The 57,671-nt window shown below is 53.6% G+C and carries 49 protein-coding genes and 3 pseudogenes (2 of these 52 running past the window's edge); 16 read left to right on the top strand and 36 right to left on the bottom strand.

All coding sequences use genetic code 11. The features are described from left to right. Nucleotides 1-610, top strand: partial view of a peptidase T gene (pepT, locus tag ACI2I2_RS00785; RefSeq protein ID WP_404656141.1) — the 3' portion only. 623 nt of this gene lie to the left of the window's left edge; only the last 610 of its 1,233 coding nucleotides appear in the window; the start codon falls outside the window, past its left edge; the stop codon is at nucleotides 608-610. Here the strand turns inward: pepT and tehB are convergent. After that, on the bottom strand, nucleotides 607-1,203 hold the full coding sequence (gene tehB / locus ACI2I2_RS00780; protein WP_404656140.1) for a tellurite resistance methyltransferase TehB: 597 nt from the start codon (nucleotides 1,201-1,203) through the stop codon (nucleotides 607-609). The two genes, pepT and tehB, sit on opposite strands and share 4 nt — an antisense overlap. A 161-nt stretch (nucleotides 1,204-1,364) precedes the next feature. On the opposite strand from tehB, the gene ydcK reads away from it, so the two are divergent. Then, nucleotides 1,365-2,345: a YdcK family protein gene (ydcK, locus tag ACI2I2_RS00775; protein WP_404656139.1), complete on the top strand. Its 981-nt coding sequence runs from the start codon at nucleotides 1,365-1,367 to the stop codon at nucleotides 2,343-2,345. Here the strand turns inward: ydcK and rimL are convergent. After that, entirely contained in the window at nucleotides 2,337-2,903 is a 567-nt protein-coding gene (gene rimL / locus ACI2I2_RS00770) for a 50S ribosomal protein L7/L12-serine acetyltransferase (RefSeq protein WP_404656138.1), read from the bottom strand. The two genes, ydcK and rimL, sit on opposite strands and share 9 nt — an antisense overlap. A gap of 158 nt (nucleotides 2,904-3,061) precedes the next feature. Between rimL and hpxO the strand changes: the two genes are divergently transcribed. Further along, nucleotides 3,062-4,219 carry an FAD-dependent urate hydroxylase HpxO gene (gene hpxO / locus ACI2I2_RS00765; protein ID WP_404656472.1) on the top strand — a complete coding sequence of 386 codons (1,158 nt, stop codon included), beginning with the start codon at nucleotides 3,062-3,064 and terminating at the stop codon, nucleotides 4,217-4,219. A 169-nt stretch (nucleotides 4,220-4,388) separates the two neighbouring features. Here the strand turns inward: hpxO and ACI2I2_RS00760 are convergent, their stop codons facing one another. From ACI2I2_RS00760 to ACI2I2_RS00750, 3 genes are all read right to left on the bottom strand, one after another. Beyond that, the gene (locus ACI2I2_RS00760; RefSeq protein ID WP_404656137.1) at nucleotides 4,389-6,044 is read right to left on the bottom strand and encodes a glucan biosynthesis protein D; all 1,656 of its coding nucleotides are present in this window, start codon (nucleotides 6,042-6,044) and stop codon (nucleotides 4,389-4,391) included. Between the two features lie 236 nt (nucleotides 6,045-6,280). Continuing rightward, entirely contained in the window at nucleotides 6,281-7,054 is a 774-nt protein-coding gene (locus ACI2I2_RS00755) for an ABC transporter substrate-binding protein (RefSeq protein WP_404656136.1), read from the bottom strand. Between the two features lie 12 nt (nucleotides 7,055-7,066). After that, nucleotides 7,067-8,236, bottom strand: a complete 1,170-nt coding sequence (locus tag ACI2I2_RS00750) for a pyridoxal phosphate-dependent aminotransferase (protein WP_404656135.1) — start codon at nucleotides 8,234-8,236, stop codon at nucleotides 7,067-7,069. Between the two features lie 143 nt (nucleotides 8,237-8,379). On the opposite strand from ACI2I2_RS00750, the gene ACI2I2_RS00745 reads away from it, so the two are divergent. Next, a complete protein-coding gene (locus tag ACI2I2_RS00745) occupies nucleotides 8,380-9,987 on the top strand; it encodes an FAD-NAD(P)-binding protein (RefSeq protein WP_404656134.1) in 1,608 nt (535 codons plus the stop codon). Nucleotides 9,988-10,033: 46 nt separating this feature from the next. Continuing rightward, on the top strand, nucleotides 10,034-10,930 hold the full coding sequence (locus tag ACI2I2_RS00740; protein ID WP_404656133.1) for a LysR family transcriptional regulator: 897 nt from the start codon (nucleotides 10,034-10,036) through the stop codon (nucleotides 10,928-10,930). Here ACI2I2_RS00740 and ACI2I2_RS00735 read toward each other — a convergent pair. Both ACI2I2_RS00735 and ACI2I2_RS00730 read right to left on the bottom strand, forming a co-directional pair. Beyond that, a complete protein-coding gene (locus tag ACI2I2_RS00735) occupies nucleotides 10,869-12,377 on the bottom strand; it encodes a carboxylesterase/lipase family protein (RefSeq protein WP_404656132.1) in 1,509 nt (502 codons plus the stop codon). The two genes, ACI2I2_RS00740 and ACI2I2_RS00735, sit on opposite strands and share 62 nt — an antisense overlap. A gap of 43 nt (nucleotides 12,378-12,420) precedes the next feature. Continuing rightward, nucleotides 12,421-13,764: a VOC family protein gene (locus tag ACI2I2_RS00730; protein WP_404656131.1), complete on the bottom strand. Its 1,344-nt coding sequence runs from the start codon at nucleotides 13,762-13,764 to the stop codon at nucleotides 12,421-12,423. 252 nt (nucleotides 13,765-14,016) lie between these two features. On the opposite strand from ACI2I2_RS00730, the gene pcaH reads away from it, so the two are divergent. From pcaH to ACI2I2_RS00715, 3 genes are all read left to right on the top strand, one after another. After that, nucleotides 14,017-14,757, top strand: coding sequence for a protocatechuate 3,4-dioxygenase subunit beta (gene pcaH, locus ACI2I2_RS00725; protein ID WP_404656130.1), 741 nt, complete (start codon nucleotides 14,017-14,019; stop codon nucleotides 14,755-14,757). Beyond that, a complete protein-coding gene (pcaG, locus tag ACI2I2_RS00720) occupies nucleotides 14,754-15,374 on the top strand; it encodes a protocatechuate 3,4-dioxygenase subunit alpha (RefSeq protein WP_404656129.1) in 621 nt (206 codons plus the stop codon). The genes pcaH and pcaG overlap by 4 nt, the downstream gene beginning before the upstream one ends. A 159-nt stretch (nucleotides 15,375-15,533) precedes the next feature. Further along, a complete protein-coding gene (locus tag ACI2I2_RS00715; RefSeq protein ID WP_404656128.1) occupies nucleotides 15,534-16,460 on the top strand; it encodes a LysR substrate-binding domain-containing protein in 927 nt (308 codons plus the stop codon). Nucleotides 16,461-16,558: 98 nt separating this feature from the next. Here the strand turns inward: ACI2I2_RS00715 and cybB are convergent, their stop codons facing one another. From cybB to ACI2I2_RS00700, 3 genes are all read right to left on the bottom strand, one after another. Continuing rightward, nucleotides 16,559-17,089, bottom strand: a complete 531-nt coding sequence (gene cybB / locus ACI2I2_RS00710; RefSeq protein ID WP_404656471.1) for a cytochrome b561 — start codon at nucleotides 17,087-17,089, stop codon at nucleotides 16,559-16,561. An 89-nt stretch (nucleotides 17,090-17,178) separates the two neighbouring features. Then, complete coding sequence (locus ACI2I2_RS00705; protein WP_404656127.1) at nucleotides 17,179-19,308, bottom strand: fimbria/pilus outer membrane usher protein; 2,130 nt, start codon at nucleotides 19,306-19,308, stop codon at nucleotides 17,179-17,181. A 67-nt stretch (nucleotides 19,309-19,375) separates the two neighbouring features. Continuing rightward, nucleotides 19,376-19,813, bottom strand: a complete 438-nt coding sequence (locus ACI2I2_RS00700; protein ID WP_404656126.1) for a DUF1090 family protein — start codon at nucleotides 19,811-19,813, stop codon at nucleotides 19,376-19,378. Between the two features lie 519 nt (nucleotides 19,814-20,332). On the opposite strand from ACI2I2_RS00700, the gene ACI2I2_RS00695 reads away from it, so the two are divergent. Both ACI2I2_RS00695 and ACI2I2_RS00690 read left to right on the top strand, forming a co-directional pair. After that, nucleotides 20,333-23,533 carry an Ig-like domain-containing protein gene (locus ACI2I2_RS00695; protein ID WP_404656125.1) on the top strand — a complete coding sequence of 1,067 codons (3,201 nt, stop codon included), beginning with the start codon at nucleotides 20,333-20,335 and terminating at the stop codon, nucleotides 23,531-23,533. A gap of 179 nt (nucleotides 23,534-23,712) precedes the next feature. Beyond that, a complete protein-coding gene (locus ACI2I2_RS00690) occupies nucleotides 23,713-24,603 on the top strand; it encodes an alpha/beta hydrolase (protein ID WP_404656470.1) in 891 nt (296 codons plus the stop codon). A 37-nt stretch (nucleotides 24,604-24,640) separates the two neighbouring features. Here the strand turns inward: ACI2I2_RS00690 and ACI2I2_RS00685 are convergent, their stop codons facing one another. From ACI2I2_RS00685 to ACI2I2_RS00670, 4 genes are all read right to left on the bottom strand, one after another. Continuing rightward, the gene (locus tag ACI2I2_RS00685) at nucleotides 24,641-25,795 is read right to left on the bottom strand and encodes an acyltransferase family protein (RefSeq protein ID WP_404656124.1); all 1,155 of its coding nucleotides are present in this window, start codon (nucleotides 25,793-25,795) and stop codon (nucleotides 24,641-24,643) included. Between the two features lie 94 nt (nucleotides 25,796-25,889). Further along, entirely contained in the window at nucleotides 25,890-26,300 is a 411-nt protein-coding gene (locus ACI2I2_RS00680) for a GFA family protein (RefSeq protein ID WP_404656123.1), read from the bottom strand. A 135-nt stretch (nucleotides 26,301-26,435) separates the two neighbouring features. Beyond that, a complete protein-coding gene (aldA, locus tag ACI2I2_RS00675; RefSeq protein ID WP_404656122.1) occupies nucleotides 26,436-27,875 on the bottom strand; it encodes an aldehyde dehydrogenase in 1,440 nt (479 codons plus the stop codon). A gap of 210 nt (nucleotides 27,876-28,085) precedes the next feature. Continuing rightward, the gene (locus tag ACI2I2_RS00670; RefSeq protein WP_404656121.1) at nucleotides 28,086-28,883 is read right to left on the bottom strand and encodes a YdcF family protein; all 798 of its coding nucleotides are present in this window, start codon (nucleotides 28,881-28,883) and stop codon (nucleotides 28,086-28,088) included. Between the two features lie 243 nt (nucleotides 28,884-29,126). On the opposite strand from ACI2I2_RS00670, the gene ACI2I2_RS00665 reads away from it, so the two are divergent. Genes ACI2I2_RS00665 through ACI2I2_RS00655 form a run of 3 tightly spaced genes read left to right on the top strand, consistent with a single transcriptional unit; the run spans nucleotide 29,127 to nucleotide 33,251 of the window. After that, nucleotides 29,127-30,779, top strand: coding sequence for an MFS transporter (locus tag ACI2I2_RS00665; RefSeq protein ID WP_404656120.1), 1,653 nt, complete (start codon nucleotides 29,127-29,129; stop codon nucleotides 30,777-30,779). Between the two features lie 25 nt (nucleotides 30,780-30,804). Continuing rightward, nucleotides 30,805-31,887 carry an HlyD family secretion protein gene (locus ACI2I2_RS00660; protein WP_404656119.1) on the top strand — a complete coding sequence of 361 codons (1,083 nt, stop codon included), beginning with the start codon at nucleotides 30,805-30,807 and terminating at the stop codon, nucleotides 31,885-31,887. Next, complete coding sequence (locus ACI2I2_RS00655; RefSeq protein WP_404656118.1) at nucleotides 31,884-33,251, top strand: efflux transporter outer membrane subunit; 1,368 nt, start codon at nucleotides 31,884-31,886, stop codon at nucleotides 33,249-33,251. The genes ACI2I2_RS00660 and ACI2I2_RS00655 overlap by 4 nt, the downstream gene beginning before the upstream one ends. A 196-nt stretch (nucleotides 33,252-33,447) precedes the next feature. Here ACI2I2_RS00655 and hrpA read toward each other — a convergent pair whose 3' ends face one another. Then, entirely contained in the window at nucleotides 33,448-37,350 is a 3,903-nt protein-coding gene (hrpA, locus tag ACI2I2_RS00650) for an ATP-dependent RNA helicase HrpA (RefSeq protein WP_404656117.1), read from the bottom strand. A gap of 201 nt (nucleotides 37,351-37,551) precedes the next feature. Between hrpA and azoR the strand changes: the two genes are divergently transcribed. Together azoR and ACI2I2_RS00640 are read left to right on the top strand one after the other, a co-directional pair. Further along, a complete protein-coding gene (gene azoR / locus ACI2I2_RS00645) occupies nucleotides 37,552-38,157 on the top strand; it encodes an FMN-dependent NADH-azoreductase (RefSeq protein ID WP_404656116.1) in 606 nt (201 codons plus the stop codon). Between the two features lie 297 nt (nucleotides 38,158-38,454). Next, on the top strand, nucleotides 38,455-38,607 hold the full coding sequence (locus tag ACI2I2_RS00640) for a Hok/Gef family protein (protein ID WP_330981779.1): 153 nt from the start codon (nucleotides 38,455-38,457) through the stop codon (nucleotides 38,605-38,607). 102 nt (nucleotides 38,608-38,709) lie between these two features. Here ACI2I2_RS00640 and paaY read toward each other — a convergent pair whose 3' ends face one another. The 13 genes from paaY to paaA form a co-directional block, all read right to left on the bottom strand. After that, complete coding sequence (paaY, locus tag ACI2I2_RS00635; RefSeq protein WP_404656115.1) at nucleotides 38,710-39,306, bottom strand: phenylacetic acid degradation protein PaaY; 597 nt, start codon at nucleotides 39,304-39,306, stop codon at nucleotides 38,710-38,712. A 9-nt stretch (nucleotides 39,307-39,315) separates the two neighbouring features. Further along, nucleotides 39,316-40,251, bottom strand: coding sequence for a phenylacetic acid degradation operon negative regulatory protein PaaX (gene paaX / locus ACI2I2_RS00630; RefSeq protein ID WP_404656114.1), 936 nt, complete (start codon nucleotides 40,249-40,251; stop codon nucleotides 39,316-39,318). Between the two features lie 107 nt (nucleotides 40,252-40,358). Further along, nucleotides 40,359-41,672 (bottom strand): phenylacetate--CoA ligase PaaK, encoded by a 1,314-nt coding sequence (gene paaK / locus ACI2I2_RS00625; protein ID WP_404656113.1) that lies wholly within the window; start codon nucleotides 41,670-41,672, stop codon nucleotides 40,359-40,361. A 26-nt stretch (nucleotides 41,673-41,698) separates the two neighbouring features. Then, nucleotides 41,699-42,904 carry a 3-oxoadipyl-CoA thiolase gene (gene pcaF, locus ACI2I2_RS00620; protein WP_404656112.1) on the bottom strand — a complete coding sequence of 402 codons (1,206 nt, stop codon included), beginning with the start codon at nucleotides 42,902-42,904 and terminating at the stop codon, nucleotides 41,699-41,701. Further along, nucleotides 42,904-43,329, bottom strand: a complete 426-nt coding sequence (gene paaI, locus ACI2I2_RS00615) for a hydroxyphenylacetyl-CoA thioesterase PaaI (RefSeq protein WP_404656111.1) — start codon at nucleotides 43,327-43,329, stop codon at nucleotides 42,904-42,906. Before paaI ends, pcaF begins: the two co-directional genes overlap by 1 nt. Next, nucleotides 43,319-44,743, bottom strand: coding sequence for a 3-hydroxyacyl-CoA dehydrogenase PaaH (paaH, locus tag ACI2I2_RS00610; RefSeq protein WP_404656110.1), 1,425 nt, complete (start codon nucleotides 44,741-44,743; stop codon nucleotides 43,319-43,321). Before paaH ends, paaI begins: the two co-directional genes overlap by 11 nt. A gap of 2 nt (nucleotides 44,744-44,745) precedes the next feature. After that, entirely contained in the window at nucleotides 44,746-45,534 is a 789-nt protein-coding gene (gene paaG / locus ACI2I2_RS00605) for a 2-(1,2-epoxy-1,2-dihydrophenyl)acetyl-CoA isomerase PaaG (protein ID WP_404656109.1), read from the bottom strand. A 2-nt stretch (nucleotides 45,535-45,536) separates the two neighbouring features. Beyond that, nucleotides 45,537-46,304 (bottom strand): 2,3-dehydroadipyl-CoA hydratase PaaF, encoded by a 768-nt coding sequence (gene paaF / locus ACI2I2_RS00600; RefSeq protein ID WP_404656108.1) that lies wholly within the window; start codon nucleotides 46,302-46,304, stop codon nucleotides 45,537-45,539. Next, a complete protein-coding gene (paaE, locus tag ACI2I2_RS00595; protein WP_404656107.1) occupies nucleotides 46,301-47,371 on the bottom strand; it encodes a 1,2-phenylacetyl-CoA epoxidase subunit PaaE in 1,071 nt (356 codons plus the stop codon). Before paaE ends, paaF begins: the two co-directional genes overlap by 4 nt. Before the next feature lie 7 nt (nucleotides 47,372-47,378). Beyond that, nucleotides 47,379-47,876 (bottom strand): 1,2-phenylacetyl-CoA epoxidase subunit PaaD, encoded by a 498-nt coding sequence (gene paaD / locus ACI2I2_RS00590; protein WP_404656106.1) that lies wholly within the window; start codon nucleotides 47,874-47,876, stop codon nucleotides 47,379-47,381. A gap of 11 nt (nucleotides 47,877-47,887) precedes the next feature. Then, nucleotides 47,888-48,640 (bottom strand): 1,2-phenylacetyl-CoA epoxidase subunit PaaC, encoded by a 753-nt coding sequence (paaC, locus tag ACI2I2_RS00585; RefSeq protein ID WP_404656469.1) that lies wholly within the window; start codon nucleotides 48,638-48,640, stop codon nucleotides 47,888-47,890. 8 nt (nucleotides 48,641-48,648) lie between these two features. After that, complete coding sequence (gene paaB / locus ACI2I2_RS00580; RefSeq protein ID WP_100780238.1) at nucleotides 48,649-48,936, bottom strand: 1,2-phenylacetyl-CoA epoxidase subunit PaaB; 288 nt, start codon at nucleotides 48,934-48,936, stop codon at nucleotides 48,649-48,651. Nucleotides 48,937-48,947: 11 nt separating this feature from the next. Continuing rightward, a complete protein-coding gene (gene paaA, locus ACI2I2_RS00575) occupies nucleotides 48,948-49,877 on the bottom strand; it encodes a 1,2-phenylacetyl-CoA epoxidase subunit PaaA (protein WP_404656105.1) in 930 nt (309 codons plus the stop codon). Nucleotides 49,878-50,164: 287 nt separating this feature from the next. On the opposite strand from paaA, the gene paaZ reads away from it, so the two are divergent. Beyond that, nucleotides 50,165-52,204: a phenylacetic acid degradation bifunctional protein PaaZ gene (paaZ, locus tag ACI2I2_RS00570; protein ID WP_404656104.1), complete on the top strand. Its 2,040-nt coding sequence runs from the start codon at nucleotides 50,165-50,167 to the stop codon at nucleotides 52,202-52,204. Nucleotides 52,205-52,341: 137 nt separating this feature from the next. On the opposite strand, the gene ACI2I2_RS00565 is transcribed toward paaZ, so the two are convergent. The 8 genes and pseudogenes from ACI2I2_RS00565 to ACI2I2_RS00530 form a co-directional block, all read right to left on the bottom strand. Continuing rightward, on the bottom strand, nucleotides 52,342-52,725 hold the full coding sequence (locus tag ACI2I2_RS00565; RefSeq protein WP_404656103.1) for a hypothetical protein: 384 nt from the start codon (nucleotides 52,723-52,725) through the stop codon (nucleotides 52,342-52,344). Between the two features lie 348 nt (nucleotides 52,726-53,073). Beyond that, nucleotides 53,074-53,193: pseudogene (locus ACI2I2_RS00560) on the bottom strand (IS256 family transposase); the annotation flags it as partial. A gap of 69 nt (nucleotides 53,194-53,262) precedes the next feature. Beyond that, nucleotides 53,263-53,493, bottom strand: coding sequence for a hypothetical protein (locus ACI2I2_RS00555; protein ID WP_404656102.1), 231 nt, complete (start codon nucleotides 53,491-53,493; stop codon nucleotides 53,263-53,265). 65 nt (nucleotides 53,494-53,558) lie between these two features. Continuing rightward, a complete protein-coding gene (locus ACI2I2_RS00550) occupies nucleotides 53,559-54,263 on the bottom strand; it encodes an RHS repeat-associated core domain-containing protein (protein ID WP_404656101.1) in 705 nt (234 codons plus the stop codon). Between the two features lie 148 nt (nucleotides 54,264-54,411). Further along, nucleotides 54,412-54,729 carry an NTF2 fold immunity protein gene (locus tag ACI2I2_RS00545; RefSeq protein ID WP_404656100.1) on the bottom strand — a complete coding sequence of 106 codons (318 nt, stop codon included), beginning with the start codon at nucleotides 54,727-54,729 and terminating at the stop codon, nucleotides 54,412-54,414. Next, a pseudogene (locus ACI2I2_RS00540) lies at nucleotides 54,729-55,877 on the bottom strand (RHS repeat-associated core domain-containing protein); the annotation flags it as partial. The gene ACI2I2_RS00545 and the pseudogene ACI2I2_RS00540, both read right to left, overlap by 1 nt. A 133-nt stretch (nucleotides 55,878-56,010) precedes the next feature. Beyond that, entirely contained in the window at nucleotides 56,011-56,697 is a 687-nt protein-coding gene (locus ACI2I2_RS00535) for an ankyrin repeat domain-containing protein (protein ID WP_404656099.1), read from the bottom strand. Nucleotides 56,698-56,722: 25 nt separating this feature from the next. Then, a pseudogene (locus ACI2I2_RS00530) lies at nucleotides 56,723-57,671 on the bottom strand (RHS repeat-associated core domain-containing protein) (it continues 3,148 nt past the right edge of the window).

The following is a 57,671-nucleotide window of genomic DNA, read 5'->3' as shown; positions in this document are numbered from 1 at the left end:
TGTGTACGAGAACTTTAACGCCGCCGCCGCAGAAATCCGTTTTACCGGCGTGACGGCGCACCCGATGTCATCTAAAGGCGTGCTGGTCAACCCTCTGCTGATGGCAACCGATTTCATCAACCAGTTTGATCGCCTGCAAACCCCTGAACATACCGAAGGCCGCGAAGGCTACGTCTGGTTTAACGGGATGGAGGCAGGACAGAATCAGGCCATTCTACGCGCCAATATTCGTGATTTTGATTTGCAAAGCTTTGAGCGTCGTAAGCAGCAGATTGGCGAAGTGGCGAGTAAGATTGCCGCCGCACACCCTACGGCAAAGGTGGAGTATCAGATTAGCGATACTTACAGCAATATCAGCAATGCGATTGGCGAAGATCGCCGCGCTATCGACCTGATGTTTGAAGCGATGGAGAGCCTGGGGATTACGCCAAAACCAACGCCCATGCGCGGGGGTACCGACGGTGCGGCGCTGTCTGCAAAAGGGTTACTGACCCCGAACTTCTTCACCGGCGCGCATAACTTCCACTCAAAATTTGAGTTTCTGCCGCTGAAATCGTTCGAGGCCTCTTACCAGGTCGCGTTGCAGCTTTGTCTGCTGGCGGCGCGTTAAGCTGGTTTACGGGCGAGCATAGTGGCAAAGCGCAGCTTGATGCGATTGCCTTCGGCGTCGGTGCGGTGTAACTCACCGACGTCTTCGTTATAGCGATCGAACGCCCAGCCCTTGTAATAGTTTTTCAGTTCACCCTCTTTAAAGGCAAACGGGAAACCGACGGTACACGGGTAATCTTCGGTGTCCATCGCCGCGACAATCAGGTTCCAGCCGCCCGGTTTGGTGCAGCGTTGCATGTTGGCAATCAGACCCGGAATAGTGTCAGCTTGCAGGAACATCATCACCACGGTGGAAAGGATAAAATCGTACTCGCCGTCGAAGCTCAGCGAGTTGAGATCTTTTTCCGCCGTTTGCAGGTTTTCCAGCCCCTCTTTCTGCAGGATAGACTCCAGCGTGCTGATACTCATGGGATTCTTGTCCCAGGCCGTCACGTCGAAACCGTTAGCCGCCAGATACAAACTATTGCGGCCATTCCCACAACCTAAATCCAGCGTTTTTCCCGGTGCAACTTTGGTTGCCGCGTGCAGCACCTCGGAGTGGGTGCGAGTCAGGCCATACTGTTCAGTGAAGTAATTTTCATCCCGGCGAGTCATGAAGGATCCTTGTGTCGTGAAAGGGTTTGACGTTCAACGCGGAGCAGCAGTTTGTTTAATCATTCAACTAAATTTGAAGATGTATTTTAAAGGAACCTTTCCCCCTGCGTCACGGAGATTCTTTGCTACGTTTATGTTAATCCCCCGTAACGAGATTACCGATGAACAAGTACCGTCTGAGTGAGGCTTCCCGCCACTATAGCTGGCAAGACGAAAATGGAAAGCAAAGCGTCACGCTGTGGCAAATCATCGCCCTGCGTGATTTTGCTGATGTCAAAGCGGGGGTTGCGGGTGGTTGGGTTGATAGCGAAGCCGCGTTAAGCCAACAAGGCGACTGCTGGATTTATGATGAAAACAGCGTGGTGTTTGCTGACGCTGGTGTCAAAGACAATGCCAGAATCACGCAGCCCTGCACGGTTTCACATGGCGCTATTGTCGAAGGCAATGCCTGGCTGGACAATGCCGTGGTGACGCATCAGGCGCGAATAAGTGACAACGTCACCGTTCAGTGTTCGCGCGTGCGCGGTGAATGCCATCTGTTCGGCGAGGCACGTGTGCTCAATGAAAGCGACATTATCGCCGCCATTGGTCTGACCAAAGACGCGACCCAAATTCTGCAAATTTACGATCGCGCTACTGTCAGCCGTTCACGCATTGTGCATCAGGCGCAGATTTACGGGGATGCCATTGTCGACCAGGCCTTTATTGAGCATCGGGCGGAAGTGTTCGATGCGGCATTAATACAAGGCAACGAAGAGAACAATGTCTGGATTTGTGATTGCGCCAAAGTGTATGGCAATGCCCGCGTGGTGGCCGGAAGCGGTGAAGATGCGATCCCGACGCTCCGCTACAGTTCTCAGGTGGCTGAAAACGCCGTCGTCGAAGGCAACTGCGTGCTGAAACATCACGTGCTGGTCGGCGGTCACGCCTGGCTGCGTGGCGGCCCGCTTTTACTGGACGACAAAGTCCTGATTGAAGGCCATGCGCGTATCAGCGGCGATGTGGTTATCGAACATCGCGTAGAAATCAGCGGCAATGCGGTGATCGAAGCTTATGACGGCGATGCTATCCACGTCCGTGGGCGCAAAGTGATTAACGGCGAGGAGCGCATTACCCGCACGCCGCTGCTCGGCTCACTCTAACCCCAGATCGAGAATACGGGCATAGATATTCTGATCGTGATACTGCCCGTTCAGGTATTCCGCCTGCCGCAAACACCCTTCCAGCGTAAAGCCATTTCGCAGCGCCACCTGGTTGCTGCGTTCATTGGCGACCCGGCATTTGATCACAAAGCGCCTGACCTCACCTTGATCGGCGTAATACTGCATAAACGCCTGCAGCGCAGAGGTCAGAATGCCCTTGCCTTGCTTGCCTTCATCCAGCCAGTAGCCGATATAGCCCGCCTTATTCAGCGGCTCAATCGAGTTAAATGACAACACGCCGCTCACATCGCCATGTTCAACAATCAGGAACATTTTGGCGTAGCCACGCTGGTGGAGCAGCCGATTGCTGAGCATATTTTGGCGGGTGTCGTTTTCACCGCCGACAAACTGCGGCCAGTTTAATGATTCCTGCAACCAGTGGCGGTTCTTAAGAATCAACTGGTGCAGCGCTGAAACAAAACGTTCATCAGCCGCATGTAAGGTCACGCTCTCAGACACCCTGATTGTCTCGTCCTGTAGCGGTTTGTCGTCGGTCATATCAGCTCCTGTTCTTATTGTCTCGCACCAAAATGAAGCGTCCGGCCCCTGTTTTGTGCGTCAGAGGCCTTCCCCTGATACCCGAATGGCTTAAATACGCCGTGTGGGCGTTGGTATGCATCTTGCTTGACTCCTTTGTAACCCAAAGGAGAGTGATGATGAAAGCAATCGTGATTGGTGGTGGCATTGGTGGCCTCTCTGCGGCTATCGCCCTGAAGCAGTGCGGCATCCAGACCGAAGTTTATGAGGCTGTAAAAGAGATTAAACCGGTTGGGGCGGCCATTTCAATCTGGCCAAACGGGGTTAAGTGCCTGAACTGGCTGGGCATGAAAGAGCAACTGCGAAATTTAGGGGGGCCGATGGAGTTCATGTCCTACCGCGATTTCCGTCATAACAAGACCATGACCCGCTTTAGCCTCGACCCGTTGATTCAAAGTGTGGGCGAACGACCCTGGCCAGTCGCTCGCGCAGGGTTACAGGAGATGTTGCTGGACACTTACGGGCGCGAAGCCGTTCGCTTCGGACAGCGCGTGGTCAGCGTGGAGTCTTTCGCCGATGGCGTTCGCGCAACGTTTGAAGACGGACACACAGCCGAAGCCGACTTGCTCATCGCCGCCGACGGCACGCACTCCGCCGTGCGCTCCTGGGTGTTGGGCTATCAGACGGAGCGCCGGTATGCCGGATATGTAAACTGGAATGGTCTGGTGACTATCGATGAGTCCTTAGCGCCAGCCAATCAGTGGACAACCTGGGTTGGCGAAGGAAAGCGCGTCTCGCTGATGCCCGTCGCCGGGAACCGCTTTTACTTCTTCTTCGATGTTCCGCTGCCCAAAGGTCTGGCGGAAGATCGCACCACCCTGAAAGACGATTTGCAGCGCTATTTCAGCGGTTGGGCAGAACCGGTACAAACGCTGATCGCCCAGATTGATCCCCAGACCACCAACCGAATTGAAATTCACGATATCGAACCACTGGAAACCTTGGTTCGTGGCCGAGTGGCCTTACTGGGAGATGCGGGACACAGCACCACGCCGGATATCGGTCAGGGCGGCTGTGCCGCAATGGAAGATGCCGTCGTGCTGGCAATGACCTTACAGACGCATTCTCTTGGCATTGAAGACGCCCTGCTTCGCTATCAGGAAAAACGCGCCTGGCGAGTGAAAGATCTGGTACTTAAAGCTCGCAAGCGCTGCGATGTCACCCACGGCAAGGACATGCACGAAACCAAAGCGTGGTATGACGAGCTGTATCACGAAACCGGGGACCGCATTCTGGCAGGCATGCGCGAAACCATTGTCGGCGGGCCTTTGGGGTAGCCGGCAAAGGTGGCGTTGCAGGCTTTTGGCGGTCAGTCACCGAAGCTGGCGACACGATATTTGTAACGAAGATTGCCGGATGGCGCTAACGCTTATCCGGCCTACGATTTTCCGCCAACCTGTGACTCACGTAGGCCGGGTTAGCGCAGCGCCACCCGGCGATACCGGCTTATTTCATCACGCGGTCATCAACGTAATTACGTTTATCCGGCGCTGGTGGGAAGTACTGATACAGCCAGGTTTCGCTGATCGCATCGCCCTGGCAGCGCAGGAACATGCGCATTTCCACCGGATCGGTGGAGTCATTGGTCGGGTACCAGTCAAACAGGATGCGGTAGCCGTCAAACGGTTCAACGTACAGGATTTCAACCTGCTTCGCTTCGCCGTTAGAAAGCGTGATAACCGGCTCGATACCTTTCGGTGCAGCGGCCTTCAGATCACCGCCCACGAAATCGATAGCAAAACGACGTGCCCATTTTTCTGGGTAATGCTCGCCCGGTGCCCAACCTTCAGGGAAGCCACCCATACCGGTACGGGTTGCCATCACGCGCGCCAATGGCGAACGTACTGGCGGCTGTGCGGCCCAATACAGACGATATTTAAAGTCGAGCTGATCGCCCGCTTTCACCGCTTTCTTCGGTTCCCAGAAGCAGACGATGTTATCCAGCGTTTCACCCGTTGTCGGGATTTCCATCAGCGACACCGCCCCTTCACCCCACTGGTTACGCGGCTCAACCCACAGGCTTGGGCGTTTGTTGTACCAGCCCATCACGTCCTGATAGTGGCTGAAATCGCGGTCCAGTTGCAGCAGGCCGAACCCGCGTGGGTTTTTATCCTGGAAAGCGTTGAACTGCAGCTTTTGCGGGTTGTTCAGCGGACGGCAGACCCACTCCCCGTTCCCACGCCACATCGCCAGGCGATCAGAGTCGTGGATTTGCGGGTGAATGGTGTCGCACATGCGGCGTTCATTGTTGCCACAGCTGAACATGCTGGTCATTGGCGCGATGCCCAACTGCTTGATGTCCTCGCGGGCGTAGATGTGATTTTCCACATCCATGATCACCTGCGTTTCCTGGCAGTTGATGGTGAATTTATACGCGCCGGTCACGCTGCGGCTGTCCAGCAAGGCATAAACGGTAAACACCGTTGCGCCCGGTTTGACAGTTTCAAACCAGAACGAGGTGAAGTCCGGGAACTCTTCTGGGGTGTCGGTGAAGGTGTCCACGGCCAAACCACGCGCGGACAAACCGTACTGATACGTGCTGTCTACTGCGCGGAAGTAGCTTGCGCCGAGGAAAGAGACGATATCGCGGCGTGCCAGTTCTGGCGCTTTAAACGCGCGGAAGCCTGCGAAGCCGAGATCGGTCTGGCCTTCCAGCTGTTTGGTATCGACGCCCGCGTCGTTGTATTTAAACAGCTCCGGGCGGAAATGAATTTCACGCGCCTGCTGTGAAGCGGAGTCCAGAGAGAACATGCGCACGCGACGACGGAAGCCCATGCCCACGTGGAAAAACTGAATATCGAGCTGACGATCGGGAATGTTATTCCACAGCGACTGCGACGCATCGTACTGAATGGCGTTGTAAGCCTGCGGCGTCAACTCTGCCAGGGTTTTTGGCAGATCTTTTGGGGCACCGCCCCAAGGCTGGCGGGATAAATCATGCGCCATGGATTGCAGGACGGAGTAATCAAAACGGCGGGTCTGACCATCGGCAATCGCCGAGTCGTCGGCCATCGCGGCTTTCGAAAAGAGAGTGGCGAGTCCGGATGTAGCGCTCACCGCGGCTACAGCCATTGAGGATTTGATAAAGTGTCTGCGGTTCATGCCTGAGTCAGCGTCCTTCTATGATGATCGACTTCGCTAAGATGCGCCCACTCTAGACAAAAACGGCGGATAATCCAATTGTTGGTGGTACAAATTCCGAACAAACCGGAAAATAAATTATTACGATCAGAAGTGACTGATTCCGGGTGTAAAAGTGCGTAAATCCTGCTCAATCAGCAGCAACAAAAAAGCCCCGGACGACGACATCATCTCCGGGGCCAAAGCAGCACTCGTTGTTATTTTACGCTGACGTCGATACCGGGGAAGTATTTCGCCGCAAGCTTTGTGATGGTGCCATCGGCGCGAACTTTGTCGATGGCGGCGTCGAGTTGTTTTTTGTTGGTCTCATCGTCTTTACGCAGGCCGAAACCAATGCCGCTGCCGAGAATGGTGTCATCGGCGACGGGCTTACCAATAAAGCCAAACCCTTTGCCCTGCGGTTTGCTGAGGAAACCAGCCTGCCCGGCGGCAGACATCACCAGCGAGGCATCAATACGCCCATTCAGTAAGTCAGCCCACGCCATGTTCTGGTCTTTGTAGGACACCACCGTTACGCCGTGTTTTTCCCAGTGTTCTTTGGCATAGGTTTCCTGAATTGAGCCTTGCAGCACGCCAATCGTTTTGCCCTGCAACCCTTCCGGCGTCGCCTGCATTCCGCTGCCTTCTTTACCGACTAACTGCGAAGGAATACGGTAAATCGGCTGAGTGAAATCGATGCTCTTGCGGCGCTGCTCGGTGATGTTCATCGCCGAGTTAATGGCATCGAATTTTTTCGCCACCAGGCCGGGGATCAGGGAATCAAAGGAGCTTTCCACCCAGCTGCATTTCAGCTGTGCAGCCTGGCAAATCGCATTGCCTAAATCGATATCAAATCCTTGCAATTCACCGGCGGAATTGCGGCTCTCAAACGGGGGATATTCTGCTTCTACGCCAAAACGGAGTGTACCCGCCGCAAAAGAAGAGAGTGAGCAGAACAGGCCCATGCCCAGAATCAGTGCTTTACCTTTCATCGCCAACGCCCCTTAACGTGGTTTTACCTGACACAGGGCCGCAGCGCCTGCCCGTAATGTGGCCTCATCCTTCGCAAAGGAGAGACGAATAATTTTATTGTCCGTGCCGTCGGTATAAAACGCCGACAACGGGATCGTGGCGACGCCATGATCGACGATAAGCCGTTTGACCATCTCGCTGTCGCTTTCATCACTGAAATGGCTGTAATCCGCCAGCAGGAAGAAGGAGCCGCGGCTTGGCAGCAGCCTGAACGGTGATTCAGCCAGCAGCGTTTGCAGCAAGTCGCGTTTGCGCTGGTAAAACGCCGCCAGCGACAACCAGGTTTGCGGGTCGTTCATGTGCTCAGCAAACGCGTGCTGCATCGGAGTATCGGCAGAGAACATCAAAAATTGATGCACTTTGCAGATTTCATCCATCAACTCAGCCGGCGCGACGCAGTACCCGACACGCCAGCCGGTCACATGGTACGTTTTGCCAAAGGAGGAGATTATCACGCTGCGCTCTGCCAGTTGCGGATGCGTCGCCATGCCGTGATGCGGTTCACCGTCGAACACCACATGCTCATACACTTCATCGGAAAGAATGACGATGTCGGTATTGCGGGTCAGGTTCGCCAGTTGTTGCAGATCGTCTGCGCTAAAAACCATGCCGCTTGGGTTATGCGGCGTATTCACGATGATCATTCTTGTGCGTGGCGTAATCGCCGCACGCACTTCATCCCAGTTCACCTGGAAATCCGGCACCGTCAGCTTGATCGCAACGGGCTTTGCGCCCTGCAAACGGACAATCGGCGCGTAGCTGTCGAATGACGGTTCGAAGTAAATAACCTCATCGCCAGGATGCACCAGGCCGCTTATCGCTGAATAAAGCCCTTCACTGGCGCTGGCGGTAATCAGCACTTCGCTGTCCACGTCGTAACGCGTGCCGTACAAATCGGCAATTTTATCGGCGATGCGCTCTTTCAGCGGGCGCAATCCTGTCATGGGCGCATACTGATTATGCCCCTCTTCCATGGCACGCGTGACGCCAGCCACTAAGCGTGGATCACACGGAAAGTTCGGCGCGCCCTGGGAAAGATTAATCGCATTGTGTTGAGAGGAAAGCTGGCCGATAACGGTAAAGATAGTCGTGCCTACGTCGGGCAGTTTGGTGCGGGTTTTCACCGAAGAGCGCAGAGTCATTGCTAATCCTTTCTCAAAATATGTGCATAACTATTCAATCGAAAGCCCAGCAAAACGACAATCGAATTGTTGTCATATTAGCCATGAGAAAAATGCATGGCTTCCTGTACTACACTTGATGCAGGTCATGACAGGTCACTACTATGAAAAACATTGCCATTGTTGGCACCGGCCCTACCGGGATTTACACCCTTTATTCGATGGTTGAAAACCAGAATGCCGCCGCGATCACCCTCTATGAACAGGCAGACGAAGCCGGCGTTGGCATGCCTTATGCTCAGGAAGACAATTCGCGACTGATGCTGGCCAACATTGCGAGCATTGAAATCCCCCCGCTGTTTTCGACCTATCTCGACTGGCTGAAACAGCAAGATCCACTTCATCTGGCGCACTACGGCGTGCAGCACGCCAGCCTGCATGAACGGCAATTTTTGCCGCGTATTTTGCTTGGTGAGTATTACCGCAGCCAGTTTTTGCAGCTGACAGAACAAGCCCGGCAGCGGGGTTTCCAGATAACCGTGCACGAATCCAGCGAAGTAACGGATCTGGTGGTCAGTAACGAAGGCGTGAAACTTTGGGCAGGCGCTTCAAAGCCCGAAGTCTTCGACCTGGTGGTACTGGCAACAGGTCACGTCTGGCCTGACGATGAGCAGGCTACACGCGGTTACTTTCCAAGCCCGTGGTCAGGCTTGCTTGAAGCACACGTTGATGCCGGAAAGGTCGGCATCATGGGCGTATCGCTTAGCGCGATTGATGCCGCAATGGCTGTCGTGGCACAGCACGGCGAGTTTGTCGAAACCGGCAGCGACGGGCTGGCTTTTCGCCTTGATAAGGACAGCGATGCGCTGAAAATTGCGCTGTTGTCGCGTTCCGGAATTTTGCCCGAGGCTGATTTCTACTGCCCTTTGCCCTACGAGCCTTTGCAAATCGTGACTGAACAAGCGATTGAGCGCGAAATTGCAGCCGGGCAAGACGGTTTGCTCGATCGCGTTTTCGCCTTAATCGTGAAGGAAATTGAGCTCGTGGACCCGCACTGGAGCAAGCACATCTCACTGCAAACCCTCAACGCTGACACCTTTTCCGAAGCCTGGTTTGCTGATCGTCAGCAGCACTGCCCGTTTCATTGGGCGGCTAAAAACCTTGAAGAAGTCGAACGGAATAAGCGTGACAAACACACCGTGGCGTGGCGCTACGCCCTTTTACGTTTGCATGAGCCTGTAGAGGATATCGTGCCTCATCTCAGCGAGCATGACAGGGAGCGGTTCAGCAACGGGCTTGCTCGCGTGTTTATCGATAACTACACCGCCATTCCCTCGGAATCCATTCGTCGTCTGCTCGCACTTCGCGACGCAGGAATTCTGAGCATTCACGCACTAGGACAGGATTACACCCTGAATATCGGAGACAAGAAAACGGTGATTATCGCTGGAGATGAGCGCTTTGAATTTGCCACGTTTATTGATGCCAGAGGCCAAAGGCCGCTGAAAATTCGCGATCTGCCCTTTCCGGCATTGCGCCAGCAACTGGCTGAAACAGGCGATGACTTTCCCGATGTCGCCGACGATTACACCTTGCTTGAACCGCCTTTCGTGCGCGGAAAAATTGCCTGCGGTGCACTGCCGTATTTACTGCACGATCGGCCCTTCGTTCAGGGGTTGACGGTGTGTGCAGAAATCGGTGAAAACATCGCCAGAGCAGTATCAGCCCTACCTTCGCGGACCCGGCGGCGATTGCCATTTTTCGGGCAGTGAGGCAATGTCATACTCGCCATGAGCAAATTGCATAGCTGGAGTCTGCATGCCACGTAGCCAGTTACCCCTGAACGCTATCGAAACGTTCCTCGTTACCGCGCGTCACCTCAATCTGACGCATGCGGCTAAAGAGTTGTGCCTGACTCAAGGCGCTGTGAGTCGCAAGATTGCCACCCTGGAAGCCTGGTTTGGCTTTCCGCTGTTTGAACGGCTAGCGCGAGGCTTACGCCTGTCTCCGCAGGGCAGTGCGCTTTATCCGGAACTGATGAGCTCGTTTCATCAAATGGTGATGGTGGCCGAACAGGCTCGCCAGCAACAGACCGTGGTTCGTCTGAAAGCGCCCACCTGCGCCATGCGCTGGCTGGTGCCAAAACTGGTGGAGATTGAACAGCGTTTTCCGGAGATGCAGATTGCGCTCACCACCACCACCGAGCATTCGGTCAACTTTAAGACGGAACCGTTCGATGCGGCGATTGTGTTTGGCTCACACCTGAATGCAGGCGATCTGCTTTTCGAAGAAGCGCTGACCCCGGTCGTCAGCCATCGTCTGGCGGAGAATGCTCAGTTTTCAGGCATGACATTTTTACACCCCACGCGTGACAAAACAGACTGGTCGATATGGCTGGCGCAATTCACCACGCCATTACCGTCTGCTATGCAAAAGAATCAGCACTTCGACACCATGGATTTAGCCATCACAGCAGCGATTCAGGGCTTTGGTGTCGCGATTGCTGACGAAACGCTGGTGCAGGAAGATTTGCTGAGCGGCAGGCTCGTGCGGCCTTACGCGCTCAGCGTGAAAACCGGAGCCAGTTACCGACTGGTGGTTCGCGAAGGGTCGGCAAAAGCTTCCGGCTTGATGCAGTTCCGCGACGGGCTGCTCAATCCAGCGTCACGTGATGACGCATTACCCGGCGAAACAGCGCCAGCCGCGCACGCATAAACCGGTTTTCGACTTTAAAGCCCGCGTGTTTGTTCAGCCCGATACGTAACAGCCTGTCACGCCCTTTTATTGACGCTGGCCAGCGAAGCGGGCCATGTAAAGTGTCACAGGTGATACTGGCGTGGCGGGCGAAATTAACCCAGTAATCCGCCACCTGTGCGGAGAACGCGCAATCATGTTGATTGACATACTGCCGTGCCGGTTCTGCCAGCGTCAGGGTATCAAAGACGTAAGGCACTTCATTGCCGTGCCAGGTTCCATGGGCATAAGTGTCGTGCTCGGCCTGCGCCACATAGTCGAACCAGTAGCGCCAGCATGGCTGCCCGACACGCTGCTGCGCCTGCATCACCAGATAGCCAAGCGTGGTAAACGCCATGTCTCGACACACCTGTCGGCCTAACTCCACATCGTCTTTCACGCCTGGATAAAGCAATTTAATCAGCCCTAATCCCAACCGCCGTTCGCGGCGCAATTTTTGAATTTGCCCCGCTAAATCGACACCAAACACCGCCATCACGCTCGCTTCATCGCTGTTTGATCCCACCATCACCGGCATCGGATGCTGGCGAGCGGCGAAGAACATGTCCAGCATCGGCTGCGGTAAAACGGCATCCCCGCAGATCGGCACTGGCCCTTGCTTCAGTTCGCCGTCAAGCGGCCACAGGCTTTCAGCCGGGATCGCCCGTAACTGTTCTGCCGTCGCGTTGTGCAGGTCAAAATGGCGGGCAATCGCCTGGCTTTTTGCCTCAGCGTGTTCGAGCGTCTGATCGGGCAGCGTGTAGCTGCTTTGAATAATGGCTTTATGAAACAACCCTTTTGCTTTGGGTGAAACCATCAGCGACATCACGCTGCGCGCGCCTGCAGACTCGCCAAACAAAGTGACGTTGTCACCATCACCACCAAAGGCTGCGATGTTTTCCTGCACCCACTTCAGTGCGGCAATCTGATCCAGTAGCGCAAAATTGCACACCCGCTCATCTTCTTCCCCTTTCAAAGCAGGATGAGCAAAGAACCCCAAATGCCCTAGTCGGTAATTGACCGTGACTACCACTGCATCCCGTTTTGCCAGCGCTTTTCCGTCATAAGGAGGAAGGCTTCCCGCCCCAATGGCAAACCCGCCGCCGTGCAGCCAGACCATCACGGGCAATGGCTGCGTACGCTGCGCCGGAGCCCAGACATTCAGATAGAGACAATCTTCGGAAAAGGCACCCGGATCGCCCCCGCCAAGTTCACGGCAAGAGTTGATATCCTGCCAACTTGATGGGGAAAACTGATGCGCCTCACGCACGCCCTGCCAGGGAATAACTGGCTGAGGCGAACGCCAACGAAGCGAACCAACGGGAGGAGCGGCGAAGGGGATCCCTCGCCAGAGATGAACGTCGTCTTCAAACATGCCCAGCAGGTCGCCCTGCCGGGTATGGACTAACGGTAAAGCGGGAGTTTGCATACGTGCGATCCTTTCTCTGCAAGACTCCCAGTGTATTCAGGTTTTACAGTAACCCGCAACGGCGTTTGCTGCGTTCCTCTGCGGCCTGGTAAAGCTGGAATTCGTCCAGCACCTCGCAGCCCAGCGCGGCTTCGAAGGTGGTTTTACTGGAATTTCCGTGGCTACGCGCCTGCGTTTCATTCCCCAGATTAGACTGGAAAATGCCCGCTGCGCTGACCGGCAGAAAATCTTCGTAGGTGATGGGCTGCGCAACCAGCCAGCCGCGTTCAATCAGTGGCTGCGGATCATCGCCCGGACGAAACGCCTGGCGATGGGCTTCTCCGGCTGGCGTCAGACGATAGCGGAAATAGGCCAATTCCTGACGGCGCAAAAACATCTCGCTGTCCGGGAAAGCCTTAAACATTTCAGCAAGATGGTGCTGATGGCTGAGGTTGTCTTTGCCAGTGCCCGCTTCTGTCAACAAAGAGTCATAAAGTGCGCGCCCTTTGGGGGTCAGCGCCACACCGCGCTGTTCAATTTCACCAAAGCGCGCCGAGTGCGTGCCGCGGTGTTCGCCTGCAAACAACACCGGCTCTTCCAAAGCTTTGAAACTGGTTTGACGCAGCAGAATCGGCACTTCGCGGCGCGGTGGGCCCTCAATCAGGATTTTCGGCTCAATGCCGTATTCCGGCATCAGTTGCTGCACACGGTCGATATCCAGCGTGCGCGGCGTCAGGTGATTGATGTGGCAACCGGGGAAGCACACCACATCCGCAATCAGCCGGTGTTCATTATGCAGCGCCTGATAAGTTTCCTGATCGACCGTGGCATGGCTGTGCCAGCGGAACGTTTCCAGCGCTTCCTTAACAAATTCTTTGCCCTCCGCCTCGCTCAAATCGCCCTGCACTTCGTGTTGCGCGATGAGATCCAGACAACGAGGGGTGAAAATTTCGCGTTTCGCCAGAATCGCCGCGGCTTTCTCGCGCAGTTCAACGTTTTCAATCAATTCCAGACGCAGCAGTGAAGTGAACACGCGGAAAGGATTGCGAGCCAGCGCGGCATCTTCCACCGGACGAAACGCGGTGGAATGCACCGGCACGCCGGCCTGAGAGAGATCGTAGTAGCTGACGGGGTACATCCCCATAATCGCAAACATTCGGCGCAGCGTGTTCAGCTCTTCGGCTGTGCCCACGCGGATTGCGCCATGACGCTCAACGTTAAGCCGCGACAGCTCATCGGCGTTCGCCAGTTGTTCATGTAAATGAGGATTATGCTCCAGGACGGCCAGGTTCACGTCCGCCACCAGTTCCAGCAGCGTGCCGTACTGCGGAACTTCCTGCTGGTACATCGCTGACATAGCCTGCGAAAAGTTTTCCCGAATCTCATCAGCCGTGATGGTGTTCGCCATGATGTCATGTCTCCAGTGAATATTACCTGGAGTGTACATAAGCCATTTGGCGTCGGGAGGAAGAATTTCTGAAGTGTGATCGCGGATAACCTCTGCGATTCCCCCCTCTTTTTGTGCAGACAATAACCTGTTGTTATGGAAAAAACCGTATAAATTCACTTTAAATTAACAATGTGATTACACACACTGCCAGGGGTCAATCCGGCATAACGCCAATACATAACAACAACACCCTCTTACCCGGAGCGCCCTATGACCGAAAAATGGACACCACGCGAAGTGGTGCATCGCGACTACAACAACCACCCGCCCGCTTTCGCACCAGGCTATAAAACCAGCGTTCTTCGCTCGCCACGCAATGCCCTTATTTCGCTGCAAAACTCGTTGTCTGAAATTACCGGCCCGGTGTTCAGCAGTGCCGATTTAGGCCCGTTAGACAACGACCTGATCATGAATTACGCCAAAGAAGGCTTGCCGATTGGCGAACGTATTATCGTCCATGGCTACGTGCGTGACGGCTTTGGCCGCCCCATGAAAAACACCCTGGTCGAAGTGTGGCAAGCCAACGCTGGCGGGCGTTATCGCCATAAGAAAGACCAGTATCTCGCCCCTATCGACCCCAATTTTGGCGGCTGCGGGCGAGTGCTGACCGATGAAAACGGCTACTACTTCTTCCGCACGATTAAGCCCGGCCCTTATCCGTGGCGTAATCAGGCCAGTGACTGGCGGCCTTCGCACATTCATTTCTCGCTTTCCGGTGAGGCTTTCGCTCAACGCTTAATTACCCAGATGTATTTCGAAGGCGACCCGCTGATCAGGCAATGTCCTATCGTCAAAACCATCAATAATGACGACGCCATCCGTACCCTGATTGCCGAGCTGGACACCCATGCCGCCGTGCCGCTGGATTGCCTGGCGTACCGTTTTGATTTGGTGCTGCGCGGCCATCGCGCCACGCTGTTTGAAAACCGCACACAGGGAGCTGCACGATGAAAGACTATTTAGCGGAAACCGCCTCGCAAACGGCCGGGCCCTATGTCCATATTGGCCTCGCTCCGGAAGCGGCGGGCTTTCACATTTTCGAGAAAAACTTCGGCCCGATTCTGGTAAACAGCCACACCGAAGGTGAGCGAATCACCCTTGAGGGGCGCGTTTTTGACGGTTCAGGCACCCCGGTGCGCGATGTGCTGCTGGAAATCTGGCAGGCTAACGCCAACGGACGCTACAACCATCCGGCGGATCAACAGGAAGAGAAAAAGCTCGACCAGGATTTTCGCGGCTGGGGACGTAGCTGTTCCGATTTTGACTCTGGCACCTGGCGCTTTGAAACCATCAAGCCGGGCACAGTTGTCGGGCGTGATGGACGCCTGATGGCTCCGCACGTCAATCTGTGGATTGTCGCTCGCGGCATCAATATTGGCCTGAACACCCGGATGTATTTCTCTGATGAGCAGGACGCAAACCAGCGCGACCCGGTGCTAAACCTGATTGAATGGGAAGTTCGCCGCCAGACTCTGATCGGTCAGCGTGAACAGCGCGGTAACGAAGTGGTGTATCGCTTTGATATTTATCTGCAAGGCGACAAAGAAACGGTCTTTTTCGACCTGTGATTGCCCTTCCGGCAGCGTCTGGCTGCCGGGATTTTACTGTGTATTCCATAACCACATGTCACTCAAACAGCTCATATGTTAATAATATTTTGCTAGCAAGTTATCAAAATTAAACAAGTTGTCTTGTAAACCGGTTTGTTCTGTCTTTAACATCCGGTTATGGAAAAAAACGGTCTCTTCAGTCAGCGCATTCGCTTGCGCCATTTGCATACCTTTGTCGCCGTCGCTCAACAGGGAACGCTGGGGCGCGCGGCGGAAACGCTCAATCTCAGCCAGCCTGCGCTGTCGAAAACCCTCAACGAACTGGAACAGCTTACCGGCACACGCCTCTTTGATCGCGGGCGTATGGGCGCTCAGCTCACGCTGGTTGGCGAGCAGTTTCTGACCCATGCGGTGAAAGTGCTGGATGCTCTGAATACCGCGGGGCAAGCGCTGAATCGCAAAGAAGGCATCAGCAATGATGTGGTGCGAATTGGCGCGCTGCCCACGGCGGCGTTGGGCATCCTGCCTGCGGTGATCGGTGAATTTCACAAACAGCAGAAAGATATCACCCTGCAAGTGGCGACCATGAATAACACCATGTTGCTGGCAGGCCTGAAATCCGGAGAGATTGATTTGGGCATTGGTCGGATGTCCGATCCGGAACTGATGAGCGGCCTGAACTATGAATTGCTGTTCCTGGAGTCGCTGAAGCTGGTGGTACGCCCTGATCACCCACTGTTGCAGGAGACGGTCACGCTCAGCAAAGTGATGGAGTGGCCGGTGGTGGTGTCGCCGAAAGGCACGGTTCCGCGTCAGAATGCGGAAGCGCTGCTGTTGAGCCAGGGCTGCAAAATGCCAGCAGGCTGCATTGAAACGCTCTCCGCATCGCTCTCTCGCCAATTAACGGTAGATTTCGACTACGTGTGGTTTGTGCCGTCTGGTGCGGTGAAAGATGATTTACGGCGCGGCACGCTGGCGGCGTTGCCTGTCACCACTCAGGTGGCGGGAGAGCCGATTGGTATTTTGACGCGGGTTGATACGCCGCTTTCGACGGGTGCGCAGACACTGTTGAGTGCCATTCGTAAATCGATGCCGGGGAGTTAACTGATCTCGCTGCTGGTGTTGTAGGCCCGGCAATCGCAGTGCCGCCGGGCATTAATTACCGGATGGCGCTAACGCTTATCCGGCCTACAAAAAATGCCCTACGGCTTCTTACGCGGCATCATGCGCAGCAGCGTGTTGTCCTTCCAGACATAGTGATGCAGCAACGCCGCCAGGGCGTGCAATCCAATCACGTAGTAGCCAATATTGGCCAGCAGGACGTGATATTCCTTCAGATTGTCCGCTAAATCGAAATTAGCCTCTGCCGCATGCGGCATGGTTATCCCGAAGGCAATCCACGGGTTTCCACGGTTGTAGATCATCACCAGACCGATAATCGGCAGAATAATGAACAGCAGATAAATCACCAGATGGCCTAAATGCGCCATGCCGGTCATCCATGGCTTGGGTTTAGGCAAAATCGGCGGCGACTTCTGTTTCAGCCGCACCAGCAGTCGAGCCACCATCAGCACCAGAATCGAAATGCCGCAGGAGACATGGACCATGTTGAAATACGGTCGATAGCTGCGTGGAAAAAATCCACGCAATTCCATTGCGCAATACGCGCCGATAACCAGCAGAAAGACCAGCCAGTGAATGCCAATCTGTAGGCTCGAGTATTTTTCTCGCATCATGATGTCCGCGTCAAAACTGTGAGAGAGTTAACATAGCGGCGTTGCCTTAAAAATTCATTAACTTTTCTGTATAGATTTTCAAACCGTCACTCCTGACGGTCTTTGTGTGCTGTGACCTTATCCGGTTGGAAATTCAGTCTAATAATTGCCCCTCGTGAAGGTATCGCCTTCTGAGCATCTTCGCTGAATGAGAGATTCGAGGGTAAATCGAAAGTATTCACGGTGATTTCATTCACACGCCAGGGATCCAGATAATTCACCAATAGTCTGCCCTGACGATCCGTTGTCGTTGCGTACTGGTTGTAAAAACTTACACCAGCGCGTCCACCGGCACTGACCAGCGCAACGGTGTCGCTCAACGATTGTCCTAAGGTTATGCCCTCAGAATCCAGCACCACGCTGCCGCTGGTGTCGAGGTGAAGATCTTGCTGTTTCCCGCTGTGTACCAGACTGATGTGGGTATCGCCGGCATTGTAGAGGTAACCCAGGTTTGCCGATAATCCGTCACTCTGGTGTTGGGTATGCTGAGCGGTTACGTCGTACGTCAGACTGTAATCTTTCAGCGCGGAGCCGTAGAGATCAACCCCATGACTGCTGTTCTCCCGGTTTGAGTAGTTACCCACATAACCCAGATTGGTGGAGTAACTTTCCCCGCTCAACGGAATGCTGATATTCACACCCATCGCAATTTCAGGCGGAAGATCTTCATCGTGGTTATGGCTGAGATAAACGCTCCCGTCGATATCCTGCCAGGAGCCGTTCAGGCTCAACGAGAACGAGTCGCTGTCAGAACTTTTTCCCCTTGCCGTGAGACTATCCCAGCTTAGGCTCACCGTGGAGTCTTCATTGATATCCATGTTGAACTCAAGATGGGTCGTCAACGCCCGTTGCGTCGTACTGTCACCCCAGCCATGGTCGAAGGCATAATCAGCATTCACTTTCTCTTCGAGTGAGCGGTACTGGCTGCCCGGCGGGTACCACTGTAACTGCGCGTTGAGGCTGGTTGACCAGTCGAAAAATTCTTTGGCATAGCGCAATCGCCCCACCTGCCCGCTTTGCTTCTTTCCCCCTACGGAATAAAACGCATGGCTGATATCACCGGAAAGCGCGCCCCAGGACCCAAGATTATCGCCCACGCCATAGACTTGAGCCAGGTAGTGGCTCCCTTGTTGAATACCGGAAAAAACGGAGGCAGAGGCCGTCACTCCTCGCGTAAACGAGGCTTGCCAAAACGGTGTTTTCTCTCTGGAGATCCCGTGCTCAGGCTGATAGCGTCCGGCAGCCAGCGCGTAGCTCGTGACCCCTTGTTGCTGCAGATTCGGCAAGGTTGAGTAAGGTAAGGTGCGCGTACGTTCCGTACCGTCACTCTCTTCCACCGTTAGCTCGAGCTCTCCCTGCTTATCCTGAGGGTAAAAGTCGGTGATGGAAAACGGGCCAGGGCGAACATGGATACGGTAGAACAGTTCGCCATTCTGGCGAATGCTGACCTCCGCCTGAGTTCGGGCAAACCCATTAATCACTGGACGATAAGAATGCTGAATGTCCGGATACATCGCTTCATCACTGGCCAATGCCATTCCCTGAAAGCTCATACCCTCAAAAAGATCTGATGACGTGGTGCCGTAGCCGAGGGTCATTTGTGAACGCAAACCGCGCAGGCTTCGCCAAAGTGAAAGATGATCGCTGTACTGCCCTGTCTGGCCGCTGCGTAGCCGCCAGAAAGTATTTCGATTTCTTAACCGCCATGCACCCAAGTTAAGGCCATTATTCAGCGTCAGGGTGCCGTCCGTCCCTGCGGTTTCCCAGGCATATTGAGCACGACCCTGGTTAGCATTTAAACGGTAATTGGTAAACCAGGCGTTGATACCATCGTCCCACCGATCGGGACTAGCCCCACCAGTCTGTGCCCGCATGTCTTTCTCAGCGACCTCTAGCACCAGGGTCTGGACATCAGGACGCCAATGTAGCCGCACACCGTAAAGCTTCGCAGTGGTCATCGTCATACAGCCTGCTCGATTCCACTGTAAATGGCGGATAAGCTTGCTTTTCAGGCCCCATGCCTGAAGTGACTCAGATGTCAGGCATGGATTATCACCGTCAAACGGTAGCGAAAGCGTTCCTTCATTCTGATTATTTACAAGCACACGAATGCCCGCAGTGGCCAGCGGAATAAATAAACAAAAATACAGTATTAATAATCTACAGATAAAATACATTGACCGAGGCTGCGAAAAAAAATGCCGGGCTCCGGCATTTTAATTACTAAGATTTAATCAGCAAATATCAGAGGCCCGCGCGGACCTGATCAATTTTTTGCTGCAGTTCGCGAATGTCATCCTGTTTACCCTGGATTTTTTTCTCGTACTTGGCAATCTTACTTGCTTTCCCTTTGGCCTGAGCATCGTTCAATTCTTTCTGGATTTGACCGATTTCTTTCTGCTTCGCAGCAATTTGCTTCTGCAGATCGTTAATTTTCTTCTGAGCCTGAGCCTGATCAGAATTGTTGTTATTGTTATTATTGCTGGCAGTGCAGGTTGCATTCAGTTGCGCCAACTGAGATTGCAGACGGCTCAGCTGCTGGCTGTTACCCTGACGCTGTGCGTTTTGAATCTGACCCTCAATGTTCGCACGCTGAGAAGCGCAGTTATTCTGAGAAGCCTGAGCGGAAGCAAAGAAGCCTACTGATGCCAAAATCGCCAGTGTTGCTACAACTTTTTTCATTTACTACTCCATTTAAAAAATACAGATCATGCTCTGGTTAATCGCGAGCAAGTTTTCAAAAACAAGAAGAGCTAAGAAACTAATTTTCTCAGCTCTGCGCTTGTTGTTCTAAATCGCTCCTCCCCCGAAAGGAATGAGCAAGAAAACTTTATAATATAATTTTAAACAAGAACACTAAATAAGGCGTTTTAAGTTATAAAAAACACCGGCATATAGGATCAATCCTAAATTAATTACTACCATTTAATTTAGCCTTCATTTAATAAAATTTAAAACTAACAATGTTCTTCGCTCTTTCTGAAGGAATGATTTTTTATTGAGCTATCCCCCACCACCAAACAAATAGAACAGCATCTTCCAAAAAATAAAAGGTTATTGTTTTTATTAACCAAGTCAATGTCAACCACACTGTTCCCCTGATTAATATATATATCCAACCAAAAATTGAGCATATATTATCTATGTAAGTTTAAAAATCTGCACGTTTTCTGTAAATGCCCTACGCTGCGAAAGGAATTTATGATGACTAAGAGAAATAATTTACCCATTACTGTAAGCTCAAACGATCATAAAAATGACGCTCAGGAGAGCGCGATAAATAACGAAAAGAATGTCGTACTGGCGTTGTTTTCCGAAACCACAGCGTCTGAGAATATCTCTCCGGCCGCTTCGTTAGATCCTATTATTGACAGTAATGGGCAGCAGCTCAAAGAAGGTGTCATTACCCGCGATCTGTCCCCGATTATCAGCGGTACCGGCGAGCCGGGGAATCAGATTGAAGTGACCATTTTGCCTCCCATGAGTATTTGGTACCACCATTACACTGTCACCGTTGACGTTAATGGCAACTGGACACTTCAGCCCCCTCTTTTCAATGGCGGTTTCGGCAATTATGAGCTGCATGTTTCCGCAGAAGATGCCAATGGGAAAAATGGTCACTATTTAGCGAATTTTGAACTCACCTACTTTGACCCCTCTCTTATAACGATGTCTCTCGATGCCGTAACGGATCAGGTTAATAATGGATTTAATAACTTTCACGGTGTCCTCAGCAACGATGCCACCACCAATGACGCAAGGCCGCTGATTGAAGGCTCGTGTTCAAAAGGTAATGTCAACATCAATATTTATGATAATGGTCACCTAATTGGCAGTGTTTATACTAACTACGCCCAAGCATGGTCATTTCAGCCTACAGAAGATTTAAGTGAAGGTGTCCACCATATCACCGCAGCATTCGAATGGCAGGGAACCGAGTATCAACAAACGGAACTATTTACCTTTAGCATCGATACCACACCGCCATCAGGCGAACTGATATCGGTCGTCGATCGTCATGGCGATAGTATTAGTCCCAACAGCGCTTCTTCCGAAACTTCACCCACCTTAACAGGGAAAGCAGACCCTGATTCGTCGGTGCATATTCACGTTTATGGTCCAGGCGGAAAGCCCTTATATTGGGCAGATGCGCAGATTGATGAGCAGGGTAACTGGCACTGGACTTCCCCTGCGGCCACTGAAATTGGCAGTTATACCTACGAAATAGCTATCTCCGATCCGACCGGTAATATCAGCTATGTCACGCCTGCCTATTCCTACACTTTGTATGATGCCAGTCTGCTGTTTCTGACAGTTGACACAGTGACAGATGCCATTCATCAATCGCCGAATGATTTTACCGGTCCTTTGACCACTGGAGACATCACTAATGATGCCAGGCCAGTGCTGGCAGGCACCACCAATGCGGGCTTTACCATAAATCTGTATGACAACGGCACTTTTATTGGCTCAAGCGTAGCCAATGCTCAAGGTGACTGGCAATTTAAGCCTTACACCGCGCTGACAGATGGCGTGCATCATTTAACCGCAACAGAGATCACTCCTACAGGCGAAAGTCTGCCTACCCAGCCCTTTACAATCACGGTAATGGCGACACCACCGAAAGGTGATCTGCTGGCGATTACCGATCACGATGGCGTGGTCATTGAATCGGGAGCAAAGACAGGGGATGCCAAACCTCAGCTCTCAGGTACGGCACCAGCAGGCAGTGAAATCCACATCCATGCCTTTGGCCCTAATGGGCGAGAGATGGACTCCGGCACGGCGTTTGCCGATGACGATGGGCAATGGGTATATCAGCCCAACCCCTTCCCCGGTTATGGTAAATACGCCTTTAACATCGCGATTATTGACAGCGTAGGGAACGTTTCCCGGCCAGAGACAAATTATGTGGTTGAGTATGGTGATGTTTCGCCCTTCCACTATTCGTTAGACGGTGTTGATGGCACCTATCGCGATGAGGGTGTCGGTCCATCCGGGCCTCTCAATGACGGAGACATCACAGACGATCTCCATCCGCTCATTTACGGCCAGTCTAATGCCGGCATGAAGATTAATGTTTACGATAATGGCCGTTTTTTGGGAACAACGTTTACCGGAGATAACGGCTATTGGTCATTGCACAATTATCCGGCCCTTGCAGAAGGTGAACATTCCATTACGGTATCAGCCGCTCCAGCACAAGGTGAAACACCGCGCACTGAACCGTTCCATTTTACCATTGACCGCAGCCTTGCTGAGGGCAGCATCGACGAGGTCACCACGCCGGATGGCGACGTCATCCAGCCCAATGGCAATACTTTGATGGCACAAACCTTCATTAGCGGTCATGTTGACCCCGGTACTGAAGTTCACCTGCATGTCTACAAAGACGGTAAGCAGTTGTATTGGGACAATGTGCCTACGGATCAGCAAGGAAACTGGCAGTACCAACCCGCTGAATTTACTGATTTCGGCAGATACAGTTTTTCACTTGCCCTGATCGGGGCCAACGGCATGGTCAGCAGACCAGAAACGCACTATGAAATCAGCTATTACGATCCCGCCACAGCTAGCCTTACGTTTGATTCGGTCTGGGATGATGTTGCTCTGGATGTCCCGCAATATGATTACAGCGGGGTTCTTGCTGAGGGTGACATCACCAACGATAGCTCTCCAACCCTTAAGGGAACGGCAAATGCCGGTGCTCAGGTTAACATCTATGATAATGGCACCCTGTCAGGCAGCACGCTGGCATCCGAGGAAGGGAATTGGTCATTCACCCCTGCCACTGCACTGACTGAAGGTTCACATAACCTCTCTGTCTCAGAGTCCACTCCGATAGGCGAATTTACATCGCCAACCGTGAGGAATATTGTGGTTGACACCTCTCCGGCAAACGGTGAAATCACGCAACTGGCCGATAAATCAGGCCACATCATCGCCCAGCATGAGGTGACTGATGAGACTCAACCGACTGTTTCAGGCTACGCCAATCCAGACAGTGAAGTGCACATCCATGTGAAGTTGGACGGTCATGAACTCTACTGGGAAGGTGTAACGACTGACAGTAAAGGCCAGTGGCACTGGCAGCCTGATACGCTAACGGAAACCGGAGAATACACATTCACGGTAGCCGTGGTCGCACCAGGCGGAAACCTCTATCGTTCACAAGAGAGCTGGCAGTTTGAGCTCAAAGCTGAATCACAGAACCCCTCACTGTCATCAAGCCAGCATTTGCTCCCAACGACGGAAGAGTCACTCCCGCCCGAACTGACCAACACCAGCCCACTTCACCAGATAGCCCCCTCTTCGTCTGCTCAGGATGGAGTGAACCACGATGTAGCATTGACCGCTCTGCATCTTCCTCTTTCCGCCGACGAGAGTTATATCGCGATGTAGCCACTCATGAGGCAGGCAGAGCTCAGGCTCTGCCTGTTTTGTCGTACAGTGGAGTCTTATACGCTTCACACTTTCCCTGCCAGACCTCGGTTCTCACCTCAACCTTGTGCTACAACTTCTTTTTACTCTCAAGGAGTCACGACATGAGCACATTCAACCCGGACGAACTGCTTCAACTCATGGCCGAAGCGTCACGTAAAGCCGCCAGTTTTACTGTCTGGCCGCAGGGAGAGGCACCCGGCGCCAAGCCAAGTGCGACGAAGTTTGTGCTGGAAGAACAGCACACTGGCCCATCTGCCTGGGATCGCGCTGTCACTGGCGTTCGTGCGCCGCAAATCACTGTGTATGCCCCGGCAGAACCAAATGGTATCGGTATTCTGGTTACGCCCGGCGGATCTTATCGCCGTGTGGTGCTGGATAAAGAAGGCAGTGCCCTGGCACCGTTTTTTAACGCGCGCGGTTATACCTTGTTTGTGATGACATATCGTTTACCCGGTGATGGGCACGAAGAAGGTGCCAATGCGCCGCTGGCTGATGTTCAGCGTGCAATGAGAACGCTGCGAGCCAGAGCAAAAGAGTGGCAGCTTGACCCGGACAAACTGGGTGTCATGGGGTTTTCTGCTGGCGGCCATATCGCCGCAAGCCTTGGCACACGTTACGAAGAACCCGCCTATGTTCCGTTCGATGAGACAGACACTCTTTCCGCTCGCCCGGCGTTTATGGCGCTGGTGTACCCTGTCATTACGATGGTGTTCGATAACAGTCATCCCGGTTCACGGGAAGAGTTAATGGGCACAACTCCCAGCGAGCAACAGATCAGCCACTATTCGCTCGAACAACGCACCAGCTTGACCACTCCACCCACTTTTTTGCTGCATGCCGTCGACGATCCTGCGGTAAAAGTGGAGAACAGCGTGGTGATGTTCACTGCACTGCGCCAGCTTGGTGTGCCTGTGGAAATGCATTTATTTGAACAAGGGAAACACGGCTTCGGCATTCGGGATGCACAAGGATTGCCGGTTTCAGTGTGGCCTGAATTAATGATGAACTGGATCGAAACGAAAGTCTGAAAGCCAGGGCATAAGCTCAGTCTTATGCCCTGCTTTTTCAGGAGAGGTTAAGCGCCTTTTCGCTGGCGGCGCGATTTTTGATAATACGTTTACCCAGGGCAATGCCCCGCATTTCGATGTAACGGTGAAGCAATGTGGCGAGCAAATAAACGATGGGCAGGCAAATCCCCACGGTTAATAAATAACGGGATCCGCTCGAATGCTGCGCAATATGAAAATGGTTCAGCAGGAAGGCAATAACCGGCATCACAATCAGCAGATGCAGCAAATACACGGAATAAGAAACATCGCCCAGCCAGGTGAACAGACGATGACTCAGCAACCAACGCGGTACACTGAAGACTTTGGCCACAATGCCCGGCTGTTGATAGCGCCACAGCACGCCCGTCATGCCGACAATCATTAACGCTTCAAAGAAAATCTGCACGGAATCCATACGAATGTTCATGATGGCGCTCACGGCAGGGGCAAGCAGCGCCAGTACGATGAACAGCAAACGACGTTGTCTTACTGCTTCAGCCATTAGCATCCCGGCGATAAACATATGCAATTTAATCAGGATCATCGAAGGCATCGGAAACGCCTCGTACATGCCTGGCAGCAAATAGCGCCCTAATGCCACCAGCCCCATCAACACCACCAGCGTCGTCGCAAAACCCCAACGCATTGTCAGCAGCATGATGAACGGGAACAACAGGTAAAACTGCATTTCCAACCCGATACTCCAGTCTGGCAGCGCAGTGTTATAAGCATACTGCGGCAAATCGCCGAAGATAAACGTCACGTGGGTGAGCAAATTCATGAAAGAGATATCGCTGTAGCGCGACGTTTCGGTCACGGTGGAGGGAAAAGCCTCACCAATAATCTGGCGCATCTCGCCCATAAAATGTCCGCTGACAAGCGCGATAAACAGCATCACGTAATACAGCGGCGCGATGCGGAAATAACGTCGCATCCAGAAGGTTTTGATGGTGTGCCAGGCACGCCACGGCTCTTTGTCCTGACGTTCAATATAGTTTTTGGCCATCAGGTAGCCGGACAGCAAAATAAACAAATCGACGCCGAGTTTCGGCACCGCGATTATCGGGATTTTGCAGTTGACCAACAGGGCGATATGCCCAAGAAAGACCCACAGCGATGCGACCCCGCGCATGCCTTCTAATTCCGGAGACCAGTTTTTTGCTATTGCCATAATCACCTCGTTAAAAGGGGATCATAGCAATATGCTCGCTACGTTAAGTCCGAATGTCGCGGTGGTTAAGGCTTTTCAGATTAACGCCAGCCCCTTATTTCACGGGGTGATAACGCAATATCCCTGCCGTCCCCCCACCGCCATCGGAGGGATGGTTCACGCCATCCGCGACCGTGACTTCGTGGAAATCAAACGGAGATACGCCTTCAATACAAGCCACATTGACGCCAAACTGGTTGGGATTCGAACGGCGCTGATGGAAGGTGTAAATCCCGCAGACAGAACAGAAATAATGCGCCGCGGTGTGAGTGTTGAAGCGGTATTCCGTAAGCTTGTCTTTGCCTTGCGTAACGGTTATCCCAGACAATGGGGCAGAAACGACAACCGCCCCACGCATCCGACAAAAAGAACAGTTGCAGCGTCTGATGGTGTTGAATCCATCCGCCAGTTCAACGGTAAACTTCACTGATCCGCAGTGGCACTGGGCATTTACTTTTTCAGTCACGGGCAAACCTCGACATTTTCAGGTGAGCCCTAATTTGTAGCACAGCGTTTGTTTTTTTGCCGGGTGGCTGATTGCCGGTTGGCGCTGACGCTTCCCCGGCCTACGCGAGATAGGCAGGCCAGGAAGGTTTGGGCATCAGGATTGCAGGTAAACCACCTGCGTCTGGAGATACTCTTCCAGGCCATGACGGCCATCTGCGCCGCCAATCCCGGATTTACGCCAGCCCGCATGGAAGCCCTGCATCGCTTCGAAGTTTTCGCGGTTGATGTACGTTTCGCCGAACTTCAGCCCTTTGATGGCTTTCATCGCCTTATTGAGATCCTGAGTGTAAACCGACGACGTCAGACCATACTCACTGTCGTTCGCCATTGCCAGCGCTTCGTCCAGCGTATCAAACGCCACCACAGGCAGCACCGGACCGAAGGTTTCTTCGTGCATGATGGTCATGTCCTGACGTACATCAAGCAGCAGCGTCGGCGGATAGAAATAGCCTTTCCCTTCCACCGCTTTCCCGCCAAGCACCACTTTCGCGCCCTGCTCAACCGCTTTTGCGACCTTCTGTTCGACACGTTCAAGCGCCGCAGCGTTAATCAATGGCCCCATAGCGATGTCATTGCGCTGCGCCGGGTCACCAAACTGTACGGCTTTCATCGCTTCGCCCAGACGATTTACGAACTGATCGTAAATCCCTTTCTGCACATAAACGCGTTCTGCACAGTTACAAACCTGCCCGGTATTGATCACGCGTGAGTCAACAATGGCTTTCACCGCCAACTCGAGATTCGCGTCATCCAGCACGATGGCTGGCGCTTTGCCGCCGAGTTCCAGACAAACTTTGGTGATATTTTTGGCGGCGGCGGTCATGATTTTCTCACCTGCGCCCACGCTGCCGGTCATGCTGACCATCGCCACTTTCGGGTTGCCTGCCAGTTCCTGACCGACGGTTTCGCCGCGACCCAACACCAGGTTGAAGACACCTTTTGGCAGACCGATTTCATGCACAATTTGCGCAAATGCAATCGCATTGTTTGGCGTGAATTCGCTTGGCTTAATCACGATGGTGTTGCCGGTGATAAGCGCAGGAGCCAGTTTGCGGGCAATCAGGAAGAACGGGAAGTTCCACGGCAGGATGCCGGTGGTCACGCCCAACGCGCGTTTGAAGACAAAGATATTTTCGCCCGGACGGTCGCTTTGCAGAATTTCTCCTTCGTAGCGACGTGCCCATTCGGACATATAATCGAGGTAATCTGCCGTGAAAAAGACTTCGACTTCGGCCAGTTGCTGAATTTTGCCGCCTTCCGCCACAATCAGCGAACTAATTTCGGCGGCGCGTTCACGAATACCCGCGGCAATTTTACGTAACCAACCAGCGCGCTCTATGGCTGGCAGCGCTTCCCAGGCGGGCTGAGCACGTTCTGCGGCGTCAATCGCCTGTTTCGCTTCTTTGGCGGAACCATCAGGGATGCGGGAGAGGATCGCCTCAGTGGAAGGGTTGACCACATCAATCCAGTTGTCGCCCTGCCAGGACACAAACTGACCATCGATATACATTGGGTGTTGTACGGGTGCCGTCATGAATCGCTCCTGTAAATACATCGTTTTTAACAAGTAAACTTAATGTTAAATATCGAGATTTAAGGGGGCGAACTCCTACCCTATGATGCTGTATTTGTGAGACATATCATAAAAGAAGGCTTCTGGACGCGATTCAGCTTAAACAATTTCGTAACACGCTTTGCCCGTTTGCGTTGTTTCTGTCGCAAACGGGCATTTCCTGTCGTGCTTTTACAGCAGTGAACGACTGGTGAGTGCCTCACGCAGCAGTGAATCTTCTCGCAGCGTTTGCCAGGCCGCCATCACACTGTCGGGGATATCGACGTGGGCAATAAACCCTTTGCCTCGCGGACCGTAGCCGTTTTCATCGTCGAGCAAACGTGGCAGTTCACCCAGCAGCAGTGACAAATAGCGCTCCACCGGCCAGACAGAATCAGCTTCATCGGTAAAAGTCAGCCCGTGAGTGGCATTACGTAGCACCGGCAGATAGCCCGGATAGCTACGCCATTGCGGCGCCTGGGGGTCGTCCTGCCACACGTGCGCAAAAGTCGCCATGGTTCTTCGCTGCATGGTCGGGTCCTGTACCACAATGCCATTCCGGCAAGTGATGCCGCGTTGTTCCATGACTTCACGGGTGAAACGGGCATTTTCGCCGCAGTTGGTGGAACGGTCTTCCACCACGATGCGATCAAGGGGAATATTCCAGTACTGATGAGCAATATCCGCCAGAATCGAGGCTTCCGCCCGCGCAGTGGTACGCAGTATGTTGTAACGTGGGTGGCGGGCAACGGCCGCATAAAGAAACGTGGTGGAGTGCCCAATGCCGCCGCTGATCAGCAACGTGCGGTTTTCCGCCGCCAGTCGACAAGCGGCATCAATCGTGGGCATCACGGCATTGCCTGCCAGCACCACCAGTTCGGCCTCAACATTGACGGGTGGCGTGGGAAAATCGTTCTGTGCCAGCCACTCGCCTACGCAATTGGCAGCCTGCAACGTGTCTTCATTCAGATGGGGAAAGGTCGTCAGCATAATGCTCCCTTCTTTCGTGTGTCTTCCTACAGGGTAACGTTCGCGGGCGATGATGACAGTAGATCACTCCGAAAGCGAGTAAATGCCGCCGTTTACGGCCGCTCCTTTCTCTCTTTCATTCATTCTGATTTTGTTACAATATTAAACTATTCGCTTGAGTAATGTCTTAAAACCGCATTACACTCGTTAGCCTGCTAACAATTCAAATAACGAAGTCATTTTCTGCAAGGTCTAAGGGATAGCATGCGCCTGCCCAAACGCGATCCATACGCACCGCACGACTGGGCACCTCACGAAAAGCCCGCCCTTCTCGGCTCACCGTCCACGCCGGAACACCCTGTTCCAAGGCGCATCGCCTACGGGATTGTCGGCCTGTTGGTGTGCCTGACCGGGGCATTGGGTAACGCCGTCGTCACTGCGAACCTGCAAAATCTGCAGGGCACCTTTGCGGCCTGGTCGACAGAGATTGCCTGGCTGCCTGCGGTTTACGTGATGACCAACGTCTCCATTAACCTGCTGCTGGTTAAATTCCGCCAGCAGTTTGGGCTGCGGGCGTTCACCGAAGGTTTCCTGGTACTGTATGTGCTGGTGACGTTTTTCCATCTTTTTGTCAACGATTTGAACAGCGCCCTGATGGTGCGCGCCGCCCACGGGATGGTGGCCGCAGCACTGAGTTCCCTGGGGATCTATTACCAGATTCAGGCCTGGCCTGCTCGCCATCGCCTTAAAGGCCTGACGATTGGCATTACCGGGTCATCGCTCGCTATACCGCTGGCCCGTTTGTTTTCCACCGAGCTGTTGCAACTTGATGAGTGGCGTGGGCTCTACTTCTTCGAGCTCGGGCTGGCGCTGATTTGTCTGGCTTGCGTGATTGCGCTCAAGCTGCCGCCCAGTGATCGTAAAAAGGTGTTCGAGAAGAAAGATTTCATCACCTTCTTTTTGCTTGCCCCCGGCATGGCGCTGCTGTGCGCGGTGTTGTCACTGGGACGTCTCGACTGGTGGTTTGAAGCTCCGTGGATTGGCTGGTCGCTGGCGCTGGCGACGGTGCTGATTATCAGCGCCATTACTTTTGAGCATAATCGCAGCAACCCGCTGCTCAATACGCGCTGGCTTTCTAGCGGCAGTATTTTGCGTTTAGGGCTGATTATGTTGCTGATTCGCATCGTGCTGGCGGAACAGAACACCGGTGTCATTGGCTGGTTGCAGTATGTCGGCCTGCAAAACGAGCAAATGATCCCGCTGGCGTGGTCAATTTTTGCCGGGATCACCTGCGGGATTGTCGCCAGTTGTCTGACGCTCAAACCTCAGAGACTGGCATGGCCAATTGTCACCTCCCTGGCGTTAATGATTGTGGCTTCGCTGATGGACAGCCAATCCAGCAGCCTGACCCGCCCGGACCAGCTGATGGTTAGCCAGTTCTTATTGGGATTCGCCAGCGCTTTCTTCATCGCCCCGTCTATGCTGGCAGGCATTGGCGGTGTGATCGCCGACCCACGCAACCTGGTCAGTTTCTCGGTGCTGTTTGGCATGAGCCAAAATATCGGTGGCCTGCTGGGCTCCGCCCTTCTCGGCACCTTCCAGACCTGGCGCGAAAAATACCATTCGGCGCTGATTGCCGAGCAGCTCACTACCCTCAATCCGCTGGTTAGCGAACGCATTCAGCAATACACCCAACTGTTTCAAAGTCAGATTGGCGACAGCTCGCTGCTGGGCGTCCAGGCGCTAACACAACTGCAGACCCTCAGTACCCTGGAGGCCAACATTCTGGCCTATAACGACACCTATCTGTTGACCGCTGCGATTGCGGGCACAACGCTGGTGTGGATCTTATGGCGGTTGTTGCGTCTGCGTATAACCGCTCATCTGGCATTAAGAAAAGCCACGGGAAGCAAATGAATCAGTTCTGTTTACAGGAGTCTTTATGAGTCAGCAGGATGCCGCCACCGAGCAGGCCCACACGCGCAACAATCTGCGCGTTGTTTCTGTTTTCACTGCCGCGGCGATTGGGCTTGTCGGCGTACTGGTTATTCTTTACGCCTGGCAGTTGCCGCCTTTCACCCGACACAGCCAGTTTACCGATAACGCCTATGTGCGCGGCATGACTACCTTTATCAGCCCGCAGGTCAATGGCTATATCACCGCCGTCAACGTGAAAGACTTCGACCACGTTAAGCAAGGTGAGGTCTTGATTCAGATTGATGACCGCATTTACCGCCAGCGAGTTCATCAGGCTCAGGCGCAGCTGGCGATGAAAGAGGCCGCACTGAACAATAACCTTCAGCAGCGTAACAGCGCGGAGGCCGTAATAGCCCGCAACATCGCGGCGCTGGATAACGCCAAAGCGCAGAATTTAAAATCTCAGGCCGACCTTAAGCGCGTGAAAGAGCTGACGTCCGATGGCTCGCTTTCGATTCGCGAACGCGATGCCGCGCTCGCCAGTGCCGCTCAGGGGAATGCCGATATCGCTCAGGCGAAAGCCACCCTTGAGATGTCTCGCCAGGATTTGCAGTCCACCCTCGTCAATCGCGCTTCTCTGGAAGCGGATGTGGCGAACGCCAAAGCCTCGCTCGAACTGGCGCAAATCGATCTGCAAAACACCCGCATTATTGCGCCTCGTGAGGGTCAACTGGGTCAAATCAGCGTGCGCCTTGGCGCTTACGTCACCGCAGGCACGCACCTGACGACGCTGGTTCCGCCACAGCATTGGGTCATTGCCAATATTAAAGAGACTCAGCTTGCCGAACTGAAAGTCGGGCAGCCGGCGACGTTTACCGTCGATGCGCTGAATGATGAAAAATTTCACGGCACCGTGCAGAGCATTTCGCCAGCAACGGGCGTGGAATTTAGCGCGATCTCGCCTGATAACGCCACCGGTAACTTTGTGAAAATCGCCCAACGCATTCCGGTACGGATCACGGTTAACGAAGGACAAAAAAATGCCGAGCGTCTGCGCCCTGGGATGTCTGTTCAGGTCACGATTGATACTCGTGAGGCGAAACAATGAGGCGCTTAACATCCGTAGCAATCGCGCTGTTGCTGACAGGATGCCATGCCGTTGACGTGCAGAAAGCGGATTCACAGCTTGTTATTCCGACGCAATGGCGGCAAAACGTGGGCCCAGCCAGCCCGGCCGAAAGCGTCTGGTGGCGGCAGTTTCATGATAATTCACTGAATCGCTATGTGGATCAGGCCCTGCGTTACAACAGCGACGTGTTAATCGCCCGCGAACGCGTGAATGAATATCAGGCACGCGCATATGCTACGGAAGGTTCTCTTTTCCCTTCACTGGACGCGGGTGTCAGTGGCACACGAGCTCGCGCACAATCGGCTGCAACTGGCCTGCCAATCCACAGCACGCTTTATAAAGGCAGCCTGACCGCCAGCTATGACGTGGATTTATGGGGAGCAAACCGCTCAGCATCGCGTGCAGCGCAAGCCTCGCTGGAGGCACACAAAGCAGCGGCTTCTGCGGCAGAATTGACCGTCGCGTCAAGCGTAGCGGCAGGCTATGTGACGCTGTTGTCTCTTGATGAGCAGCTGCAGGTCACGCAGAATACGCTGAAATCTCGTGAGGAAGCCTATCGGCTGGCAAAACGTCAGTATGAAACAGGCTATACGTCGCGGCTGGAACTGATGCAGGCTGATTCCGAGTTGCGTGGCACCCGAGCCCAGGTTCCCCTGTTGCAGCACCAAATCGCCCAACAGGAAAATGCGATCAGTCTATTGCTGGGGCAAAATCCTGCCAGTGTTAAGCGCCAGGCCTTTGACGCGCTGACACCGCTAACCTTGCCCTCACAGCTCCCTTCAACCCTGTTGAATCGCCGACCGGATATCGTTCAGGCGCAGCGAGAATTGCTGGCCGCCGATGAAACACTGGCCTCTTCTCAGGCGCAACTGTTGCCCTCCATCAACCTGACCGCCACCGGCAGCTATCAGGACGCGGCATTGCCCGGCCTGCTGGATAATCCACTGCGCTTATGGAGTCTTGGCGGCAGCATTCTCGCCCCGCTGCTTAACCGCCAGGCACTAAATGCGCAGGTGGACATTTCGATGTCTCAGCGAAATCAGGCGTTGTACGGTTATGAAAAAACCGTGCGCAGTGCCTTTGGGGAAGTGAACGACAGCCTGGACGCCATCACCCGCTATCGGGAACAGCTCGAAGCACTGGAAGAGCAACAACAGGTGGCCAGCGATACGCTAAGAATTGCGCAGAATCGCTACCGCAACGGCTACTCTTCTTATCTGGATGTGCTGGACGCACAGCGCACACTGTTTTCAACCCAGCTCAGCGTCGTACAAGTGAAAAATAATCTGCTGCTGGCACAAATCGATCTCTACCGGTCGCTGGGAGGCGGCTGGGATGGGTGAATGAGTAGAGAGGAATAGAGGGAAGTTTTAGCGTCGCCTGTTCCCCCTCTCCCCATCCCTCTCCCTGAATGGAGAGGGAGAAAACTCAACACCCGCTCCTCTCCCTGAATGGAGAGGGAGGAAACTCAACAACCCGCTTCGGTCAGTCCCCTCTCCCTGTGGGAGAGGGCCAGGGAGAGGGGCGGCGCGCAGAGGATTACCCGCTAATCTGCTCCATCGCCTGCAACACACGCTTGTCTGAAACCGGGTAGGGAGTCCCCAACTGTTGAGCAAAATAGCTAACACGCAGCTCTTCGATCATCCAGCGAATGTCCTGCACATCAGCATCATCACGGCGCGCTGGCGGCAGCTTGTTCAGCCACTGTTGCCAGGCCTGCTGTACGCTTTCGACTTTCAGCATTTGCGCTCGATCCCGGTGCGGATCGACAGCCAGTTTTTCCAGCCGTTTCTCAATCGCATTCAGATAACGCAGCGTATCGCCAAGCCGTTTAAAGCCGTTGCCGGTAACGAACCCGCGATACACCAGCCCGGACATTTGCGCTTTCACGTCGGACAAGCCTAGCGCCATGGTCATATCAACACGCCCTTTCAGGCGCTTGTTGATGTTGAACACAGCCGTCAAAATTTGCTCGACCTGCTTCGCAATATCCACCACGGTGTCGTTGAGTTCTGCGCGCACTTTCTCGTGCAGCTTCGCAAAGTTCTCTTCTGTCCACACCGGGCCGCCTGCTTCGTCAATCAGCTTATCAACCCCACAAGAAATGCAGTCATCTATCAAATCCAGCACCTTGCCGTACGGGTTGAAATAGAGCCCCAGCTTGGCCTTGTTGGGCAGCTTTTCATGCAGATATTTGATAGGCGACGGAATGTTCAGCAACAGCAAACGGCGCAAGCCACGCCACATCGCCTGCTGCTGTTCCTGCGGATTATCAAACAGCTTGATTGCCACGCTGTCACGCTCATCCACCAGCGCAGGCCACGCTTTCATTTTGTAATTACCGCGTTTCTGCTCGTAGCTCTCTTGCAACGTGCCGAAACTCCACAGATGCAAACCGCTCTGTTCAATACCGTCGTCAGCCACCGCGGAGAGGGTTTCCTGAACCTTCCCTTTCAGGCCGTCTTTCAATGCAGTGAGGTCGCGACCTTCCTGCAGTTTCTTGTTTTTGTCATCCACTACCCGGAAGGTCACTTTCAGGTGATCGGGCACCTGATCCCAGTGCCAGTCTTCACGGTCAATGGTAACGCCCGTCATACGACGCAATTCGCGCTCCATTGAATCGAGCAGCGGTAATTCCAGCGGCGTTGCGCGGCCAAGGAATGCTTCTGCGTAATTCGGCGCTGGCACAAAGTTGCGGCGCACCGGTTTGGGCAATGACTTAATCAGTGCGATGATCAGTTCACGACGTAAACCAGGGATTTGCCATTCGAAACCGGCCTCTTCGACCTGATTCAGTAACGGCAACGGAATGTGCACCGTTACGCCATCGGCGTCGGCACCAGGCTCAAACTGATAGCTTAAACGCAGTTTGAGGTTGCCCTGATGCCAGAAGTTCGGGTAGTCGAGCTTACTGACGTTCTCCGCGCCTTCTTTAATCAGCATGCTCTTTTCAAAATTGAGCAAATCCGGTGTTTCGCGACTGGCGGTTTTCCACCAGTTGTCGAAGTGGCGGGCTGAAATAACCTCGTGGCTGATGCGCTGGTCGTAAAACTCAAACAACGACTCATCGTCCACCAGAATGTCGCGGCGGCGGGATTTGTGTTCAAGCTCTTCCACTTCCGCACGCAATTTCAGGTTATCGCGGAAAAAGGCGTGACGAGTTTGCCAGTCGCCTTCCACCAGCGCATGGCGAATAAACAGTTCCCGACACAGCGCCGGGTCAATCTGGCTATAGTTCACTTTTCGAGCCGCCACGATCGGCAAGCCGTAAACAGTGACTTTTTCCGTCGCCATCACCGCGCCCTGCGCACGTTCCCAGTGCGGTTCACTGTAAGAACGTTTGATCAGATGCTGAGCTAACGGCTCAACCCATTCCGGATCGATACGTGCCGCGATACGTCCCCACAGGCGGCTGGTTTCGACAAGTTCAGCGACCATGGTCCATTTCGGCGGTTTCTTGAATAAACCGGAGCCCGGGAAGATCGAGAAACGAGCGTTACGCGCGCCGGTAAATTCCTGCTTATCGGCATCTTTCATACCGATGTGCGAGAGCAAGCCCGTCAGCAGCGCGACGTGGATTTCACGGTACTCAGCAGGCTCACTGTTCACAGGAATGCCAAGCTCTTTCACCACCTGACGCAATTGGGTGTAAATATCCTGCCATTCCCGTACGCGTAAGTAGTTCAGATAATCTGTACGACACAGGCGACGGAACTGGTTTGAAGAGAGCGCTTTTTGCTGCTCACCGAGATAATTCCACAGGTTCACAAAAGCGAGGAAGTCAGACTCTTTGTCGTGGAAGCGACGGTGTTTTTCGTCAGAAGCCTGCTGTTTGTCCATCGGACGTTCACGCGGGTCCTGAATTGAGAGCGCTGAAGTGATGATCATCGCTTCACGCACACAGCCGTGTTTCTGCGCTTCCAGCACCATTCGCGCCAGGCGTGGGTCAACCGGGAGCTGGCTTAACTGGCGGCCCATCGGCGTCAGTTTATACACCGTTTGTTGCTCATCGGTCGTGATCGCGCCTAATTCTTCCAGAAGACGCACACCGTCCTGGATATTGCGCTTATCGGGAGCTTCAACAAACGGGAACGCGCCAATATCGCCCAGACCCAGCGCTGTCATTTGCAGAATAACGGACGCCAGGTTGGTACGCAGAATTTCCGGGTCGGTAAATTCCGGACGCGACAGGAAGTCATCTTCCGAATAAAGGCGGATACAGATACCTTCGGAAACGCGCCCACAACGGCCTTTACGCTGGTTGGCGGATGCCTGTGAAACCGGCTCAATCGGCAGGCGCTGTACCTTGGTGCGATAGCTGTAACGGCTGATACGCGCCGTACCCGGATCAATCACATATTTAATGCCCGGCACGGTCAACGAGGTTTCTGCGACGTTGGTCGCCAGCACGATACGCCGCCCGCTGTGCGACTGGAACACGCGGTTCTGCTCACTGTTAGATAAGCGAGCATACAGCGGCAGGATTTCCGTGTGGCGAAGGTCGCGCTTGCTTAACGCGTCCGCGGTGTCACGGATTTCACGTTCACCGCTCATGAAGATCAGGATGTCGCCAGGGCTTTCATTGCTCAGTTCATCGACTGCATCAAAAATGGCCTGCAACTGATCGCGCTCAGTATCATCAGCGTCTTCAACTATCGGGCGGTAACGAACGTCTACCGGGTATGTGCGGCCCGACACTTCGATTATCGGCGCATTATTGAAATGTTTTGAGAAACGCTGCGGATCGATGGTCGCCGAAGTGATGATAATTTTCAGATCAGGCCGACGCGGCAGCAACTCTTTCAGATAGCCCAACAGGAAATCGATGTTCAGGCTGCGTTCGTGAGCTTCATCGATGATGATAGTGTCGTACTGCATCAGCATGCGATCTTGCTGGATTTCCGCCAGCAGAATACCGTCGGTCATCAGCTTGACCATCGTGTTGTCGCTGACGTGATCGCTAAAGCGGACTTTATACCCGATGCAGCCGCCCGGCTCCGTTTGCAGCTCTTCGGCAATACGGTTGGCGACGGTTCTGGCCGCCAGACGACGCGGCTGGGTATGACCAATCAGCCCTTTCATACCCCGCCCGAGCTCCATACAAATTTTCGGCAGCTGAGTGGTTTTCCCGGACCCTGTTTCACCGGCAACGATCACCACCTGGTTGTCGCGAACGGCGTTAAGGATGTCCTGTTTTTTCTGGCTAACTGGCAGGTTTTCCGGATAGGTTATCTCCGGCCGCGCGGCTTCACGCAGCACAACCTTCCCTACAGCCTGTTCAATCTCTTTTGCCATCTCCTGCAAAATGGCCTGTTGGGATTCAGGATTTTTAACCTTCTTCACGCCATGTAACCGACGGGAAAAGCGCGTCTTGTCGCGCAGCATCAGGCCGTCCAGTTGCTGATGAAGCTGAGAGAAGGTGATTTTCTGTTGTTCTGTCATAGCGTTATCGGGCAGCGCACTGCCGGAAAAATGTCTCTGTTTTCATTAGTGGTAGAGTACCACATCGCTGCTTCGCTTTCCTTCATCAATAAATTTGAACGAAGGCTTCGATATATTGCGCTATCCCTGCGGCAGGATTGTGAATAGAGTGTCATCAAGCAACAGGGCACGGGCCCGTCAATCTCATATAAGGAAACACCCATGAGCAAGGTATTAGTTCTCAAATCCAGTATTCTGGCAGGGTACTCTCAGTCTGGTCAGCTGACTGATTATTTTGTTGACCAGTGGGCTGAAAAACACCCGGCAGATCAGATTACCGTTCGTGACCTGGCCGCACAGCCGATTCCAGTACTGGATGGCGAACTGGTCGGCGCTCTGCGTCCGAGCGATGCCCCCCTGTCTCCACGTCAGCAGGAAGCGCTGGCGCTGTCTGATGAGCTGATTGCTGAACTTCAGGCACACGACGTGATTGTGATTGCAGCCCCGATGTACAACTTCAACATCCCTACTCAGTTGAAAAACTACTTCGACCTGGTAGCCCGCGCTGGTGTGACTTTCCGTTACACCGAAAATGGCCCGGAAGGTCTGGTGAAAGGCAAACGCGCTATCGTCGTTTCCAGCCGTGGCGGTATCCATAAAGATACCCCAACTGACCTGCTGGCGCCGTACATGAAGCTGTTCCTGGGCTTCATCGGCATCACCGACGTGAACTTCGTGTTCGCTGAAGGCGTGGCGTACGGTCCAGAAGTGGCAGCCAAAGCACAGTCTGACGCGAAAGCCGCCATCAACAGCCTGGTTGCAGCCTAAGATTTCCCCCTCTCACCGCCTGGTGGGAGGGTTCTTTTTCCCCGTCAAATTCCTAATTTCTACGAATATTTACGAGCCTGCTCGTGAATTCGGCATGTCTGTCTGTTACTTACAATAAAGAAGCTTAGTATTGCGGCGGGTGTTTGAGGCTGTCTGGTCTCAGACATGGGATAAGCAGGACTTGCATGAGGCCGGAAAGTTAAAAACCCCAGGAGATATTTCTATCAACCTGGGGGGACTAACATTCCAACCCTCGCAAGTTGGATGTTAGTCCTTCCAAAGCACGGAGGCAATAACATGCTGACAAAATACGCCCTTGTGGCAATCATTGTGCTGTGTTTCACAGTATTGATGTTCACGCTGATGGTTCGCGAAACGCTTTGTGAGCTGAGCGTCAAAGAGCGTGGTATGGAGTTTAAAGCAGTGTTAGCTTGCGATTTAAGGAAGTGACTGACAACGCGGGGAGCACTCCCCGCGTCTTTATGAGCAAGGTTTGGGCAGCATCACAGACACCCGTTCTGGCCCTCTTCGCAAGAGGAGGGCCAACTTCTTTTAGCTCGCCGATTTGGGTCTCAGATTTTCATCAAAAGTCAGACGCTGGCGCCCTTCTTCCACTTCACGTAATGGCTCAACTTGATGCATCGTCATCTTGCAGCGCTCGACCAGCACCTGATATTCACGCGTGCCGCGTTTCTTCCATTCAATTTCCTGGTCACTCAGCGCACGAATGGCTTTGGCCGGGCTGCCGACGATAAGGTAATTCGCAGGCATTTCAGCCTTCGCTTTCACAAAAGCCGCCGCGCCGACAATGCTGTTCTCGCCGATAACCGCCCCGTCCATCACCACGGCATTCATGCCGACCAGCGCATTCCGGCGTATCACGCAGCCATGCAAAATCGCGCTATGCCCGATGTGGCCGTCTTCTTCCACCACCGTGTCCTGCTCCGGGAAGCCGTGCATCACACAATTATCCTGGATATTCGCGCCGTCCTTCACCACGATGCGGCCAAAATCACCACGCAGGCTGGCATTCGGGCCAACATATACGCCTTTGCCGAGGATCACATCGCCAATCAACACCGCTGTCGGATGCACATAGCTTTCTTCCGGTACCACAGGTGTTAAGCCATCAATTTGATAAACAGGCATTTGCGCTCCTTATTTGAGGTTCAGACCACCGAAACGCTGATAAAACGGCGATGCGGGCTGAGGCAATGGCCCGACAGAGGTTTCCCCTTTTTCGCTGACCCACGCCAAAGCGCCTGCGGCCACACTCTGATAAATGTTGATGCAGAGCTGACGCGCCGCCTGTCCCGCCCAATGTGCAGGCAACAGTTCTTCCGGCAATAACGGGTCTTTGAGGATCACCCGCCGGTAGAGATGGATGGCTAACAACTGAATGGCAAAACAGCGCTCAGGCGTTAACTCCTGCGGGGTTGCATCGCGCAACAGCGGCAGCAGTGGTCGGAACGTATTAATGAAATTTTCATACAAATGGTTTTGTTCGGTCAGTTGCCAACACTCTTCTACTCGCGCACGCAATGCGCTGGCCGACGTCGCCAGCGGCGACTGTGCTTCAAAACAAATCACGTTATCAGCAACACCCGCTTCATGCAGCAAGGCCTGAACATCCGCCAGTTTCTGCGAAGGCGACGCCATCAGGCTTGGGGCTAACGTGCCAAATCCCTGCCAGATCAGCTGTTTTTTGACATCCGCAAGAGTGGCTTTGTCCAGACCTTCCGAAAGTAAAAGAAGCCAGGTGCCGTCCCAGGCCGGGGGTTCAGCGCGGTAAATTTTACCTTCGGCACGACGCGTGAGCCGCAAGCCTTTGTCGCTTAAGCGATAAAAACTGCGTCTCCCGATTCGGTCGACATCCAGCCACCCTTCTTTATTGAGTCGAAATAGCGAAGTGCGGACGAAACGATCGCCAAAGCCCAGTCCTTCGAGCAAGGCTGTCAGGCTACCAAGCCAGATTTCCCCGCCACGATGGGATAATGCGTCACCATAGAGAGAAGAGATTAAAGACGTTCCGCTGATGGGCACGGCCGCGACGGCCTGCTGAATAAAGGTATCGAGTTTACTCATCTGATTCATTCTGTTGTTATTTTCATCCTTGATGAATCATAGCACAGTTCTATTTTCGTGCGGTCTGATGCCCTCTCCCCAACCCTCTCCCACAGGGAGAGGGAGGAAAAGAGAACTTACCCGTTGGCCGCCACTTTACGCAGGTCAAACACACGGCAGGCTTTGCCTTCGGAACGCGGAATACTGCCGCAGTTGACGATCATCACGTCGGTGGAAATACCGACCATCGATTTGATGCGATGACGCAACTGGTGGCAGACCTGGCAGCGCTGCTCGTGAGTCAGCGACAGGCTGCTCTCTTTCAGTTCGACTTTGACTGACAGCGAATCCAGATGGCCACGGCGATTCACTTCCAGCTGATAGTGTGGCGACAGGTGCTCGAACTTGACGATTTCTTCTTCCAGCTGTGACGGGAAGACGTTCACGCCGCGAATGATCAGCATGTCGTCGCTGCGACCGCTGATGCGATCCATACGGCGCATGGTACGCGCGGTGCCTGGCAGCAGACGCGTCAGGTCGCGGGTGCGATAACGGATAACAGGCAATGCTTCTTTTGTCAGCGTGGTGAACAACAGTTCGCCCTGCTCACCATCGGCCAGCGGTGTACCATCGTTTGGATTGACGATTTCCGGATAGAAATGGTCTTCCCAGATGGTTGGGCCGTCTGCGGTGTCGATACATTCCATCGCCACGCCCGGCCCCATCACTTCGGACAGACCGTAGATATCCAGCGCGGTAATGCCCAGACGACGCTCAATTTCCTTGCGCATTGCCATGGTCCATGGCTCCGCGCCGAAGACGCCTACGCGCAGCGAGCACTGGCTGGCATCGCCGCCCATCTGGCGTTCCAGCTCTTCAATCAGGTTCAGGCAGTAGGACGGCGTCACCATGATCATGTCAGGTTTAAAATCACGAATCAGCTGAGCCTGTTTCTCAGTTTGGCCGCCCGACATCGGGATAACCGTCGCGCCTAAACGTTCTGCACCGTAGTGTGCGCCCAGGCCGCCGGTAAACAGGCCATAACCGTAAGCCACATGAATTTTGTCTTTCGCGCTGCCACCTGCGGCACGCAGAGAACGAGCGACAATATTGGCCCAGGTATCGATATCGTTCTGGGTATAACCGACCACCGTTGGCTTCCCGGTCGTGCCCGACGATGCATGAATACGTACGATCTGTTCCATCGGCACGGCAAAAGTGTCGAACGGATAGTTATCGCGCAGATCCTGCTTGGTGGTGCACGGGAATTTCTGGATATCGCTCAGTTCTTTGAAATCATCAGGGTGTACGCCCGCCTCGTCAAACTTGCGGCGGTACATGGGCACATTGTCGTAAGCGTGTTTCAGCGTCCATTTCAGGCGTTGGGTTTGCAGGGCCTGAAGTTCATCAACGGACGCGGTTTCGATTGGGTCTAATTTTGTTGTTGTCATTGTAGGGTACTCGCAGGTTAATCAGCTCACACGCGCTCCAGGATCATGGCAATGCCCTGACCCACACCGATACACATCGTGCAAAGGGCGTAACGCCCGCCGCGACGGTGCAGTTCATTGCTGGCGGCAAGCGCCAGTCGGGCACCACTCATGCCCAACGGATGGCCTAAAGCGATGGCCCCACCGTTGGGGTTTACATGCGGGGCATCATCCGGTAACCCCAGTTGTCTCAGGACACCGAGCGCCTGGGCGGCAAACGCCTCGTTCAGCTCGATGACGTCCATATCGTTAATGCTCAGGCCAGCACGTTCCAGCACTTTGCGTGTGGCAGGCACCGGGCCAAGCCCCATCAGGCGTGGTTCTACACCTGCGGTTGCCATCGCCACAATGCGTGCACGCGGCGTTAAGCCTTGCAGTTTCGCCATCTCAACGCTGGCGATAATTACCGCCGCCGCACCATCGTTCACACCAGATGCGTTACCTGCAGTGATCACCCCGTTCGCACGGAATGGCGCTTTCAGGGCGGCAAGCTGCTCCAGCGTAGTGTCAGCGCGAGGATGTTCATCTTCTGAAACTTCCGTCACCGCGCCCTTTTTACCCTTCACGCTGACCGGCACAATTTCCTGCGCCAGAATGCCGTTCTGCTGAGCGATGGCCGTGCGCTGCTGGCTACGGAAGGCAAACGCATCCTGATCGGCGCGGCTTATTTTTAACAATTCAGCTACATTCTCCGCCGTTTCCGGCATGCTGTCAGTACCAAATTGTTGCTGCATGAGCGGGTTCACAAAACGCCAGCCGATAGTGGTATCGAACATCTCTGCCTGACGCTGGAACGGCGTCGTGGCTTTGCCCATCACAAACGGTGCGCGAGACATAGATTCCACGCCCCCGGCAATCAGCAAATCAGCATCACCCGCTTTAATCGCACGAGCGGCAAAGCCGATTGCATCCAGCCCGGAACCACACAAACGGTTAATGGTGGTGCCAGAAACAGATTGAGGCAGCCCGGCCAGCAACGCTGCCATACGTGCCACGTTGCGGTTATCTTCGCCCGCCTGGTTGGCACAGCCGAAAATCACATCGTCGATGCGTTCCGCATCCAGTTGCGGCAAGCGAGCCAGCAGCGCGCGCAATGGCACAGCCGCCAGATCGTCCGCCCTTACGCTGGATAACGCGCCGCCGTAGCGACCCACCGGGGTACGAACACCTTCACAGATAAATGCGTCACGCATCAGGCTTCTCCTGTTACGCTGCCGCCGATGCGGTGTGATTTTCCGCGGAACAGGGCGACAGTTTTTTGTTGTTGGTTAACTATCTCAATGTCGTACACGCCGGTCAGTTTGCCCTGATGCTTCACCCGCGCAGTGGCGGTGAGCTTGTCCCCGGCAAAGCCCGGACGCAGAAAATCGATGTTGCAGGCCGAAGCTACCGCGGCCAGCCCCTGGCTGTTGCAGGCATACGCAAAGGCGGTGTCTGCCAGCGAGAACAACTGCCCGCCATGGCAGGTTTGATGGCCGTTGAGCATTTGCGGCGTCACGGTCATGGTCAGCACCGCAAACCCTTCGTCCATCTCGATGATGTCGATGCCGAGCGCCTGTGCGCAGGTATCTTTTTCGTACATCACACGGGCGTTATGCCAGGCGTTATTAAGACTCATAGCTACTCTCCAGAAGCGCACGCTGGCGCAGCAGGGAACAAGGGCGATAACGCTCTTCGCCGTAATGACGTTGCAGGTTTTCCAGCACTTCGAGCACCCGCTGCCAGCCCAACAGTTCGCCCCATTGCAGCGGCCCACGCGGGTAATTCACACCAAGGCGCATCGCGATATTGATGTCTGCTTCGCTGGCAACGCCTTTTTGCAATGCATCCAGCGCTTCGTTAACCAGCATCGCCACGGTGCGCCACACCAGCAGCCCCGGATAATCCGCCACCAGCAGGACTTTTTTTCCCTGCTGTTGCAGCCAGTGAATCGCTTTCTCGCTCTCTTCCAGGCGGTTGCTCGCTGCGGCGGCAATCACCACCACGTCGCTCTCACTGCGGTCCATCACTACGACAGGTCGTTGTAAGCGCGTAGCGGCAGCTTGAGCCGTTTCACCCGTTGTTTCGAGTAACAGCACGTCGTCAAGTGTGACAACGTCACGTTCTTTGTTGGTCTGTGCGGCTTTGCAATGCGCTGGAACGTCCGGATAGAAAACCACTTCCGCAGCCCCTTCTGGCCAGCGATAAACGCCCTGCCCGGTTTTCTTACCGTAACGCCCAGCCAGCACCAGCTCCTGCTGCACCAGCGAAGGCAGAAAACGCCGTTCCTGCCAGAAAGCATTGAAGACCGAACAGGTCACTGCGAAGTTCACGTCCTGACCAATCAGGTCGGTCAGCGCCAGCGGCCCCATCGGGAAACGACCTGCTTCACGTAAAGCGGTATCAATCACTTCCGGTGCAGCCACTTGCTCTTCAAGAGCACGCCACGCTTCTGCGTAGTAAGGACGCGCCACGCGGTTGACGATAAACCCAGGTGTGGACTGACAATGAACCGGCTGTTTGCCCCACGCCAGCACACACTGGCTGAGCTGAGTCACCACTTCGTCGGATGTCGCAACACCACTCACCACTTCCACCAGTTTCATCACCGGAGCAGGGTTAAAGAAGTGAAGTCCCGCCACGCGTTCCGGGTGTTTCACTCCTGCCGCAATTGCAGTGATGGAAATCGACGAGGTGTTACTGGTCAGCAACGCTTGCGGCTGGCAAATTTCGCCGAGCTGGGTGAACAGCGCCTTTTTGATATCGAGATTTTCGGCGGCGGCTTCAATCACTAAATCAGCGGCAGCAAGCGCCGCAATATCAGTAACGGGAACAATCCGCGCCAGCCCACGCTCACAGGCTTCAGCGCTGAGTTTGCCCTTCGCCACTCGCGCTTCCAGACGGCTACGCAAAGCGGCAATCGCACGGCTCATCGCTTCGGCAGAGATGTCGTGCAACAACACCTGTTGGCCTGCCATCGCCGCCACTTCGGCAATACCGGCCCCCATGGTGCCACTGCCAATCACTGCCACGGTTCGAATCTGTTGGCTCATGGTCATTTCCCGCTGAACTGTGGTTGGCGTTTGTTCATGAAGGCGCTGACGCCTTCGCGATAATCGGCGCTGCGTCCTGCCATACGCTGGTAATCGCGCTCCAGATCCAACTGCGCATCCAGAGTGTTGGTCTCCGCTGCGTTGATGGCCTGCTTAATCAGCCCCAATCCGTAAGTAGGTTGTGTCGCCAGATGACGCGCCAGTTGCCCGGCGGTATCGCTGAGCTGCGCGTCGTCCACGACTTGCCAGATCATGCCCCACTGCTGCGCCTGTTCCGCGCTGAGCTTATCGCCCAGCAGCGCCAGCGCCATTGCACGGGCTTTCCCGGCGACACGCGGCAGCAACCAGGTGCCGCCACAATCAGGGATCAGGCCGAGCTTGCTGAAGGCCATCACGAAATTGGCTGATCGGGCAGCAATAACAATGTCGCACCCAAGTGCCAGCGTGGCTCCCGCTCCAGCCGCCACGCCGTTCACCGCACAGATAACCGGTTTTGGCAGTTTCGCCAGGCGGCGCACCAGTGGGTTGTAAAACGTATCAACGGAATAGCCGAGATCAGGCGCTGGCCCGTTCGGGTCAACGTTGCGGTCATTCAGATCTTGTCCGGCGCAAAAACCACGCCCCGCACCGGTTAGCAGCAGGCAACGAATAGTTTCGTCGCGCTCAGCCTGTTTCAGGCATTCCGAAAGCTGTTGATGCATCACGTCGTTAAAGCTGTTCAGACGCTCCGGGCGATTCAGCGTCAGCGTCATCACCCCGTGTTCAACGTGACTGAGAATGAAGGCTTCCATGATTAGCGTCCTTTGAAGTCGGGTTGACGTTTCGCCAGAAATGCGGCGATGCCTTCACGGCGATCGTCGGTGGCGCTGAGCAGGCTAAAGAGCTGACGTTCCTGAGCTAATCCGGCAGAAAGCGTCACTTCTTGCGACTGACGCAGCGCCTGTTTAGCTGCCTGTAAAGCCAATGGGGAATGCTTCGCCATCGTCGCAGCAAGTTTCAGGCTGTATTCAACAGTCAGACCAACCGGATGAATATCGCTCACCAGTCCGGCCTGCTGAGCGCGTGGCGCATCAATGGCTTTGCCTGTCAGGATCATTTGCGTGGCGAGAGACTTGCCGACACAGCGAATCAAACGCTGGGTACCGCCCGCGCCGGGCATAATGCCGAGTGTGATTTCAGGTAAACCGAAGGAGGCGTTTTCCCCCGCAACCACCACGTCACAGAGCAATGCCAGTTCGCAGCCAGCGCCCAGTGCGTAACCATTCACTGCCGCAATAAGCGGTTTAGTGAACGCGTCAATGCGCGCCCATAAACGCGGGCGAATGTCGTTGAGCGTGGCGGGCAAATCTTTCTCTGCCATCTCCTGCAAATCTGCGCCTGCGGCGAAGAAACGGTCGTTGCCGGTGATCACTACTGCGCCCACGTTGCTGTCCTGCTGGGCATTTTCCAGCGCTTCGGCAATCTGTGTGAGCAAAGCGTTATTCAGCGCATTTCGCGCCTGTGGGCGGTTCAGTGTCAGCAGCAGCACGCGGTCGTGCTGGCTTGAAGTCAACTCGCTCATGCCATCCCCTTCGCGTCGAAATCGACGATCACGTCTGGCGTGGTTGGCAGCGCCTGACAGCTCAACACGTAGCCCGCGGCCAGTTCATCTGGTTCCAGGCTGTAGTTAGTCGCCATCGACACTTCCCCGCGCAGCACTTTGCATTTACAGGTGGCGCACACGCCGCCTTTGCAGGCATACGGCAGATCCGCGCCCTGACGCAGCGCCGCGTCGAGAATGCTTTCATCTTCGCCAGAGAGCGTGATCGCACGGTCACGACCATCCTGACGAATAGTGACGGTTTGCCCTTCAGCCTGAACGCTTGAAGCGTGGCGAACGGTACTGCCCGGCGTGTTAAAACGCTCCAGATGAATTGATTTCGCAGGCATGCCCAGTTCAACCAGCGCTGTTTCCGCTTCATCCATCATCGCTGCCGGGCCACAGATAAAGGCTTCGTCAAACTGGCTGAAGTTGAGCAGCGTCTTACCAAGCGCTTTCAGTTTTTCGCCGTCGATACGCCCATGCAGCAGCGCGCTGTCCAGCGTTTCCTGGCTGAAGATGCTCAGCAGTTGCAGGCGTGTCGGGTACTTGTCTTTCAGGTCAGCCAACAGCTGGCGGAACATCATGCTCTGGCTGCTGCGGTTACCGTAGATAACCGTGAACTCGCTGGTCGGTTCCGCTTCAAGCGTGGTTTCGACAATCGCCAGCATGGGTGTAATGCCCGAACCGGCGGCAATGGCCAGGTAGTGACCGTTGCGTTCTGGCTGGGCCTGATAGCCAAAATTCCCCTGCGGGATCATCACTTCCAGGTTCATTCCGGCTTTGATTTCGTCGCGGGCATAGCGGGAAAAACGTCCGCCTTCGATGGCTTTCACCGCCACGCTGATTTCGCCGGGGACGGCACGGCGGCAAATCGAGTAACAGCGGCGCAGCTCAACACCCGCCAGCCGTGCTTTCAGCGTCAAATGCTGGCCAGGACGGAAGGCGTAAGCCGTTTGTAATTCTGCAGGCACCGCGAAGGTAATGGTCACGGCATCCCGGGTTTCCGGTTCTACTTTTGCCACCGTTAGCGAATGAAACGTCGTCATGGCAACCTCAAATACATTTAAAGTAATCAAAGGGTTCCCGGCAACTGTCGCAGCGATAAAGCGCTTTGCAGGCCGTGGAGCCGAATTCACTGATCATCGTGGTGTGCGTGCTTCCACAACGCGGGCAGGCAACGTCTGTCGGCAATCCTGCGTGGCAGGCGTGTGCCTGTGGCGGGCTGATGCCGTACTGACGCAGGCGCTCACGGGCATCTGGCGTCATCCAGTCCGTCGTCCAGGCCGGATCGAGTTGCAGCACGATATGCACCGGGCTGAAGCCGTGCTCTGTCATCACTTTGCGGATTTCGCCGATCAGGTGTTCCGTCGCCGGGCAGCCTGAGTAAGTTGGCGTGAAGCCCACCACCCAGCCTTCGCCCTGTGGCGTAACACTGCGGACCATACCGAGATCGGTAATCGTCAGCACCGGCACTTCCGGGTCTGGGATCTGACTTAACAGCGCCCAGATCTGGTGAACTTCTGCCGGAGCGATTTCAGCGAGACGTTGCATAGCGACCTCCGTTACCACTGCTGACCGGGGTAGGCACGTTGCAGATACTGCATTTCTGCCAGCATCGGCCCCAGATGTTCGGTATGCAGGCCGTCTTTCCCGCCAATGCGATATGGCTGCTCCTGCGGCACGCTGAGTTCTGCGGCTGTCAGTGCGCTGGTGATTTCCGCCAGCCACGCCTCTTGCAGTTCACGCGGATCGACAGCAATGCCCTGCTCGCTGAGCTGAATGTCCAGCTCATCGGCATGGAACAGCTCTGCGGTAAAGCGCCACAGATTATTAATGGCGGATTGCATGCGTTCGGCAGAAAGCTCGGTGCCGCCACCCAGACGCTCAGTCCAGCCGCGGCTGAAACGCAGGTGATAACGCGCTTCTTTGATGGATTTCGCGGCGATAGCAGCCAGCTGTGCGTCCTTGCTGTTTACGAGACGGCTGAACAACGCGACATTCCACGCGTCCATCAATAACTGACGGGCGATCGTGTCGGCAAAATTGCCGTTCGGCTGTTCGACTAAAAGCACGTTGCGGAATTCGCGCTCATCGCGATGAAACGCCAGCGTGTCTTCGTCGCCTTTGCCCTGACGCTCTGCGGCATAGCTAAGGAAATTGCGTGCCTGCCCGAGTAAATCGAGGCCGATATTGGCGAGCGCCAGGTCGATTTCCAGCTCCGGCGCGTGACCGCACCAGGCAGACAAGCGCTGTGCCAGCACCAGGCAGTTGTCGCCCAGACGCAGGGCATAAGTGGCGATTGAGTCCTGATTCATCATCTGCCTCACATGTGCTCGATGCCGTCAGGCAAGGTGTAGAACGTCGGATGGCGATAGACTTTGCTTTCTGCCGGGTCGAAAAACTCACCGCGCTCTTCCGGTTGCGAAGCCACGATTTCGCTCGCCTTCACCACCCAGATTGAGCAGCCTTCGCTGCGACGGGTGTAGGCATCACGCGCGTTTTCCAGCGCCATGCGATCGTCTGCGGCATGCAGGCTGCCCACATGACGGTGGGATAACCCCTGTTTGCTGCGAACAAAAACTTCGTATAAAGGCCAGTAGACATTGCTCATCGTTATTCTCCTTACGCCACTTTGCGGGCCTGTTGTTTCTCAGCGTGCGCCAGTGCAGCTTCCCGCACCCAGGCGCCCTCTTCCCAGGCCTTGCGCTTAGCGGCCAGACGTTCGTGGTTACAGAGGCCACGCCCGTTAATCACTTCATTGAATTCATGCCAGTCGATTTCACCGAAACGGTACTGCCCAGTGGTTTCGTCCAGATGCAGATCTTTATCCGGCACCGTCATGCCGAGCATTTCCACCTGCGGTACGGTGTTGTCGACAAAACGCTGACGCAGCTCATCGTTACCAAAACGTTTGATTTTCCACGCCAGGCTCTGAGCACTGTTCGGGGAGCTGTCGTCGTTCGGGCCAAACATCATCAGCGCTGGCCACCAGAAGCGGTTGATCGCGTCCTGCAACATCGCGCGCTGCTCTTCGCTGCCTTGCGAAAGAGCCATGCAAGCTTCGAATCCCTGGCGCTGATGGAAGCTCTCTTCTTTACAGATTTTCACCATTGCGCGGGCATACGGGCCGTAGGAAGTGCGGCATAGCGCCACCTGGTTAACGATGGCGGCACCGTCGACCAGCCAGCCAATCACACCGATATCGGCCCAGTTCAGGGTTGGGTAGTTGAAGATGGAGGAATACTTCATGCGGCCATCGAGCATCTTCTGGTAGATGTCTTCGCGAGCGCAGCCGAGGGTTTCCGCAGCACTGTAGAGATAGAGGCCATGGCCTGCTTCATCCTGCACTTTCGCCAGCAGAATCGCCTTGCGGCGCAGCGTTGGTGCGCGGGTGATCCAGTTACCTTCCGGCAGCATGCCGACAATCTCGGAATGGGCGTGTTGACCAATCTGGCGGATCAGGGTTTTGCGATACGCCTCGGGCATCCAGTCTTGCGGCTCGATGGCCGTCTCTTCGGCGATGCGCGCTTCAAAGCGTTGTTCTTCAGTCACATTGTCACCTTTATGATTCCCATTTGATTCACTTTCTACTTTATTGCGAATCATATTGTTTATGAGAAGTTACATAATGGTTAACTAAAACCCCAAGAACGGTTTGTGTATTCTGTGAGCGCTGTCGCAGAGTAAATCAACAAAGGTTTATTTAACAACGAAATAACCCTTTCACCGAAGAAGACCACGATCGCATTGTTAATAAATTATTAAATTGAGGATTGCTTTTTATGATTCACAATCAAACTATATAGAACGAAAAGACGTAACATTTACGGAGAGACACGATGCAGCAGTTAACCAGTTTCTTATCCGGCAGCTGGCAGTCAGGCCGGGGCCGTGTACGCACCATCCAGCATGCCATTACCGGTGAAACCCTGTTTGAAGTGACCAGCGAAGGGCTAGATATGGCCGATGCTCGCCGTTATGCCATTGAGCACGGCGGTGCCGCACTCGGCAAAATGACCTTTGTCGAACGTGCCGCCATGCTGAAAGCTGTCGCCAAATATTTGCTGGAACAGAAAGAACACTTCTATGCCTTGTCCGCGCAGACGGGTGCGACCCGCGCCGACAGTTGGGTCGATATCGAAGGCGGGATCGGCACCCTCTTCACTTATGCGGGATTGGGTGCGCGTGAGCTTCCCGACGATGTGCTGTGGCCGGAAGATGAGCTGATCCCACTGTCTAAAAATGGTGGTTTTGCGGCACGGCACGTACTGACCGCCAAATCCGGCGTCGCCGTTCATATCAACGCTTTTAACTTCCCTTGCTGGGGGATGCTGGAAAAACTGGCTCCAACCTGGCTCGCCGGCATGCCTGCCATCATTAAACCCGCTACGGCCAGTGCACAGGTGACGCAGGCCATGGTGAAAGCGATTGTCGACAGCGGCCTGGTGCCAGACGGTGCTATCAGCCTGATTTGCGGCGGTGCGGGCGACCTTCTGGATCAACTTGATTTCCAGGACGTGGTGACGTTTACCGGTTCCGCGCAGACCGGCCAGATGCTGCGCATTCACCCGAACATCGTTAAAAATTCCATTCCGTTCACCATGGAAGCGGACTCCCTCAACTGCTGCGTGCTGGGCGAAGACGTGACACCTGAGCAGCCGGAGTTCGCGCTGTTTATCCGCGAAGTGGTGCGTGAAATGACCACCAAAGCTGGGCAAAAATGTACCGCCATTCGCCGCATTATCGTGCCGCAGGCGCAAATCGATGCGGTAAGTGAAGCGCTGATTGCCCGTTTGCAAGGCGTTAAAATGGGCGACCCGGCAGTGGAAGGCGTCAAAATGGGCGCGCTGGTTAATGCTGAACAGCGTGCCGACGTGCAGGAAAAAGTGGATTCGCTGATTGCTGCTGGCTGTGAAGTGCGTCTGGGGGGTAAAGCAGATTTGCACGCCGCTGGCGCGTTCTTCCCACCTACTCTGCTGTTCTGTCCGCAGCCTGATGAAACACCTGCGGTACACGCAACGGAAGCCTTCGGCCCGGTTGCCACGCTGATGCCGTATCAGAACCGTGAACACGCGCTGACGCTGGCACGTGCCGGACAAGGCAGCCTCGCGGGTACGCTTGTCACCGCTGACGGCGACATCGCTCGCGAGTTTATTCTGGGTGCCGCACGCGCACACGGACGTATTCAAATCCTCAACGAAGAGTCGTCAAAAGAGTCCACCGGACACGGTTCCCCCCTGCCGCAACTGCTGCACGGTGGCCCGGGTCGCGCGGGCGGCGGCGAAGAACTCGGTGGCCTGCGCGCGGTGAAACACTACCTGCAACGCACCGCCGTTCAGGGCAGCCCGACAATGCTCGCCAGCATCAGCAAGCAATGGGTTCGCGGCGCGAAAGTGCAGGAAGACCGGGTTCATCCGTTCCGCAAATACTTCGAAGAGCTGCAACCTAGCGACAGCCTGCTGACCGCTCGCCGCACCATGACCGAAGCCGATATCGTCAACTTCGCCTGCCTGAGTGGTGATCACTTCTACGCGCACATGGACAAAATCGGCGCGGCCGAATCCATGTTCGGCGAGCGTGTGGTTCACGGTTACTTTGTGATTTCTGCCGCTGCGGGTCTGTTTGTTGATGCAGGCGTTGGCCCGGTGATTGCCAACTACGGCATGGAAAATCTACGCTTTATCGAGCCTGTAAAACCGGGCGATACGCTTCAGGTTCGTCTGACGGTGAAACGCAAAACCGTCAAACGCCAGAAGACCGCCGAAGACAAAGCCACCGGCGTGGTCGAATGGGCGGTGGAAGTGTTTAACCAGCACCAGCAGGCCGTGGCGCTGTATTCCATTCTGACGCTGGTTGCTCGTCAGCACGGGGATTTTTAATTTCACCATGCCGGGCAATGGGTGCCGCCGTGCGACAGACATCGCCTGGCGGCGCTTCATCACTACGGTCCTGCAAAATATCATGGTCCGAACGAGTTATGAGGTTTTTGCAAAATAGGTGTTTGTTGAATACAACGTTACTCAGCCTGCTTATTTGCTAAAGAGAGCGAGTGATATAGCGATGAGGATCTCTTTTCCAAATCCTCACATTGTGATTCATATCCGTTCACAACCACAGAATCAAGCTGATGCAAATATTCGCTTCTTATTTTCTGGCTGGAAGAATTCACAGCAATACTGGAAGACAATTTCAAATCAGAAATAACATTGGAGTAGCAGATGTTTTTACTTATGCCTCCCCAAAAAACACCAAATAAAAAACAAAAAGGTATAAGAAGCAAAATAATCATGTAAAAGACAAAATGAATTTCTTTTATTTTTTTACGAAACAAAAAATAGAGAATGATAAAAATCACAATTTCGAATGCAGTTAATAGAAACACCTGCTTCGTTATAAACATCTACCTTCCTCCCTCATCAATTATATGACGCACTTTCGATAATTCAACTTTCACCAAAATTCAATACATTCCAACTCCTTCAGGTAACTGAGAATTTTTGGGTAAATATTGGCCTCCAGAACCTGAAATCATTCCGGAAGCATAGCCAATGGTCGGTGGGAGTTGAGGATACAGCCCTCTGGATATTAAATCCGTCATGACTTCATTGCCAACATTTGCACTCCATAGCGCATCTGCAACCATTGTTGGCCTGTAAGCACAAACCCTATAGGACCCACATTTTTCAAGCTTTCCAATGGAAACCTATTCAAATTCTACTTACTGATACTCCCCCGTTGTGCTCGGTCAATTTAGCGCCGTTTCGACGATTAACTTCGTCAGCATGCGGAAAAATGCACTTAAATCAGCTTCGGCTTTAAGAACTTCAGCCAGTTCAGTCGCATGGGTATTCAGTCTTTTCTCGTCCATAACTTCCTGTCCCCGTTATTGATGTGAACATATTGAAAAGGCAATTACACAATTTCAATTACAGTTTCATCACTTATCATAGGATACTTTCTTCGATACTATTTGGTTGCCATTCATTTCATAGGAAATATTTCGACCGTAGGCAATAGGCCTTCCTTCGTTGTTATCATTGCCGTATTGAATAAATGAAACCACAACTCCCTTCTCTTTTTCCTCTATAAACACTGAATAACCGCTAACGCTCTCTCTCTGATAATCTAAAAAAGCACCTCCAAATGCATTCACCATTTTTTCGCTCATGAATACAATCCTGCCACTACTACAGCAAACAAAAGAAGCCAATATCATAAACAGAAGTGTACCCTTCATTCCAAAACCTCCACAAACCCTGTTTTGGGTGTGTATTTTTTGATGGTGTTTGCTGGTGTATCTAAATATATATTGTAATTTGAATGTTTCCGCCCTAGCAAATTAGCCCCACTAATGTCTGCTTTAGAAAAATCATCAGAGTTCCACACGTCATTTTCTTTCGTTGCATAATTGCCATCGATATCATTATAAAACCCATGCGTATGGTAATCACCAACCACTTCTGCATCGCCAGCGCACGGACTTTTGAATGGATTCACACCTGACTTGCCTCCTTTGATAGCATCCGTTGAATAGTATTTATTGCTTTTGTTTTTGCAGATTAACCCTCCGAACTCACGGTTCTCAGTGATAGATTTTCCATTGCAGGCCCTTAATGCCTGTATTGCTGCAGAATCCTTAGTATCAAAAATTCGTTTATCTAGCCCTTCAGGATCCATATATATAACAGGATCCAACGGATACCCATAAGCATTCCACCCACCCCGTAACCCAATCGGATCCTGGGTAATATACCGCCCCAGTTGTGGGTCGTAGTAACGGTGGCGGTTGTAATACAGGCCGGTTTCTTCGTCGTATTGCTGGCCCGGCAGGCGGATAAGCTGGCTCAGCTTGTGCGGATTTGTTTCCGTCAGCACATTGCCCCAGGCGTTGCAGCCTCCCTTCAGTTTACACTCCAATTTTAACACTCCATTAACCATTAGCCATTAGCCATTAGCCATTAGCCATTAGCCATTAGCCATTAGCCATTAGCCATTAAGATTCCTTTCCTCTGTCTCTACCGTCACCAAATTATTGAAATGAGGAGCAACGTGTTTGCATAAAATTATCAAAACTGAATTTGTTATTTCATTCTCCATGATGGAAACTCACAACCTCTCCATTAACTTTCTTAATTTTAATACTAAAAACGCCCCCAGCAACATTCGGCTTTGTAAACCCTTCAACATACCAATACCCTTCCAACTCTTTAACAATGTAAGGCTTTTCACCATCTGATATTTTTTTCCCATAGGCATATGCAACATATATTTCAGCCAAATCAATAGCCATTTGTTTTTTATATATCAATACACCATTATTCCCTTTGGAAAAGAGATTGCTACTTCCTTCAGTCCCTTTGCACAAAATCGGTAAAAAAAATATAACTACAATTAAAAAACGCATCAGTAAATATCTCCATTAGAATGCACTCGGCAAGCACTTGGAAGTGATTTTTTTATTTCACTTTGAATGCCCTCCAGATTTACCTTATGGAAACTTCCGTTTGGGTCGGCCATATATCCTATTAACCCTTTCGTCATCATCAAGTCCTGTGGGGAAAAGCTCTCATCATCATAACCAACACTTTCTGCGCCATGCGTATGATAGGTACCTACAGAAATAGTATTTGCAGGACATGAATTTTTAAATGGGTATGATTCATGGGCACTGCCCTTATTAGGGATTGTCGGGAAAAACGTATTATTTCTATCTTTGCAAATTAAACCTGCATATTCCGAGTCCGAACATATTGATACCCCATTTATTTTCTTCAGGATAGAAAATGCCGCATTATCTGGCTCTGGAAATTTTTCAGGTCCAATAAATGGCGAAAATAACTGGCATAATCCTTCTGAGCAAGTTCCCGATTTTGCATCATCCCATGCAGAGAGCCCCACAGGGTCTACGTTTCGCATAGGCTCCAGCGGATACCCATAAGCATTCCACCCACCCCGCAGCCCAATCGGATCCTGGGTAATATACCGGCCCTGTTGCGGGTCGTAGTAACGATGGCGGTTGTAATACAGGCCGGTTTCTTCGTCGTATTGCTGACCTGGCAGCCGGATAAGCTGGCTCAGCTTGTGCGGATTTGTTTCCGTCAGCACATTGCCCCAGGCGTCGTGGTCTGCCTGCCATGCTGTGCTGCCGTCTTCGTTTATCAGCGCCTGCGGCAGACCCCGGTGGTCGCAGTGGTAGAGGTGGATTTTTCGTACCGGGGTATACACCGGGTCCATCTGTCGGGCCATCTTCTCCACGCTTAGCCCGCAGCCTGCCAGCCACTGTCTGGTTTCCTCGCTGACGCACTGGCGGTGGATTTCCTGCTCCAGTATGTCCAGTTTCTCCGTCAGCACCGGTGGCAGCGTGATGCCCGTGTCCTGCTGCAGGACCTCCGCCAGGCTGCGGCGGGTGGCTTTCAACAACTCGTCAGTGGCGGTTTCGACCCTGAGCAGCGGGGTGAAACTCCCCGGGAGATACACCGTCTGGATGCGGGTTTCGCTGGTCTGGGTGGTGGTCAGCCGGTCGCCGTCCCAGCCGTACCAGGTTTCTGCCGGGGCGGGGTCGCTCTGTCCGTTTGTGCTGCGCGCATAATGGCTTTCCATCTGAGTTGCGTCATAGTCGTGGCAGGTGCTACGTCCCGTTGCTTTCTTATACCGGATAAGCCTCAGGTATCCCGATATTACCATTTTATTGTGGACACTCGTATTTCATTCCTTTCACTCTCTCCGGATTATTCTTTATGAAACTGCAACACTCTGGAATTACAGGAAAGAAATCAGGACGATGATAAACAATAGCCGTTATACAAGCATCACCATCTTTTTTCCCTTTAGATGTTACTGATGGATCTGCACCGTTTTTAAGTAAAAACCTCGTAAATTCAAGGTGATTTTTCCAGATGGCTGTTAGTAGGGCTGTTTCTATTGGAGGGGTATTACTCACAGCATTAATATTAGCACCGTGCGAAAGCAAAAAAGTGGCAATCTTCTCATGATTTTTCGTTCCATAATAAGCAGCAGCCATTAATGGGGTTTCCTGATAATCTTTGGATTTGAAATTTACATCAGCTTTAGCAACTTCAACCAGAAAAGTAACCGCTTCAATGTTAGCCCTTCCTGCAGCAATATTTAGAGCTTCATTTTTCTCCGGGAGCGTGACAGCTTTGCACTGAGTTATATCTTCAGCATCACACCGCCCACCTTTAAGGCATCGTTCACAATAAAACCAGGTTCGTTTTAGGCCCTCTATCGAGTCAGGGAAACTGGCTAATGGGGTTAAATGATAATTAGAATACCTTTTATCTCCATAACAAAACCACACTGACGCGGTAATAGCAATTAGTAGCAACGGGGTCACCATCCATTTTGAAAACATTGCAGCCTCGTGTATTTATCTTCTATTATCGAGCTTCGGTTTTTGCCGCTTTTTGTGCCGCCTCAAAAGCAGACTCGCCGAATTTTTCCACCGCTTTCTGATAAATTCCAGCTGCCATATGACAACTTGAGAGAATTTCTTCCGAATGGGGTATGCCCTCTAACTGTTTTTCGCAGGCCAATGATATATTATTACCCAACTCAGTATCACAGAATGCTTTATTACTTCCCAAAGTCCCATAACATTTATCATGTGCTTTACAAGCCTTTCCAAAGTCAATCCCATTGATGATATCAGGGACATATTTATCGGTTTTGGCATCACCGCACCCATCCCCCCATGGATGCCCGTCTGGTCTTAATGAGACGGGATTTGCAGCCTGAGTGGTATCCTCTATGGAGTTCGTAACCCTTGCCTGTATTCCAGGACTATTAATCATAGAACCCAGATCAGCCCAGCCCGACAGACCTAATGGATCTATTTTGATAAGCGGATCCAACGGATACCCATAAGCATTCCACCCACCCCGTAACCCAATCGGATCCTGGGTAATATACCGCCCCAGTTGTGGGTCGTAGTAACGATGACGGTTGTAATACAGGCCGGTTTCTTCGTCATACTGCTGGCCCGGCAGGCGTATAAGCTGGCTCAGCTTGTGCGGATTTTTTTCCGTCAGCACATTGCCCCAGGCGTCGTGGTCTGCCTGCCATGCTGTGCTGCCGTCTTCGTTTATCAGCGCCTGCGGCAGGCCCCGGTGGTCGCAGTGGTAGAGGTGGATTTTTCGTACCGGGGTATACACCGGATCCATCTGTCGGGCCATCTTTTCCACGCTCAGCCCGCAGCCTGCCAGCCACTGTATGGTTTCCTCACTGACGCACTGGCGGTGGATTTCCTGCTCCAGTATGTCCAGCTTCTCCGTAAGTACCGGCGGCAGCGTGATACCCGTGTCCTGCTGCAGAACCTCCGCCAGGCTG

The organism is Scandinavium sp. NPDC088450 (assembly GCF_044900545.1).
Taxonomy (GTDB): Bacteria; Pseudomonadota; Gammaproteobacteria; order Enterobacterales; family Enterobacteriaceae; genus Scandinavium.
The sequence above is the reverse complement of the archived record's forward strand: the minus strand, read 5'-3'. Positions and strand labels throughout refer to the sequence as shown.

Bases quoted from the DNA above. Each gene is read 5' to 3' on its own strand.
- pcaH (WP_404656130.1), top strand. From the start codon at position 14,017: ATGACCGAAAAATGGACACCACGCGAAGTGGTGCATCGCGACTACAAC.
- ACI2I2_RS00735 (WP_404656132.1), bottom strand. From the start codon at position 12,377: ATGCAAACTCCCGCTTTACCGTTAGTCCATACCCGGCAGGGCGACCTG.
- ACI2I2_RS00745 (WP_404656134.1), top strand. From the start codon at position 8,380: ATGAAAAACATTGCCATTGTTGGCACCGGCCCTACCGGGATTTACACC.
- paaF (WP_404656108.1), bottom strand. From the start codon at position 46,304: ATGAGCGAGTTGACTTCAAGCCAGCACGACCGCGTGCTGCTGCTGACA.
- ACI2I2_RS00715 (WP_404656128.1), top strand. From the start codon at position 15,534: ATGGAAAAAAACGGTCTCTTCAGTCAGCGCATTCGCTTGCGCCATTTG.
- pcaF (WP_404656112.1), bottom strand. From the start codon at position 42,904: ATGCGTGACGCATTTATCTGTGAAGGTGTTCGTACCCCGGTGGGTCGC.
- ACI2I2_RS00555 (WP_404656102.1), bottom strand. From the start codon at position 53,493: ATGAGCGAAAAAATGGTGAATGCATTTGGAGGTGCTTTTTTAGATTAT.
- aldA (WP_404656122.1), bottom strand. From the start codon at position 27,875: ATGACGGCACCCGTACAACACCCAATGTATATCGATGGTCAGTTTGTG.
- ACI2I2_RS00660 (WP_404656119.1), top strand. From the start codon at position 30,805: ATGAGTCAGCAGGATGCCGCCACCGAGCAGGCCCACACGCGCAACAAT.
- ydcK (WP_404656139.1), top strand. From the start codon at position 1,365: ATGAACAAGTACCGTCTGAGTGAGGCTTCCCGCCACTATAGCTGGCAA.
- paaG (WP_404656109.1), bottom strand. From the start codon at position 45,534: ATGGAAGCCTTCATTCTCAGTCACGTTGAACACGGGGTGATGACGCTG.
- azoR (WP_404656116.1), top strand. From the start codon at position 37,552: ATGAGCAAGGTATTAGTTCTCAAATCCAGTATTCTGGCAGGGTACTCT.
- paaH (WP_404656110.1), bottom strand. From the start codon at position 44,743: ATGAGCCAACAGATTCGAACCGTGGCAGTGATTGGCAGTGGCACCATG.
- ACI2I2_RS00685 (WP_404656124.1), bottom strand. From the start codon at position 25,795: ATGGCAATAGCAAAAAACTGGTCTCCGGAATTAGAAGGCATGCGCGGG.
- ACI2I2_RS00755 (WP_404656136.1), bottom strand. From the start codon at position 7,054: ATGAAAGGTAAAGCACTGATTCTGGGCATGGGCCTGTTCTGCTCACTC.
- ACI2I2_RS00750 (WP_404656135.1), bottom strand. From the start codon at position 8,236: ATGACTCTGCGCTCTTCGGTGAAAACCCGCACCAAACTGCCCGACGTA.
- paaB (WP_100780238.1), bottom strand. From the start codon at position 48,936: ATGAGCAATGTCTACTGGCCTTTATACGAAGTTTTTGTTCGCAGCAAA.
- paaC (WP_404656469.1), bottom strand. From the start codon at position 48,640: ATGAATCAGGACTCAATCGCCACTTATGCCCTGCGTCTGGGCGACAAC.
- cybB (WP_404656471.1), bottom strand. From the start codon at position 17,089: ATGCGAGAAAAATACTCGAGCCTACAGATTGGCATTCACTGGCTGGTC.
- pcaG (WP_404656129.1), top strand. From the start codon at position 14,754: ATGAAAGACTATTTAGCGGAAACCGCCTCGCAAACGGCCGGGCCCTAT.
- hrpA (WP_404656117.1), bottom strand. From the start codon at position 37,350: ATGACAGAACAACAGAAAATCACCTTCTCTCAGCTTCATCAGCAACTG.
- paaE (WP_404656107.1), bottom strand. From the start codon at position 47,371: ATGACGACGTTTCATTCGCTAACGGTGGCAAAAGTAGAACCGGAAACC.
- ACI2I2_RS00655 (WP_404656118.1), top strand. From the start codon at position 31,884: ATGAGGCGCTTAACATCCGTAGCAATCGCGCTGTTGCTGACAGGATGC.
- ACI2I2_RS00700 (WP_404656126.1), bottom strand. From the start codon at position 19,813: ATGAAAAAAGTTGTAGCAACACTGGCGATTTTGGCATCAGTAGGCTTC.
- paaD (WP_404656106.1), bottom strand. From the start codon at position 47,876: ATGCAACGTCTCGCTGAAATCGCTCCGGCAGAAGTTCACCAGATCTGG.
- ACI2I2_RS00640 (WP_330981779.1), top strand. From the start codon at position 38,455: ATGCTGACAAAATACGCCCTTGTGGCAATCATTGTGCTGTGTTTCACA.
- paaZ (WP_404656104.1), top strand. From the start codon at position 50,165: ATGCAGCAGTTAACCAGTTTCTTATCCGGCAGCTGGCAGTCAGGCCGG.
- paaY (WP_404656115.1), bottom strand. From the start codon at position 39,306: ATGCCTGTTTATCAAATTGATGGCTTAACACCTGTGGTACCGGAAGAA.
- paaI (WP_404656111.1), bottom strand. From the start codon at position 43,329: ATGAGTCTTAATAACGCCTGGCATAACGCCCGTGTGATGTACGAAAAA.
- paaK (WP_404656113.1), bottom strand. From the start codon at position 41,672: ATGACAACAACAAAATTAGACCCAATCGAAACCGCGTCCGTTGATGAA.
- ACI2I2_RS00665 (WP_404656120.1), top strand. From the start codon at position 29,127: ATGCGCCTGCCCAAACGCGATCCATACGCACCGCACGACTGGGCACCT.
- ACI2I2_RS00760 (WP_404656137.1), bottom strand. From the start codon at position 6,044: ATGAACCGCAGACACTTTATCAAATCCTCAATGGCTGTAGCCGCGGTG.
- rimL (WP_404656138.1), bottom strand. From the start codon at position 2,903: ATGACCGACGACAAACCGCTACAGGACGAGACAATCAGGGTGTCTGAG.
- ACI2I2_RS00730 (WP_404656131.1), bottom strand. From the start codon at position 13,764: ATGGCGAACACCATCACGGCTGATGAGATTCGGGAAAACTTTTCGCAG.
- ACI2I2_RS00690 (WP_404656470.1), top strand. From the start codon at position 23,713: ATGGCCGAAGCGTCACGTAAAGCCGCCAGTTTTACTGTCTGGCCGCAG.
- ACI2I2_RS00535 (WP_404656099.1), bottom strand. From the start codon at position 56,697: ATGTTTTCAAAATGGATGGTGACCCCGTTGCTACTAATTGCTATTACC.
- ACI2I2_RS00545 (WP_404656100.1), bottom strand. From the start codon at position 54,729: ATGCGTTTTTTAATTGTAGTTATATTTTTTTTACCGATTTTGTGCAAA.
- ACI2I2_RS00740 (WP_404656133.1), top strand. From the start codon at position 10,034: ATGCCACGTAGCCAGTTACCCCTGAACGCTATCGAAACGTTCCTCGTT.
- tehB (WP_404656140.1), bottom strand. From the start codon at position 1,203: ATGACTCGCCGGGATGAAAATTACTTCACTGAACAGTATGGCCTGACT.
- ACI2I2_RS00565 (WP_404656103.1), bottom strand. From the start codon at position 52,725: ATGTTTATAACGAAGCAGGTGTTTCTATTAACTGCATTCGAAATTGTG.
- ACI2I2_RS00695 (WP_404656125.1), top strand. From the start codon at position 20,333: ATGATGACTAAGAGAAATAATTTACCCATTACTGTAAGCTCAAACGAT.
- ACI2I2_RS00705 (WP_404656127.1), bottom strand. From the start codon at position 19,308: ATGTATTTTATCTGTAGATTATTAATACTGTATTTTTGTTTATTTATT.
- paaX (WP_404656114.1), bottom strand. From the start codon at position 40,251: ATGAATCAGATGAGTAAACTCGATACCTTTATTCAGCAGGCCGTCGCG.
- hpxO (WP_404656472.1), top strand. From the start codon at position 3,062: ATGAAAGCAATCGTGATTGGTGGTGGCATTGGTGGCCTCTCTGCGGCT.
- ACI2I2_RS00670 (WP_404656121.1), bottom strand. From the start codon at position 28,883: ATGCTGACGACCTTTCCCCATCTGAATGAAGACACGTTGCAGGCTGCC.
- ACI2I2_RS00550 (WP_404656101.1), bottom strand. From the start codon at position 54,263: ATGGTTAATGGAGTGTTAAAATTGGAGTGTAAACTGAAGGGAGGCTGC.